Below are 56123 nucleotides of genomic sequence, written 5' to 3' on the forward strand. Positions count from 1 at the left end.
GTTCGATACGATCATCAACGTCATCAGCCAGGGTGAAACCCGGAGGGGGCAGTTCGCCGGCTACATCGATGTCGAACACGATGACTTGGACGAATGGCTCAACATCAAAACCGAAGGGGACCCAGTACAGGACATCTACTACGGCGTCATCATCGGTGACGACTGGTTTCAGGCGATGGTTGACGGCGATGAAGCGAAGCGAGAGACTTGGGCGGATATCATCGAGACCCGGATCAACATCGGCGTTCCGTATATAATCTTCCGGGGGAACATGAACGAGGGGAAGCCGCAGGTCTACAAGGACAAGGACTACCGGATAAACGCGTCCAACCTGTGTACCGAGATAGCGCTACCAGCCACGGCGGACGAGAGCTTCGTCTGCTGTCTCTCAAGTATGAACGCTCTCCACTACGACGAATGGAAAGACACCGATGCGGTGGAGACTCTGACGCGGTTCCTGGACGCGGTGATGGAGGAATTCATCCAGCGCACGGAAGGGGTACAGTTCATGCAGCGGGCTGTGCGGTTCGCGAAGAGACACAGAGCGATAGGGATCGGCGTCCTCGGGTGGCACAGCTACCTCCAGAGCAACATGATCCCCTTCGACAGCATGGAGGCGATGGAAAAGAACGGGGAGATGTTCCGGACCATCAAAGAGCGGAGCTACGAGGCGAGTGAAGCGCTTGCCGATGAGTTCGGGGAGCCAGAGGTTCTCGAGGGCTACGGCAGGCGGAATACGACGACGATGAGCGTGGCGCCGACGAAATCGAGCAGCGTCATTCTGGGGCAGGTCAGTCCGAGCATCGAGCCGCTGAAATCGAACTACTTCGTGCGAGACGGTGCGAAGCTAAAGTCGACGCAAAAAAACAGATTCCTTCAGGCGCTACTGGCGGAGCGGGGCAAAGACACCCGCGAAGTGTGGGACAGTATCGCCAATAAGGACGGGAGCGTTCAACATCTCGAGTGTCTGACGGACGAAGAGAAAGAGGTGTTCAAGACCTTCGCCGAGATACCGCAGATGGCGATCATCAATCAGGCAGCACAGAGACAGAAACACATAGACCAAGCACAGAGCGTGAACATCTCGATCGATCCGAGTGAAGTGAGCGTCAAGGAGATCAATCAGCTCTACATAAAAGCTTGGAAGAAGGGCGTCAAGAGCCTCTACTATCAGCACAGCGTGAATGCCGCACAGAAATTCAGTCGGGATATTCTCGAGTGTAGGGCCTGTGAGAGCTGATCGCCACTCGTAGCGGCCCGCCTCCCGTCTCGGTCACTCCGTCTCCGACTCCAGATCGATGTTCCGGTCCTCCTCGAGGTGGACGTCTTCGGCTCTGGGAACGTCAGCGATCCGTGCGGCGGCGCGATCGTGGTGGCGGCGAGCTTCTCCGTCGACGATGTGTGGCACCCGCGAGTCGGGCTCATGTCCCCGGGCGCTCGCTCTCGGCCTCCAGCTCGATGTCCCGCTCGGCCTCGCGGGTCTCCTCCTCCTCCTGCCGGGCGAGGTCGACGTCGCGGGCCGTGTCCGCGTCGCGGGTCTCGTCGGTCCGCAGGTCGCTGTCGGCGACCGTGTCGAGCTGTTCGAGGGCGCTCTCGATGTCCTCCAAGCCGAGCATCTTCTCGGTCTCCTCGTCGAACTCCAAGCTCTCTAACCCCTCCATCTGCTGGACGTCGGAGCCGGAGAGGGCCTTGCCGTAGCGGCCGACGAGGCTGGTGAGTTCCTGCGGGAGGACGAACGTGGTGGACTCGCCTTTGCCGATCGCTTCGAGCGTCTCCATCCCGCGCTCGATGATGGCGCGCTCGCCCATCGACTCGGCGGAGCGCGCGCGCAGCACCGTCGAGATCGCGTCCCCCTGCGCCTCGAGGATCTGGCTCTGTTTCTCCCCCTGCGCGCGGATGATGTTCGACTGCTTGTCACCCTCCGCCTGCTCGATCGCCGAGCGGCGTTCCCCCTGCGCCTCGAGGATCATCGCGCGGCGGCGGCGCTCGGCGCCGGTCTGCTGCTCCATCGCGCGCTGGACCTCCTGCGAGGGGCTCACCTCGCGCACCTCGACGGCCTCGACGCGGATCCCCCACTCGTCCGTCGGCTCGTCCAACTCCTCGTTGATGCGGTCGTTGATCTGGTCGCGCCGGGAGAGCGTGTCGTCGAGCTCCATGTCGCCGAGGACGGCCCGGAGGGTGGTCTGTGCGAGGTTCGAGACGGCCTTCTTGTAGTCGTCCACCTCGAGGAACGCCTTCTTGGCGTCCATCACCTTGATGTAGACGACCGCGTCCGCCGTCACCGGCGAGTTGTCCCGCGTGATCGCCGACTGGCTCGGCACGTCGATCGTCTGCGTCCGCATGTCGAACGCGTACGTCCGGGAGACGAACGGCGGAATAACGTGGACCCCCGGCTCGAGCAGCTTCCGGTACTCGCCGAACACCGTGAGCGTCTTCTTCTCGTAGGCGTCGACGATCTCGACCGCGCTGACGACCGTGACGGCCGCCAGCAACACGGCGAGCGCGCCCACGCCGAAGACGAGGCTCTGGCTGAGGAGGGCGAACCCGACGAGCAGGGCGGCGCCGAGCGCGGTGTACTGCCAGACCGCGTCCGGAATGCCGCCCACTGCGTCCTCCAGCTCGAGGGTGTCGCCGCGCGGACCTTGGGTTCCCATAGCCGAACTTACGGTTCGACGCTGTTAACGGTTCGCACGAGTCGAGTGAGGGAGGCGACGAGTGACCTCGAACCGCGTCGCCGTCTCCCAGAAACCGGTAACGTCGGCGACTGCGGTCGTTTTTAAATACGTAGCGGACACACTCTCTCTCATGCCATCCGACGAGGACGACCCCGACCGCCAGTTCCGCACCCGAAGCGTCCACGCGGGATCGGACCCGGACCCCGCGACCGGCGCCCGCGCCACGCCCATCTACCAGACGACCTCCTACGAGTTCGAGGACGCCGACCACGCCGCCCGCCTGTTCGCGTTAGAGGAGGCCGGCAACGTCTACTCCCGGATCATGAACCCGACGAACGCCGCCCTCGAGGAGCGGATCGCCTCCCTCGAGAACGGCGTCGGCGCCGTCGCCACGTCCTCCGGGATGGCGGCGCTCGACCTGGCGACGTTCATGCTCGCGTCCGCGGGCGACAATATCGTCTCGTCGTCCGCCCTGTACGGCGGCACCTACACGTACTTCACTCACTCCGTCGAGCGGCGCGGCGTCTCGACCCGCTTCGTCGACCCGCTCGACTACGAGGGGTACGCCGACGCGATCGACGAGAACACCGCCTACGTCCACCTCGAGACCATCGGGAACCCCGCCCTCGTCACGCCGGACATCGAGCGGATCGCCGACATCGCCCACGACCACGGCGCCCCGCTGTTCGTCGACAACACGTTCGCGACGCCCTATCTGTGCCGCCCGCTCGACCACGGCGCCGACCTCGTCTGGGAGTCGACGACGAAGTGGCTCACCGGCAACGGCACCACGGTCGGCGGAATCTTAGTCGACGGCGGCTCCTTCCCGTGGGCCGAGCACGCCGAGAAGTTCCCGGAGATCGCGCAGGACAACCCCGCGTACCACGGGATCAACTTCGTCGAGGCGTTCGGCGACGCGGCGTTCACCTTCGCGGCGACGACCCGCGGACTGCGCGACCTGGGCGACCAGCAGTCGCCGTTCGACGCGTGGAACACCCTCCAGCAGACGGAGTCGCTCCCGCTCCGGATGGAGCGCCACTGCGAGAACGCCGGGATCGTCGCCGAGTACCTCGACGAACACGAGGACGTGGCGTGGGTGAACTACCCCGGACTGGAGAGCCACGAGACCCACGAGGAGGCCAGCGAGTACCTATCGGGCGGCTACGGCGGCATGATCACCTTCGGGCTGGAGGGCGGCTACGAGGCCGCGAAGGGCACCGTCGAGAACGCCGACCTCGCCTCGCTGCTCGCGAACGTGGGCGACGCGAAGACGCTCGTCATCCACCCGGCCTCGACGACCCACCAGCAGCTCACCGAGGAAGAGCAGGAGGCCGCTGGCGTCACCGGCGACATGGTGCGGCTCTCCGTCGGTATCGAGGACCCGGCGGACATCGTCGCCGACTTGGAGGCGGCGATCGAGCGCGCGACGGCGTAGGTCGGGACCGCGGCTTCACTCGTGTCGTCGCCGTCGGACTCAGAGATCGTCGGTGTCGAACTTCCAGAGCCCGACCAGCGGCGGCGCAATCGTCCAGAACACGAGCATCGAGATCGCCGATATCTGCTGGTTGACGCCCTCGCCCGAGAGCAACTGATTACCGAGGAACGCGTTGGACAGCAGCTCGACCCCGGTCGTCGGGTTCGCGACCTGCAGGAACACGCTGATCTGCCGCTGGGAGACCGGTAAGGGGTCGATCAGTCCGCTCGCGGCACCGAGGAACTGCCCGGTGACCGCGCCCCACAGCAGCACGAACAGGACGTAGATCGCGACCCCGCCGATGAGTGCCTGTCGCTGCGTCTCGGCGGCCGCCGAGAAGCCGACCGCAATCGCGACGAAGACGACGCCGAGGACCGCGGCGAAGACCGTGTACCCGAGGTACGAGCCGACGTTGAACGCCTGGATGTACCCGAGCTGAGAGAGCGCGAGCAGCACGGCCGCCGGCAGGAGGAAGCCGGCGAACACCGCGAGCGCCAGCGCGCCGCCCCGGCCGACCACCTTCCCGAAGACCACGTCGGCCCGCGAGTGCGGCAGCGACAGAAGCAGCTTCAGCGAGCCCGACTCGCGCTCGCCACTGACGGCGTTGTAGCCGACGACGACCCCGACCAGCGGGACGAGCGTCGTCACGAGGAAGGGGCCGACGGCGACGCTCAACAGGAACTCCGTCGCGAACTGCTCTCCCGGCGGCGAGAAGACGTACGCGAACACGGAGACGAGCACCGAGAACAGCGCCACGAGGGCGATCATCCCCCGCGAGCGAACCGCGTCCTGGAAGTCCTTCTCCGCGATGGCGCCGAGCGTCATTCGGCCACCTCCTCGTCCGCGTCGGCCGCGTCGGGCGTCGTCCCGTCGGACTCCGCCGCGTCGGCCTTCGTCGCGTTGCCCTTCGCCGTGTCGCCCTCTGCCGCGTCCCCCTCCGTGTACGCTAAGAAGAGGTCCTCCAGCGACGCCTCCCGGGTGTGGAAGTCGTCGACGGCGACGCCGGCGTCCTCCAGCGCGGCGATGACGCGGGTCTTCGCGCCGTCGGCGCAGCTCACGACGAGCGCGTCGCCGTCGCGGTCAACGCGGCTGACGCCCTCGACGGCGCGGACCGCCTCGACGGCCGCGCCGATCCCGCCGTCCGCCCCGCCGACGGCGATCTCCAGGGTCTCTTCGCCGCCGACGGCCTCGCGGAGCCCCTCGACGGAGTCCTCGGCGACGAGCTCGCCGTTACGGAGGATGCCAACCCGGTCGCAGACGGCGTCGACCTGTTCGAGGATGTGCGAGGAGAAGAAGACGGTCGCGCCGCGGTCGGCCTCGGTCTGAACGATCTCCCGCATCTCCTTCGCGCCCGCGGGGTCGAGCCCGGAGGAGGGTTCGTCGAGGACGAGCAGGTCGGGCTCGCCGACGAGGGCCATCGCGAGCGCCAGCCGCTGGCGCATCCCCTTCGAGTAGCCGCCGGCCTTGCGGTCGGCGTCGTCGAGCAGCCCCACGCGCTCCAACAGGGCGTCGGGGTCGTCGTCGACCTCCTTCGAGCGGACCGCGAATTCGACGTGTTTCCGCCCGGAGAGGCGGTTATACACCGAGAAGCCGTCCGGGAGCACGCCGGTCCGCTGCCGGATCGCGACCCCGTCGCCCGTGGCGTCACGCCCGAGCACGCGCACCGTCCCCGCGGTCGGGCGAACGAGGTCCAGCAGCATGTCGATGGTCGTCGACTTGCCGGCGCCGTTCGGGCCGAGGAATCCGTACACCTCGCCCTCCTGCACGGTGAGGTCGAGGTCACTGACGGCCGTGACATCGCCGAACTCCTTCCGAACCCCGCGCAGTTCGATGGCGGTCATACCCCTCGTTCCCGCGTCTCCGGATAAAGGGTTGCGGGTCGGTGCGAGGAGCCGTGCGCGGTGAGCGCCCGAAAGACGGTAACCAAATCGAATCGGGTGACAGCGACGCGTCGATGTCGCGAGTCAAAACTACTCATTCAGCCGCAATAAAAAATGTTAGACAGATCTCTGACTATTTCTCGGATTACACCATCGGAGCCTCCGTGAGAGATCGCGGGACTTCTGAATCTCAAAAATCGCTAGACTGCGACGCTGTCCACACTAAGCACAAAATTTAATTGTTTATCCTTACCATGTCAGATGGGATGGATCCGACAGCACTCCAAGCGACTGTTCAGTTCGCGCACAGTCCCCTACTAACATTTATAATAGGATTGATAATTGTCATCGCGCTGCTCGTGTGGTTGGACCTTCCGGCGTTCATCGGGCTGATCATCTCTGCGTTCTTGGTCGGCGTGGTGAACACGGTGTTCGTCGCGGACTTCACCGCCGCCGACGCCGGCAGTCAGGTCGCGACGGCGTTCGGGAACGGGATGGCGGGGATCGGGATCCCGATCCTCATGGCCGCGGTCATCGGGAAGGGAATGCTGGAGAGCGGCGCGGCCCAACGGATCGTCCGCGGCTTCCAGAACGTGCTCGGCGAGAGCAACTCCGACGTGGCGCTGCTCGGAAGCAGTTCGGTGCTGGCGATCCCGGTGTTCTTCGACAGCGTGTTCTACCTAATGGCGCCGCTCGCGCGCTCGATGCGGGCTCGCGTCGGCCGCGACTACACGCTGTTCATCGTCGTCGTCGGCGCGGGGGCCGCGACGACGCACGTGTTCGTTCCGCCCACGCCCGGCCCGCTCGCGGTCGCCGACCAGATCGGGAGCAACCTGGGGACGACGATCATCGTCGGACTGGTAACCGCCATCCCGGCGGCGATCATGGCCGGACTCGTCTACGGTCGCTGGATCAACAACCGGCTCGACATCCCGCTGCGGGACACGATGGCGACCTCGACGGAGGAGCTGCAGGAGGTCGCCGACCGACCGACCAGCGAACTCCCGAGCGTGCTCGAGTCGCTGGCGCCGATCCTGCTGGCCGTCCTGCTGATCGCGTCCTCGACGTTCGTCAACACGTTCCAAGACGTCGCTCCGGCCCTGGCCTCGCTGCAGCCCATCACCGACTTCCTCGGGAACAAGAACGTCGCGCTGACGATCGCCGCGCTCGCGGCCGCGTACACGTTCTACCGCTTCGACGAGATGGACCAGAGCGAGTGGAGCGAGGAGCTCACGGAGGCCCTGAAAAGCGGCGGGAACATCGCCGCGATCACGGCGGCTGGTGGGGCGTTCGGCGCGCTGCTCGCCGCCTCCGGGATCGGTGACTACCTGGCCGGCGCGCTCCAGGAAGTGGGGATCGGCCTGCTCATCACGGCCTGGCTCATCGCCGCGATCGTGCGCATCGCGCAGGGGTCGGCCACGGCCGCGATGCTGACCGCCGCGGGGATCATGGCCCCGCTCACCGGGCAGCTGACCGTCCACCCGGCCTACCTCGTGATGGCGATCGGCGCCGGCGGAAACATCTTCTCGTGGTTCAACGACTCCGGCTTCTGGCTCGTCAGCGAGATCGGGGGGCTCACCAAGCGGGAGACGCTGCAGACGTGGACCGCCCTCACGACGATCATCTCCGTGACGGGGCTCATCACGGTGCTGATCGTCTCCACGATCCTCCCGCTCGCCTGACGGCTCGGCCGACCCGTTTTCCGAGCGGTTTTTTTTACGACCGCCGTCCTCACCGACCGCTCCGCCGCTACTCGTCGCCCTCGGGCGGCCACGGCACTCCGCGGTCAGCGAGCAGGTCGGCGAACGCGTCCTCGTCGAGCACCGGCACGCCCTCGCCGTCGGCGTCGTCCCGCTTCGACCGCCCGGGGTTCTCGCCGGCGACGAGGTAGTCGGTGTTCCCGGAGACGCTCGACGTGGCGTTCGCCCCGTGCGCCTCCACGTGCGCCTGCGCCTCGCCCCGCGTCGTCGACAGCGACCCGGTGAAGACGAACGTGAGCCCGTCGAGCGCGTCGCCCGTTTCGACGTCGACCGATTCGGGCTCGGCGCCGCGCTCGCGGAGCCCCTCGATGGCCGCCCGGTTCTCCTCGTTGTCGAGGAACGTCCGGATCGATTCGGCCACCTCGGGACCGACGTCGTCCACCTCCCGCAGCGCCGCCTCGTCGGCGTCGAGGAGGGTGTCGAGGTCGCCGAACTCCGCCGCGAGCGCGCGGGCGGTCGTCGCGCCCACGTCGGGGATCCCGAGCCCGGCGAGGAACGCGTCGAGTGGGGGCTCCTTCGTCGCCTCCAGCTCGGCGACGAGGTTCTCGGCGCTCGTCTCGCCCCACCCCTCCAGCGCGGCGAGCTGCTCGGCGGTCAGGTCATACAGGTCAGGTAGCGACTCCACCAGGCCGGCCTCGCGGAGCTGCTCGACGCGCTCGGGCCCCAGCCCCTCGACGTCGAGCGCGTCCCGTCGCGCCCAGTGTTCGACCGCCCGCTCCAGCTGCGCCGAGCAGCCGAGCCCGCCGGTGCAGAAGGCGAGCGGGCCGTCGCGTTCGACCGGGGCGCCGCAGACGGGACACGTCTCGGGGAATTCGTAGCTCCCCTCGGAGCGCTTCTCGACGACCTCCGGGACGTACGGGATCACGTCGCCGGCGCGGTAGATCCGCACGCGGTCGCCGACGTTCACGCCGAGCGCCTCGATCTCGGCGGGGTTGTGGAGGGTCGCCCGCGAGACGGTGACGCCGCCGACGTCGACGGGGTCGAGCTCGGCCACGGGCGTGAGCCGCCCCGTCCGGCCCACCTGCACGGTGATCCCCTCGACGGTCGTCGTCGCGGTGCGGGGCGGGAACTTGTAGGCGAACGCCCAGCGCGGCGCCCGCGACGTCGACCCGAGCGCCTCGCGGTGGGCCCGGTCGTCGGCCGCGATCACGACGCCGTCGATCTCGTAGTTCAGGTCGTCGCGCTCGGCCATGAGGCGGTCGCGGTACTCGATCGCGCCCTCGATGTCGTCGACGCGCTCGACCCGGTCGGCGCGGCGGAGCCCGAACGCGTCGAACGCGTCGAACTCCGCCCAGTGGGTGTCGGGGCGCTCCGGGGGGTCAGATTCTTGATCACCGGTCTCCCACGCCAGCACGTCGAAGAAGAAGACGTCTAAGGGGCGCTCGGCGACGACCGCGGGGTCGAGCTGGCGGAGGGTGCCGGCCGCGGCGTTGCGCGGGTTGGCGAACGGCTCCTCGCCGCGCTCCATCAGGTCCTCGTTGTACGCCTCGAACGCGTCGCGGGGCATGTAGGCTTCGCCCCGGACCGCCAGCCGGTCGGGCGGGTCGCCGCGGAGCTTCCCCGGGACCGATCGGATCGTCCGCACCTGCTCGGTGACGTCGTCGCCCTCGGTCCCGTCGCCGCGGGTGGCGGCGCGAGCGTAGACGCCGTCCTCGTAGATCACCTCGATCGAGAGCCCGTCGAACTTCGGCTCGCAGACGTAGGCCACCTCGTCGGGGTCGACCCCCTCGGCGTCGAGTCCCCGCCGGACGCGCTCGTCGAACTCCCGCACTGCGTCTGCCTCCGTCGCGTTGTCGATGGAGCGCATCGGCGCGACGTGCTCGACGGTCTCCAGCCCGTCGAGCGGCTCGCCGCCGACGCGGCGCGTGGGCGAGTCCTCGGTCGGGAGGTCGAACGCGTCCTCCAGCTCTCGCAGGCGCGCGAACAGCCGGTCGTACGCCTCGTCGGAAATGAGGGGATCGGCCTCGACGTAGTACCGGTGATCGTGCTCCCGGATCGCGGCCCGGAGGAGCGACGCCTGCTCGGCGGCGGCCTCGACCGAGAGCTCCTCAACCGGCTCGAAGTCGGTCGAGGGCGCCTCGACGTAGGGGTTCTCGGCGGGGTCCGCGTGCCGGGTCGACGGCCCGGATTGCGCGCTCGTCATCGGCCGACACTTGCGGCGGCTCGGGTTAAAAACGACCGTTTGCGGGCGGTCGACCGCGCGGCGGGAACGTCGCTCGACCGGCGTCGCGGGCGGCGGTCGCGCGTGCCTACGCGACCCGATCGCCGCGAGCGAACACCGCCTCCGGGTCCTGCCACGCCTCGACGTCCTCGGTCGGGTCGGCGTCGAGGAGGACGAGGTCGGCTTGGTACCCCTCAGCGACCCGGCCGATGTCGTCGAGCCCGAGCAGGTCCGCGGCGTTGACGGTGGCGGCCTCCAGCGCGGCCTCGGGCGAGAGGCCGTAGTCGACCATGTACGCGAGCTCCTGCGGGATCTCCTCGAAGAAGTTGAACGGCGTGCCCGCGTCGGTCCCCATCGCGATCGGGACGCCGGCGTCGAGCGCGTGGTCCCACGCGTCGTCGAAGCGGTCGGCGGCGTCCTCGGCCTTCGCGACGGCGTCCTCCGGGATCCCGGCCTCGACGCCGTTGTCGACGATGCCGCGGAGCGCGCTCGCGGTCGGCACCCAGTAGGTGCCGCGGTCGGCCATCATCTCGGCGGCCTCCCGGTCCATGAACGTCCCGTGCTCGACGCTCGTGATCCCGGCCTCGACCGCGTTCTTGATCCCTTCCTCGCCGTGGGCGTGGGCCGCGGTCGGGGTATCGGTCGGCGCGGCCGCGCCGGTGAACGCGGCGAGCTCCTCGGGGGTGAGTTCGGGGGCCCCCGTCACCGCGCCCTCGGTGAGGACGCCGCCGGTGGCCATGCACTTGAGCACGTCTGCGCCCGCCTTCAGCTGCTCGCGGGCCGCCTTCCGGACCTCGGCCGGTCCGTCGGCCTCGCGGCCGAACCAGTTGCCGTGGCCGCCGGTCATGATCACGTTGCGGCCGCACGCGACGACCCGCGCGCCGTCGATGTCGCCGACGGCGACCGCCTCGCCGGCGTCGAGCGCGAGCGTCCCCCGGCTCCCGAGGTCGCGGACGGTCGTGACGCCGGCCTCGACCGCCGCCCGCAGGTTGCTGGCGGCCCGGTAGCTCGCGGTGTAGTCGCTGTCGGAGACCGCGGTCGAGACGTCCGGTCGCCCGTCCATCATCACGTGGACGTGCGCGTCGATCAGCCCCGGCGCGACGACCTTCCCGCCGGCGTCGACTTCGGTGACTCCGGCGTCGCCACTCCCGTCGCCGCGCTCCGCGACCGCCTCGTCGACCGCCTCGTCGACCGCCGCCGCGTCGCCGACCGCGACGATCTCGCCGTCCGCGACCGCCACGTCGGCCTCGCGACTCCCGTCTACGTCCGCAACGCGTCCGCCTCTGATCACGTGCATACCCGTATGAGAGACCGTTCGACGGGTAAACGCTCGGGTCCCGGTAGTCCCGATCGGACGTCCGCGAACTCGTGTCACCCACCCATATATATAACCGGGTGGCCGGCGATCCGCCGACCATGGGAACGACTGACAAACCTGACCGCGGCGGGCTGTACGAACGCCGGATCGGAACGCCGACGACGAACGACGAGGTGAACGGCTACTGGCTGTTCGGGTTCGGCGTGCTGCTCGGGCTGGCGGGCGTCGCGCTGTTCTTCCTCACCGAGGCGGCGACGGCCACCCGCGGCATCGCGTACGCGCTGACGGCGCTGGCGCCCCCGTTCGTCATGCTCGGGGCCGTGATCCGGTTCCCGCTCCGTCGAGCGGGGACGTACCTCGGGTACCTCGGAACGGCGGTGAGCGTCCTCGGCGTGGTCTGGTTCGTGAACATCTTCCCGGGCGGGTGGTTCACCGCGTCCGGCGATCCGACCGTGATCGCGCTGTACGGCGTCGGGCTGCTCCTCATCGGCCTCGCGGGGACGGTCGTGCCGCTGCTCTCCGACCCGGTGTACGAGGACTACGAGCGGATGCGGGGCGAGGCGGCCGCCGCGACGGCCGAGCGCGACGAGACGAGCGCGGAGCTGGAGGCGACCCGCGAGGAGCTGGCGTCGACGGAAGAGGACCTGGCGTCGGTCCGCGAGGAGCTGGCGTCGACGCGGGAGGAGCTGGCCGCCGCGGAGGGGCGTGCGGCGGACCTCGACGACGAGGCGGCGACCGCGCACGCCGAGGCCGCGTCGCTCCGCGAGAGCAAGGCCCGATTCGAGCTGTTCGAGGACGCGGGCGGGAAGCCGCGCTGGCGGCTCCGCCACCGCAACGGCAACGTCATCGCGACGTCGGGACAGGGGTACAGCAGCCGCGGGAAGGCCCAGAAGGGGCTCCACAGCGTCCGGCGGAACGCGCTCGGCGCCGGGCTCCTCCGGATCGAGACGGCGCCCGAGGAGGGGGAGACCGTCGCCGCGGACGACGGCCCGGAGCCCGAGGACGCGACGGCGCCCGACGTGGCGATCCCGAGCGACGACGAGGGGATCGAGAGCGTGGCGACCTTCGAGCTGTTCGAGGACGCGGGGGGGAAGTGGCGCTGGCGGCTCCGCCACGACAACGGCAACGTCATCGGCGACTCGGGCCAGGGGTACGCCTCGAAGTCGAACGCGGAGCGCGCGCTCGCGCGGGTCCGCGAGCACGTCGCCGCGGCGGACTACCTCCGGGTCGACCCCACGGCCTTCGAGATGTTCCGCGACGCGGGCGGGGAGTGGCGCTGGCGGCTCATCCACGAGAACGGGAACGTGCTCGCCGACTCGGGCCAGGGGTACTCCTCGCGCTCGAAGGCCCGCCAGGGGCTCGACAGCGTGCGGTCGAACGCCGCCGAGGCGGCCCTCGACGACCTCGACGCGGAGGACGGGGGCGACGGGGACGCCGACGAGACCCCGAACGCGACGTTCGAGCTGTACGAGGACAAGGGCGGCGACTACCGGTGGCGGCTCCGCCACCGCAACGGGAACATCGTGGCCGACTCCGGGGAGGGGTACGCCTCCAAGTCGAACGCGCGAGACGCGATCGAGCGCGTCCGCGACTACGCCCCGGACGCCGACGTGCTGGACGTCAGCGACGCCGCCTTCGAGATATACGAGGACGCGGGCGGGGAGTGGCGCTGGCGGCTCCGCCACCGCAACGGGAACATCGTGGCCGACTCCGGGGAGGGGTACGCCTCCCGGTCGAACGCGGTCGAGGCGGTCACGGGCGTGAAGGCGAACGCCCCGGGCGCCGGCGAGGAGACGGTCGCGTAGCCGTCGCGGTCGCCGCCGGCGGTCGACGGCCGTTCACGAGGCCGCGAGCAGCTTCAGCCGCAGCTCGCGCTCGTCGACTTCGTATTTAAATGCTGGGTGGCCGTCGACGAGCACGTACGGGACGCGCTCGCCGTACTCCTCGGCGAGTTCGGGGTCTTCGTCGACGTCGACCATGTCGAGGTCGATCGTCACGTCGAGCCCCGCGGCGGTCTCCTCTATCGTCTCCCGGGCGGCGTCACAGAGCGTGCAGTCCTCGCGGGTGTACACCGTCACCGGGACCGTCGCGTCCGACTCGCTCATGGGCGTCGGTACGGTCGGCGGCGAGGAGTCGCTTTCGGTACGGTCGGCGGGAGTGTCGCTTTCGGTCGGGTGGCTCGGGGAGTCGCGACCGGCGGCTCAGAACACGTCGGGGTCGTCCCCGACCTGTCGCCGCCCGCTGATGATGCTCGGGGTGCCGCCCGTCTGGATGATGTTGAACGCGGTCATCAGGTCCGAGCGAGAGATGATCCCGACGAGTCGCTCCTGCCGGTCGACGACCGGCAGCCGGCCGACGCCGTGCTCCTGCATCGTCTGGAGGGCGGTCATCGCGTCGGTCTCCGGGCCGACCGCGACGACGTTCGTCGCCATCACGTCGCCGACGGTGTACGCGTCGCGCTCCACCTCGCGGACCGACCGCGCGTCTTCCAGGGTCACCATCCCGACGAGATCGTCGCCGCGGAGGACGGGGTAACCGGTGTGCCGCTCCTCGAACATCCGGCTCATCAGGTCGGCGACGGAGGTGTCCTCGCTGACCGTGTGGAGCTCCTCGCGGCCGGTCATCACGTCGCCGACGGTGACGTCCTCGAAGGCGGCCTTCAGGGTCGTCTGCTGGGCCTCCCCGGAGGCGGCGATGTAGATGAAGAAGGCGAGCACGATCAAAAGCAGCTGCAAGTTCAGCAGCCCGATGATCCCCATGATGAACGCGAACGCCTTCCCGACCGCGGCGGCGCGCTGGGTCGCCTGCGCGTGCGGCTGGTTCCGGGCCAACAGCGCCCGGAGGACGCGTCCTCCGTCCATCGGGAAGGCGGGGAGCATGTTGAAGACGGCGAGCACCACGTTCAACAGCGCGAGGTACCCGAACACGAAGAGGACAGCGTCGGACCCGACCGGCGCCAGGGAGTACACGGCGTAACAGCCGATGCCGACCGCGACGCTGACCACCGGGCCGGCGATCGCGATCCAGAACTCGTGTTTCCAGTCCTCGGGGAACTCCGTGAAGCTGGCGAGTCCGCCGAGCAGCCACAGCGTGATCGACTCGATCTCGTAGCCGTACCGCATGGCGACGACCGAGTGGCCGAACTCGTGGAGGAGGACGCCGCCGAACAGGCCCAGCGCGGCCGCCAGCCCGAGCCCCCACGGCGTGAGTCCCCCGGCCAGCGCGGCCGGATCGATCCCGGCGCCGAGCGTCTCGTTCATCACCTCGGCGATCATCTCGACCTGCGAGCCGATGAGGTAGGCGAACAGCGGCAACACGATCAGGAACGTCCAGTTGAGCCTGACCGGGATCCCCAGCGCCGTCCCGATCTTGAGTCCTCGCATGTCCCCGAGTAAGTCGGGTGGGCGGTTAAACGTCCGGGGGCCGGCGGGGCCGGGCGCTCGCGGCGCAGTCGCCCGACGACGCCGAGGGGCGCGGGCGGGTGCACACCGCCGGCGTCGGGAACGCGCGACGCCGACCCTCGTCGCCGTTTATAAACGCCTCGCCGTCGATCGGTCGGTATGGACGACGCAACCGACGACGAGGCGACGGACGCGCCGGGCGGGGTCCTGAAACGCGGCGACGAGATCGGCTACGAGGCGGTCGACGCCGCCGACGGGCTCCGGAAGGGGGTCCTCATCGACGAGTCGGACGGCGCCCCGCACTTCGCGATGCGGCGGTTCGAGCTCGCGCCCGGGGCCTCGGTCCCCCGGCACACGAACGCGGTCGAACACGAGCAGTACGTTCTCGCCGGCGAGTACGCGGTCGGGATCGGCGACGAGGAGCACGTCGTCGCTCCCGGCGACAGCCTCCTGATCCCGGCGGGCGTCGAGCACTGGTACCGGAACGAGGGCGAGGAGCCGGGGGCGTTCATCTGCGCGGTGCCGAACGGCGACGACGAGATCAAACTGGTCGAGTGACCGGACGGGTCGACTGACCCGCCTCGGCCCCGCCGCTCACTCGATGGTCCCGACTCGGTCGGCGACGTAGCCGAACTGGTCGCGGTAGCCGTACGGCGAGAGCAACACGGGGTAGAAGGGCTCGTCGGCGCGGAGCTGCTCGTCGCCGGCGGCCGCGAAGGCCTCGCCGACCTCGACCCGCTCGAAGTTGCGCGCGAACACCTCGTACGTCTCGGCGTTCGGCTTCGGGATCCGGTCGCGGAGCCGGAACACCTCGACGCCGTCGCGGCCGCCCGCGTCGACCGCGTCGTCGGCGCCCGGCGCCGGGAGCGCGCCGGTCGCGGCCAGGAACGCCCGCGTCAGCCAGTAGGCGTTGTCCGCGGCCGCGTCCGACCCCTGCAGGCCGGCCTCCACCTCCAGCGTGTGCGGGTGCTCGATGAGCCGCCCCTCGGTGAACGCGTCGGTCTGGATGACGACGTCCACCGGGAGGTGCGGGGCGACCCCGCGAGCGACCTCGTCCATCGAGTCGATCACCGCGAACGGTTCGGCGGAGGACTGCGTCGAGTGGATCGCGAGGGTCGTGCAGTCGTTCGTCTCGTCGAGGAGGTCGGCGGCGAGCCGCTCCTCGTGGGCATCCGAGTCGGCGTCGCCGGGGAATGCTCGGTTGAGGTCGGTATCGAGGTAGCGCACCCCGGCGTCGAGCGCCGCCTCGTTGGCGACGATCAGCCGCACCGGGCGCTCGACGTCGGGGTCGCTGTCGAGGAGCCGTCGGACTGCGCGGGCGCCGCAGGGCTCGTCGCCGTGGATCGCGCCGACGACCGCGACTTCGGGCTCGCCCTCGCCCAGTTCGTACACGTCCATACCCGTGCGACGCGCTCGGACGGTAAGTCGCGTTCGGATCGCGGACGGGCTCCCGGCCGCCCTCCTCAGTGCCCCTCGTCGATCCGCTCGGCGTACTCGTAGTCCGCGGGGTACGCCTCGGGACGCGCGCCGTCGAGGCGGATCCGCCAGCCGTCGAGGGCGGCGGGGTCGTCAAGCGCGGCCCGGAGCGTCTCCCGAATCTCGTCGACGGCGACGCCGTAGAAGTCGTCCGGGACGCCCCGGAGGTACTGGAGCGCGGTCTCGAACAGCGACCGCATCCCGTCGTCGTTCTCGAAGTCCACGTGCTTGTACGCGCCCGCCGCGACCTGCACCATCCCGTGGAGGTACGCGCTCTCAGTGGTCCCGCTCCCGTAGTTGTACCACTCGTCCTCGAAGCAGTCGTGCGACTCGTGGTACTCGCCGGCGTTGAACAGCCGGACGCCGTGCTCGGTCGCCCGGCGGAGCGTGGCGTGCTCCCAGTGTCCCCCGGCGAGCCGGGCGTCGGCGTCTCCGTCGCCCCCGCTGTCGCCCGGCCGGTCCGACCCCTCGCCGGCCGCGTGCCACCCGGTCGGGTTCCCGAGCGGCGGGGCGACGCCGGGGTCCCGGGTGTGATCGTCCATGCCCGAGTAACGGGCGGCCGGGGTGCTAACGTTTTCGTGCCGGTGGCGGCGGCGTTCCGGTCTCTCCCGCGGCCGCGGTGCCGCGTTCCGACTGCACGAATGTAGAATCCGCACAATATTCATGCGTCTCGGCGGCCTACCCGAGCGTATGCTTGACAGCGACGAGACGGCGTGCGGCCCGATCGACGACGCATCGAAACGCAAGTTCGGGTCGCTGCTCGCGATCGGACAGGGCCTCATCACCGCTGCCGCGCCGGGGCTCAGCGTGGCACTCACGCGGAAACTGCTCGGGATGAACTTCGAGAACGCCGGCGAACTCGAAGCGAGGCCGGCGTACCTCAGGCAGACGCGCGCGCTCGGAATCGGCGTCGCCGCGGCCGGCATCGCCGGGTACGCCATGGAGGTCGCGAGCGACCGCGCCCCCACGAGCGAGGAGCCCGCAGCGGACGACGAGGCCGCCACGGACGGCGACGCCCCCGGGGCGACCGCGTAAGCGACCGCGCCCCGTCGGCGGGATCGAACGCTTCTTTTCCGCGGCCGGCGTCGGACCCGTCGATGGACCTCGGGCTCCCCTTCGCGGTCGGGGCCGCGTTCGTCTGGGGGAGCTACATTTTCGTCTTGAAGCGCTCCTTTTCGGGCTACCCGCCCGCCGGGCTCACGGTGCTGATCAACGCGGCCGCGATCGCGTGGTTCCTCCCCGTGACCGTCGCGACGAACGACCTCGGCGGGGCGGCGCTCGCGGCCGACCCGCTCGCCGCGCCGGGGCGAATCGCTCGGTCGCTGGCGGCGATCGACCCCGCGGCCGTCGCCGTCGTCGCCGGCACCGCGACGGCGACCGCGGCCGCGTTCGTCCTCTTCCTCCGGGCGATCGAGGACGGCGACGTCTCCTACGTGACCCCGATCAACAAGGTGGTCCCGATGTTCGTGCTCCCGCTGGAGGTGCTGCTGCTCGGCGAGGTGCTCGCGCCGATACAGGTGGCCGGGGTCGTCGTCGCCACCGCGGCCGTCTACGTCGCGAACTACGAGCCGGGGAGCCTGCTCGCGCCGCTGGTCGGCGCCGTCCACTCGCGGCCCGCCCAGCTCGCCCTCGTGAGCGCGGCGTGTTACGCCGTCGCCGACCTCGGCAAGCGCGTGGCCCTCCAGGAGCTCGCGATCCCCGGGACGCTGTGGGTGCCCCTGCTCCTCGCGGGCGCCGGCCTCGTGCTGCTTCCGAGCGCGCTCCGGAACCCGCCCGCCGTGACCCGACGCGACGCGCCGAAGTTCCTCGCGGCCGGCGCGATCGTCGCGCTCGGGGAGCACCTGACCACCGTCGCGTTCGCGTCGCTCCCCGCGAGCGTCGCGTCGCCGGTGATCAACACGCAGGCGATTATCGCCGTCGTGCTCGGCGGGGTCGTCCTCGGCGAGCGCTACTTCCGCGTCCGCCTCGTCGCCGCCGCCCTCGCCGTCGTCGGCGTCGCGATGATCGCGCTGTGAGGGCACGGCGAGTCCGCCCGTCCGACTTCGGACATATTCTCATCAGATATCTGGGGTGTATTTAAAAATTTAATATCGGATAAATAAAACAAGCGTCTGCATGCCACAACATACCACACGGCGGAGCGTGCTGAAGGCGATCGGTGCGACGGCGACCGTTCCCGGTATCGTCGGCACCGCCGCGGGGCGCGGGAACGCGCCCACGCCGCGGTTCGCCGCGTTCAACGTGGTCGATTTGGGAACCGGACAGGTACAGGAGAAGGGCGACGAACAGGCGGCGGCCGCCGCCCGCGTGATACAGGAGGTTGACCCAGACGTGCTCGTCGTCAACGAGCTCGCGAACAACCGCCAGGAGGCGACGGTCGACGACAGCGTCCCCGCGGACCAGACGAACATCGAGGCGTTCGTCGACAACTACCTCAGCGAGCCGCAGGAGACGTATCTGGAGGGAATCGACTACGAGTACACACTTCAGCCGAAGAGCAACACTGGGGTTCTTCCCGAGGAGGACTACGACTTCAACAAGGACGGCGTCGCGGGCACGCGGCCGGGAGACGCGTTCGGCTTCGGGAATTATCCCGGTCAGTACGCCTTCGGCATCGCGAGCAAGTATCCCTTCGACGAGGGCGCGATCCGCTCGTTCCAGGAATTTAATTGGGCAGACATGCCGGACAATCTGATCCCGTTCGCAGGCGATGAAGGGGTCGTGACCGAGCCGGGAGAGAACGAAACCGCGATCTATCTGACCGAGGAGGAGCTGGACGTCTTCCGCCTCTCCTCGAAGACCCATATCGACGTGCCGTTCGATGTCGACGGCGACACCGTCCACGGGCTGTTCTCGCACCCGACGCCGCCGGTGTTCGACGGAGTCAACAACTTCAACGGCCGCTGGAATCACGATGAGAACCGATTCTGGGCCGACTATGTCGCCGGCGCAGACTACATCTGCGACGACTCCGGAACAGAAGGCGGGCTTAGCGACGACGCCTCCTACGTTCTCCTCGGCGACATGAACGCCGGACCCGGCGACGAGCCGCTCGATCCGGCGACGAAGTACTTCGTCGATAACGACGACTTCAACAGCCGCAGCCTCCCGACGAGTCCGGGCGGAGCGCAACTGGGCAACCAGTACGCGACCGCGAACTTCGGCGGCGATGGATCCAAGGTCGACTGGGTGCTGCCCTCGCCCGACCTCTCGAAGCGCGCCTCGTCGGTAGTGTGGCCGAATCCGAACGCGAACAAGCGCGGGCTCGCGGACGACGTGGCGACCGCCTCGGACCACCGTCTCGTGTGGGCCGACATCGCCGTACAGCCCGGTTCCTCCGGAAAGGGCCGCGGCCGCGGAAACCGGTGAGTTAAACCACCCGGAGGGCTTGGTGCCGACTGCGTGCGAGGGTAGCCAAGCCCGGAAACGGCGGCGGACTCAAGATCCGCTCCTGTAGAGGTCCGTGGGTTCAAATCCCTCCCCTCGCATCGCCGGGGTCCACCCCCGTGATGCGGAAGACGCTCTCGGAGCGCTCTTCCCTCGCAAAATCTCATACCCGAATCAGTTCCAGCCGCCGGCACAGCCAAGCCCGGAACCGGCGGCGGACTCGAGATCCGCTCCTGTAGAGTTCTCGTGAGCGAGCACCGCGAGCGAACGAGAGCACGCGAGTCGCAGCCGGCGAGCGAAGCGAGCCGGACCGTCTTGCGGCGGTCCGTGGGTTCAAATTCCTTCCCCTCGCATGAGCGCGTCCACAACACGCGAATGCACAGGGGGGAGGATTTGAATCAGGGAGCGCCTCTGGCGCGACCGTGGTTCAAATCCCTCCCCTCGCATCGCCGGGGTCCACCCCCGTGATGCGGAAGACGCTCTCGGAGCGCTCTTCCCTCGCAAAATTCCTTGAACCGACGAGCGACTGCCAGCGACGGCTACGCCGCCGTCGGGCGCTCGCTCCGGTACCGGGCGAGCGCAAGCCCGGCGAAGACGACGATCCCGAGCTGGGCGCCGACGCCGAACGTGGACCCGAGCGTTTGGAGGATCACCACGGCGCCCTGTTGCGGCTCGGCGATCAGGAGCACGACGCCGGTGCCGACGAGGGTCGTGACCGCGGCGGCGAGGCCGGCCGCCAGCGCGATCCGACCGTCGCGCCGCGGATTGTCGCGTCGCCGCCCGACGGCGAACGAGACGCCGAACAGGAGCCCGTAGACGAGCAGAAACGCGACGAACTGCCCGGCGGCGACGTACAGCCCGAGCCTGCGAACCGGCGGCGTCTCTATCGCCGACGACACGAGGAGCGGGGGGAGCCGACGGAGGACGCTCAACGCGAGCGCGACGCCCGCCGCGGCGAGTGGAGGGACTGCTGACAGGTTCATGGGACGGCCACGACTGCTTCCGCGGGGAAGGAGTAGCTTTCGCTCGACGGTCGGCCGACGCTCGCTTGCTGGTCCACCTCACCGTCGATCGCTCCGGCCGTCGGTCGGCTCCGTCTCGTCGACCAGGGTGGATTTTTATCCCCTCCGCTGGAGGCTCTCTCATGACCGAACGGACGCGTCGCGACTGGCTCCGGGTCGCCGGCGGCGTCGGCGTCGCGGGACTCGCGGGGTGCGGCTCGCTCCGCGGCGTCTCTCCGACCGACGGCGACGACGCCGGCTCCGACTTCGACGGGGCCGCCGACCTCCCGCTGAACCTCGCCGACCGACCGCAGTCGCCCGACGGGCTCGCCTCCCAGTTCCGACAGGGGCTCCGGAACCACGGCCACATCGACGCGACGATCCCCGAGACCGTCGAGGTGCGGTGGGCGGTCCCGGCGAACCGCGGTGACCACACCGCCTCGAAGGGGAGCCCCATGCTCGCGCCGTCGGGCGATATCCTCCTCGCCGACGACACGGGCCGCGTCCAGTCGATCGCGACCGACGGGACGGTGAACTGGTCGACCTCCGTCTCCGACGACGACCGCGGGAGCCACGGCACCCCCGCGATCGCCGACGGCACGGCGTACGTGGGGACCTACGACGGCGTCGTCTCCGCCGTCGACGTCGCGAGCGGCGAGATCCTGTGGCAGACCGACGTCGGCGACGCGGCCGCCGCCAGCCCCACCTACCACGAGGGCCGGCTGTACGTCGCCGTCGAGTACGCGACGCCGAGCGGGACCGTCGTCGTCATGGACGCCGACACCGGCGACGTGGAGTGGCGCGACGACCGGCCGACCGACCACCCGCACTCGACGGTCGCCGTCGACCTGGAGCGGGACCGCTTCCTCTTCGGCTCCAACGACGGCCACGTCTACGCGTGGTCCCTCTCTGATCGCGAGCGCGCGTGGGCGTACGACACCGGCGGCGACGTCAAGACGCCGATCGCGGTCAGCCGGGGGATCGCGGTCGTCCCCTCGTGGGCCGGCACCGTCACCGCCGTCGACGTCGCGGACGGCACCGGGCTCTGGGAGTTCGAGACCGACGAGGACGTGTCGCCGACGGCCGACCCCGACCCGATGCGGACGGGCGGGCTCATGTGCGCGCCCGCGGTCCACGACGGGACGGTGTACGTTGGCAGCCACGACACCAACGCGTACGCGATCGACCTCGCGACCGGCGAGGAGCTGTGGTCGACCCCCACCGGCGGCCTGATCACGGGCAGCGTCACGGCGACGAACGAACACGCCCTCGTCGGCTCGTACGACGCGAACCTCTACGCGCTCGACCGCGCGGACGGCTCGGTCGCGTGGACGGTCGAGGGGCGGGGGGAGGTGACCAGCGCGCCGCTCGTCACCGACGACGCGATATACTACGCCGAGCGCGCCCCGGAGGGCTCCGGCGAGGCGGGGATGTGCTACAAGCTCGCCGCGCCGGAGTGAGGCGGCGGCAGCCGGAGACGAGCCCTCCGGTGCGCCGCGCGGAAACGTCACGAACGTCCACTCGAAACGGAGGGTCCGAAACGGTTTTGCCGGCCCCTGACGGACGGTCGATATGCCAACGGATCCCGACACAGGGTACGACCCGTCGCTGGGTCGGAAGTTCGTGTTCGTCACCGGCGGCGTCATGTCCGGGCTGGGGAAGGGGATCACCGCCGCCAGCACCGGGCGGCTCCTCGCGAACGCGGGCTTCGACGTCACCGCGGTGAAGGTGGACCCCTATCTCAACGTCGACGCCGGGACGATGAACCCGTACGAGCACGGCGAGGTGTACGTCTTAAAAGACGGCGGCGAGGTCGACCTCGACTTGGGCAACTACGAGCGCTTCCTCGGCACCGACATGACGTTCGACCACAACGTCACGACGGGGAAGACGTACCAGCACGTCATCGAGCGCGAGCGCGCCGGCGACTACCTCGGCAAGACCGTCCAGATCATCCCGCACGTCACCGACGACATCAAGCGGCGCATCCGCGAGGCCGCCGAGGGCTCCGACGTCTGTCTCATCGAGATCGGCGGCACGGTCGGCGACATCGAGTCGATGCCGTTCTTGGAGGCGCTCCGCCAGTTCGCCCACGAGGAGGACGACGAGGACATCCTCTTCACCCACGTCACGCTCGTCCCCTACTCGAAGAACGGCGAGCAGAAGACGAAGCCCACCCAGCACTCGGTGAAGGAACTGCGGTCGATCGGGCTCCAGCCGGACATCCTCGTCGGCCGCTCCGAGGACCGGCTGGACCCGGAGACGAAAGAGAAGATCGCCTTGTTCTGCGACGTGCCGACGGACGCCGTCTTCTCGAACCCCGACGTCGAGGACATCTACCACGTCCCGCTGATGGTGGAAGACGAGGGGTTAGACGAGCACGTGATGGAGCGGCTCGGGCTGGGCGACGAGGCGCTTCCGAAGGCCGAGCGCTCGACGGAGTGGCGCGAGCTGGTCACCCGCGACCGCGACCGCGAGATCGACGTCGCCCTCGTCGGGAAGTACGCCTTGGAAGACGCGTACATGTCGATCCACGAGGCGCTGAAACACGCCGGGATCCAGACCGCGACCGAGGTGAACGTGCTCTGGGTCGACGCCGACGAGACCAGCGCGGAACACGAGGAGCGCCTCGCGTCGGCCGACGCGGTCGTCGTCCCCGGCGGGTTCGGCTCCCGCGGCACGGACGGGAAGATCGAGGCGGTCCGGTACGCCCGCGAGAACGACGTGCCCTTCCTCGGGCTCTGCTTGGGCTTCCAGATGGCGGTCGTCGAGCACGCGCGCAACGTGCTCGGGCTGGAGGGCGCGCACTCCGCCGAGATCGACCCGGACACCCCCCACCCCGTCATCGACCTCCTCCCCGACCAGTACGAGACGGAGGACATGGGCGGGACGATGCGGCTCGGCGCCCACGAGACCGACATCGAGCCCGGGACGCTCGCGGAGCGGGTGTACGACGCCGACGCCTGCACCGAGCGCCACCGCCACCGCTACGAGGTGAACCCCGAGTACATCGACGATCTGGAGGCCGACGGGCTGACGTTCTCCGGGCGCGCCGACAACCGGATGGAGATCTTAGAGCGCCCGGACCACCCGTTCTTCTTCGGGACGCAGGCGCACCCCGAGTTCCGGTCGCGGCCGGACCGCGCGAGCCCGCCGTTCGTCGCCCTCGTCGAGGCGGCGCTGGAATCGACGGACACAACCGAGCGGAACGCGGACGTGAGGCTATAGATGGTCGAGACGGAGGCATTCATCGACGAGGCGATAGCGGAGATCCGGGAGGCGATCGGCGACGCGAACGCCGTGATCGCCCTCTCCGGCGGGGTCGACTCCTCGGTCGCGGCGACGCTCGCGTACGAGGCGGTCGGCGACCAGCTCACCCCCGTCTACGTCGACACCGGGCTGATGCGGAAAGGCGAGACCGACGAGATCCGCGACACGTTCTCGTTCATGGAGTCGCTGCGGGTGATCGAGGCGCAGGACCGCTTCTTCGACCGGCTGGCGGGCGTCACCGACCCCGAGGAGAAGCGCCACGTCATCGGCGAGGGGTTCATCGACGAGTTCGAGACCGTCGCCCGCGACGTCGACGCCGACTACCTCGTGCAGGGGACGATCTACCCCGACCGCATCGAGTCCGAGGGGAACATCAAGTCGCACCACAACGTCGGCGGGCTCCCCGAGGTCGTCGACTTCGAGGGGATCGTCGAACCCGTCCGCGACCTCTACAAGGACGAGGTCCGCGAGGTCGCCCGCGAGCTCGGGTTAGAGGAGATCATCTCCGAGCGCATGCCGTTCCCCGGCCCCGGGCTCGCCGTCCGCATCGTCGGCGAGGTGACCCCGGAGAAGGCCCAGGTCGCCCGCGAGGCGACGCACGTCGTCGAGGAGGAGCTTGAAGAGTACGACCCGTGGCAGGCGTTCGCCGCGGTCCTCGGGAAGGCGACCGGCGTGAAGGGCGACAACCGCGTGCACGGCTGGGTCGTCGCCGTGCGCTCGGTCGAGAGCCGCGACGGGATGACCGCGCGCGCCCAGGAGATCGACTGGAGCACGCTCCAGCGGATCCAGAGCCGGATCACCGGCGAGAACGAGAACGTCGCCCGCGTCGTCTACGACGTGACCCACAAGCCGCCCGCGACGATCGAGTACGAGTGATGGCGGGGACCCCCGCCCGCCCCGACGGCGGCCGCGCCGAGGGCTCGCTCGCCGTCGTCGCCGGCCCCGACGAGCACGGACTCGGCGAGGAGCTCGCCGCGCTCGGCGTCGAGGTCCGCCGGATCGAGGGGCTCGTCACCGCCGACGCGCTCTCCGAGGCCGGGATCGCCGAGGCCGCCTACTTCGTCCTCACCGACGTCGAGGAGGCGACCGGCATCCCGATCGCCAAGGAGCTGAACCCGAACGCCTACGCCGTGACGTACGCCGAGCGGTCGCTGCCGGAGTTCGTCGCCGGCGTCGCCGACCTCGCGATCGACCCGGCCCTGATGGACGCCGCGACCGTCGCCGAGGAGCTGGTCGACGGCGCCGCCGACCGCGCGGCGTAGGCGCCTCGGCGTCGGCGCGTCGCCCGGAGCCGATCACATATCGAACCAAACGGTATTACGCATATTTTATAAATACTAACAGTAGCGATCCGTGAACAACACTCTCAACCCAACGTAGAAAGCATCTCTGGGGTTCGAAATGCCATTTCTTGTGGCGCTATCGCGCCCGCGAATCACATGCGATCGGGACGGGATAACCGAGACCCGGATCACGTGTTGAAATCCGTCGAGAACGTACTGTATCCGATTTAAATCTTTTTTTTTTAATAGGGAGAGTCGCCGTGCCGGCTCCCATCGGAACGTTCTCTATATCGGTCACGACTCAGTTTATATATTTATACTGTTATGTTTGGAATCGGACTTCACTCCCCTGCCCGGTTCCGCGAGCAGTAGCGTTATTCCGGTGTACCACGTAGTGTGCCGTGTCATGTCACAGCAAGAAGTGAAAGAGGAGCTGTACGTCGACCAGTACACGCTCGGACTGGTGGGTCCCGACCAGGAGTGGGCCGGCACCGTCGCCGACGGCGGGACGGTGACGACGTACACGCCGCCCGGCTGCTGGGGGCCGATGGTCACCCCCTCGTTCCGAGGCGGCCACGAGGTGACGCGCCCGATCCGCGTCGAGGGCGCCGAGGTCGGCGACGCCGTCGCGATCCACATCCGCGACGTGGAGGTGACAAGCATGGCGACGAGCACGGGGTCGATGGACGAGCGCGAGGAGGCGTTCCGGGACGACCCGTTCGTCGACCACCGCTGTCCGGAGTGCGGGACGACGTGGCCCGACTCCTACGTCGAGGGGACCGGCGAGGACGCGATCCGCTGTGCGGAGTGCGGCGCCAACGCCTCCTCGTTCGGCTTCGAGTACGGCTACACCGTCGCGTTCGACCACGAGAACGCGGTCGGCGTCACGCTCGACGAGGAGGGCGCCCACGAGCTCGCGACCGACGCCGACGAGGTGATGGACATCCCCGAGAACTCCCGGCAGCACCCGATCCTGCTGTACGAGCCCGACGGGATGCCCGGCACGCTCGGTCGCCTCCGGCCCTTTATCGGCAACATCGGGACGACGCCGTCCGTGACGATGCCCGACTCGCACAACGCGGGCGACTTCGGGCAGAGCCTCATCGGCGCCGACCACGACTACGGCGTCGAGACCGAGGAAGACCTCGAGAAGCGCACCGACGGCCACATGGACATCCCCGAGGTCCGGCCGGGCGCCACCCTCATCTGCCCCGTCGACGTCGACGGCGGGGGCGTCTACGTCGGCGACCTCCACGCGAACCAGGGGGACGGCGAGCTCTCCCTCCACACCACCGACGTGAGCGGCACCGTCACCATGGACGTCGAGGTGATCGAGGGGCTCGAGCTCGACGGCCCCGTGCTGCTCCCGAACGAGGAGGACCTCCCCTTCATCAGCGCGCCGTACACCGACGCGGAGCGCGAGGCGGGCCGCGAGCTCGGCGCCGAGCACGGCGTCGAGACGGAGACGGAGATGGCGCCGATTCAGGTGGTCGGCTCCGGCGCCACGGTCAACGACGCCACGCAGAACGCCTTCGACCGCGCGACGAAGCTCTTAGCGATGAGCGAGGGCGAAGTTCGCGGGCGCTGCACCTTCACCGGCGGCGTCCAGATCGGCCGGCTCCCGGGCGTCGTCCAGCTCGACATGCTGGCGCCCCTCGATGTCCTCGAAGAGCGCGGCCTCGACGGGCTGGTCCGGGACCAGTACGACCTGTAGCGTCGTCGGGGCGCCCTACTCTTCCGGCTCCGTCGCCGCTTCTTGCTCCGTCGCTTCCTCACAGTTGCAGCCGCCCGACGAGAGCAGCTCGGCCACGCCGTACCGCGAGCCGCAGTCCGTACAGAGCACGCCCACGTCGACCAGCACCCGGAACTCCCCGAGCGTGAGGGCGGGCGTCTTCCGGAGCGCCCGGAGCTTCGACTCCGCGACCGAGACCAGCCGGCCGCGGAGCTTCCCGATCGCCCGGGACGCGTTCGTCGCGCGGTCCCCGCCGTCGCGCTCGTACTCCGCGCCGCGGTGCTCCCGGAGGTAGCTCCGGACGGCCTGATAGGTGACCACGTCGCAGTCGAGGGCGTCGACGTCGACGCCCTCGCGCTCGAGCCGCCGACGGAGCTGCGTGCGGTCGGCGGCGGTCACGTCGTCGCCCGTCAGCGACCGCACCACCGCGTCGAGCTCCCGCGCCGACAGCCGCACCCCGGCCTCGTCGACCTCGGCCTCGACGAGCCGGCGGTTGAACTCGGCGGCGAGGTCGCGCAGGCTCGTGTGGTCGTCGCCGGTCGCCGTCCACCGCGCCTCCAGCTCGTCGCCGACGCCCTCTAGGTCGTACTCGTCGACGAGCCGCGCCACCTTGGTCCGGCGGCCGCCGTCCGTGTCGGTCATTCGTCACAACCACCGTCGGGCAGCGACATAGGCGTTACCGTCGCGCCGGCGGGCCGCGCCGACGGTCCCCGTCCCGTCTCGCCCCGAGCGGCACCTATATGCCACCGCTCCCGGATCCGTCGGACACGAAATGATGCGCCACGACGTCGCCATCGTCGGCGGCGGCTGCGTCGGGCTGTCGGTCGCCAAACACCTCGCCGAGCGGACCGACCTCGACGTCGCCGTCATAGAGAAGGAACATCACCTCGCCTCCCACCAGAGCGGCCGGAACTCCGGCGTGCTCCACCCGGGATTCAACTACCCGCCGGGCTCGAAGAAGGCGCGGTTCGCCACCGAGGGCACCGCCCGGATGAAGGCGTACTGCGAGGAGCACGGCGTCCCGTGCGAGGAGCTGGGCGTCCTCGTCGTCGCGACGGACGGCGAGGAGGAGGCGCGGCTCGACGACCTCGCGGAGCAGGCCGAGGCCAACGGCGTCGCCTACGAGCTGCTCGACTCCCGCGAGGCGATCCGCGAACACGAGCCGCACGCGGAGGGCCAGGCCGCGTTCCACGCCCCGGAGGCCGCCTCCGTCGACTCCGAGCAGTACGTCTACGCGCTCGCCCGCGAGGCCCGGGAGCTGGGGGTCACGATGTACACGGGCTACGAGGTCTCCCGGATCGAGGAGGCGGCCGAAGGATACCGGCTCGCGACGAGCAACGGTCGGTTCGAGGTCTCGTACCTGGTCAACGCGGCCGGGCTCCACGCCGACACGCTGGCCCACCAGGTCGGCGTCGGCGAGGAGTACCAGGTGGTCCCGTTCCGCGGCGAGTACTACGAGGTGCGCCCCGAGCGCGCCGAGCTCTGCGAGACGATGATCTACCCGACGCCGAACCCCGAGCTCCCCTTCCTCGGCGTCCACTACACCCGCCGGACCGACGGGAAGGTGATCGTCGGCCCGAACGCGGTGCTCGCGTTCGGCCGCGAGGCGTACGACAACACGGACGTGAACCCCCGCGAGCTGCTGGAGACGCTCACCTACGGCGGGTTCCGGCGGCTGCTCGCCTCGCCGCTGATGCTCTCGGTGGCGTGGGCGGAGCTGAACAAGTCGTACCGGAAAGAGAAGTTCGCGTCGGCGTCGCAGAAGCTGGTCCCCGACGTGCGGGCCGAGGACTTACAGAAGAGCTACGCCGGGATCCGCGCCCAGCTCGTGAGCGAGGACGGCGACCTGGTGAAAGAGCCGCTGTTCGTCGAGCGCGAGGACGCCGTCCACGTCCTCAACGCCGTCTCCCCCGGACTCACCTCCTCGCTGCCGTTCGGCGAGCACATCGCGGAGCGGCTCGCGGCGAAGGTGACCGTTTAAGTTCCGTCCGTCCGACGTTGAGACCACCACTCACGGGACGACGCCGAGAGAGCCGCCGCTCCCGCGCGGCGCGTCCCGCTCTCAGAACCATGACACTCCACCCGCTCCCCCCGATTCGCGGCGTCCCCGTTCGGGTCGCCACCGACGGTCGCACTGCCCCTCGCGAGCGCCCCGCCCCTCGCGAGCGCTCCGCCACCTCGGACCGGAGGAGTCGATGAGCCGCGGTCCCGACCGGCGGCCGGTCGAGCACCGGCTCCACGACGACGTGCCGACCGTCGACGCGGAGGCGGCGGCCGCCGCGCTCGACCCCGACGCGACGGTGCTCACGAGCGGCTTCGGCAGCGTCGGCTACCCGAAGGCGATCCCGCTCGCGCTGGCGTCGTCGCCCCGCGGCCTGTCGCTCACGCTGGTCGCCAGCGGGAACGTCGGCGACGAGATCGACGTCGACCTCGTGGAGTCCGGCGCCGTCGAGCGCCGGTTCTCCTACCAGTCCTCCCGGGTCGCCCGCGACCTGACGAACCGTCGCGAGGTGTCGTTCAGCGACCGGAACGCCTCCTCGATCGGCGACGAGGTCCAGCACGGCGGGATGGTCGACCCCGACGTCGCGATCGTCGAAGCGGTCGCCGTCGGCGAGGACTGGTTCGTGCCGTCGACGTCGCTCGGCCAAGTGCCTGCGTTCGTGGAGGCGGCCGACAGGCTGTACGTGGAGCTGAACCGCCGCCAGCCGCTCGAACTGCAGGCGCTCCACGATATCTACCGCCCGGACGCGCCGCCGAACCGCGACCCCGTCCCCATCTCCGACCCGGGCGAGCGCATCGGCACCACGCACGTCAGCTTCGACCCCGAGAAGCTGGCGGGCGTCGTGGAGACGGACATCGCGGACTCCACGTACACGTTCCGCGACCCGACCGACGACGACCTCGCCATCGCGGAGAACCTCGGAGCGTTCCTCGACGCCGAGATGGAGCGCTCGCCGGTGTTCGAAGACGCCGTCCACCTCCAGTTCGGCGTCGGGTCGCTCGGGAACGCGCTGATGGGCGAACTCAAGGAGCTCGACTTCGGCGGCCGCGACGTCGTCTACTTCGGCGAGCTCATCCAGGACGGCCTGCTCGACATGCTCGACGACGGCCGCTTGGAGTGCGCGAGCGCGACGTCGATGGCGCTCACCGACGAGGGCCAGCAGCGACTCTTCGAGAACGTCGAGCGGTACGCCGAGGACGTCGTGCTGCGGCCGGCGGACGTCTCGAACCACCCGGGCGTCATCGATCAGTTCGGCGTCGTCGGCGTCAACAGCGCCATCGAGTTCGACATCTACGGGAACGTCAACTCCACGCACGTCGGCGGCAAGCAGATGATCAACGGCGTCGGCGGCTCCGCGGACTTCAACCGGAACTCCTTGGTGACGGTCTGTGCACTTCCGTCGGCCCTGAAGGGCGGCGAAGTCTCCCGCGTCGTCCCGATGACGTTCCACGTCGACCACACCGAACACGACGTCGACGTGTTCGTCACCGAGCAGGGCGTCGCTGACGTCCGCGGGCTGTCGCCCGTCGAGCGCGCCGAGCGCATCATCGAGAACTGCGCGCACCCCGAGTTCGCGCCCGAACTGCGCTCGTACCTCGACGACGTCCGCGAGCAGGACAACCACATCCCGCACGACGTCCAGCGCGCGGCCGAGTGGCACGAGTAACGAGCGGGCCCGCTATTCTGCGGTTCCACACGCTGTTTCACAGTCGGAGTCGGCGGCGAAACGAACGGGTGTGAGAAACGGGGACGGTCGGCTACAGGCTGACGCCGCCGCCAGTGAAGTAGAGTAACACCCACCAGCCGTAGCCGACGGCCAGTGCGATCGCCGTCAGTATCTCTAGGACCGTCACGTAGGTGTCGCCGTGGGTTCTGCGGAAGTCCTGAATCAGCTCGATGCGGCGCCAGACCGGCATCAGCGGATCCGGAACGACTTCTTCGAGGCCGCCGACGTTTGACGTGTCGACCTGGTCTTCGGGGGCTTCCTGTTGGGAGCTCATTGTTTCACCTCCTTCCCGAGAGGGTTCTCGAGCCCGCGGACCATCACCTTCTCAGCGACGAAGACGGCGGCGAAGACGACGATGCCCGCGACCTTCGCGAGCACCATCGGGTACGTCATGACGAGCACGCCGAGCACCGTGAGCGCGCTCCGGGCGAGCATTTTGCGCCCGACGGACATCTCGAACGGGTAGTTCAGCCCGTAGATGATGGAGATGGCGCCCATCACGACTAGGAGGCCGACGAAGAGCGTGTTGAGTCCCGGAGACATCGAAATCAGAGCGGGGTTATAGACGAACGCGACGGGGAGGACGAACAGCGGCGCGGCGATTTTCAGCGCCGCTCCGCAGGTCCGCCAGAAGTTCGCCTCCGCGATACCCGCCGCGACGACGGCCGCCGTCGCCACCGGCGGTGTGATGCCCGCCAGGATGGCCGCGTAGAACATCGTGTAGTGAGCGGTGATCTCCGCGACGCCGAACTCGGAGACGAACGTCGGGACGATGAGGATAGCCACGATGACGTAGGCGGCCACCGTCGGCATCCCGACGCCCATTACGATGGCGACGGCCATCCCGAGCAACACCGCGAACAGCAGGATGCCGCCGGAGAGGTTGATCATCAACAGCGCGATCTTCGCGGGAACGCCGGTCGTCGAGAACAGGTTCACGACGCCGCTGATGACCACGAGGATGATGGCGATGGGCGCGAGGATGATGGCGCCTCGCCGGAAGCCGTGAATCGTGTTCTTGACCTGCGTGACGAACTCCGAGGCCGGCGAGACGTCCGAACCGTCGACGAGCCGCTGGAGCGGCGGCATCAGGACGCCTGTGAGTATCATCGCGAACACGGTGTACATCGCCGACGTCATCACCGTGTACTGGGCGAAGCCGAGGTAGTAGATCAGGACGCCGAACGGGATGCCGAACCGCAGCGCCTCGGCGATCTTCTCGTTGCGCGAGAGCGTCTCGTCGAAGAACTCCGAGAACTCCATGTCCTGATCGCTGGAGTCGCTAATCGCGGTGTAGTGGACCGCGATGGCGATCGACGTGACCAGGATCGCCGCGGGGACCAGCCCCGCGACGACGATGTTGAGGTACGCCACGCCGAGGTACGACGCCATCACGAACGCGGAGGCGCCCATGACCGGCGGGAGCACCTGTCCTGCGGTCGAGGCGACGGCTTCGATGCCGGCCGCGCGGTGGCCGGACATCCCGCTCTCTTTCATCGTCGGAATCGTGAACGACCCCGTCATGGCGGCGTTCGCCGTGTACGAGCCGTTGATGGAGCCGATGACCGCAGAAGAGAGCACGGCCGTCTGTGCCACGCCCGAGCGGATGCGGCCGGCCGCGACGATGGCCAGCCGGAGGATCAGGTCGAACGCGCCGTACGCGAACAGCAGTCCGGCGTACAGGAGGAACGGCGCGATCCACGACGCCGTCAGCTGTGTGAGCGAGCCGTAGAACCCGTACAGGTCCGTGACCGTCGCCTGGAGGAGGGTTAGCTGGTTCATCCCGGCGTGTCCGAGGACCCCGGGAACGGCGTCGCCGAACATCGCGTACAGCATCACGCTGATGACGAGTCCGAGGAATAGGTTCCCGAACTCGCGCCACGTGAGGTACAGCAGCGAGATGATGATGAGCCGCGCGAGCATGTACTCGTGTTCGCTGGCGAACCCCTGACGCAGGAGATACACCATCTCGAAGTTCAGGAAGAAGTAAAACGACGCCGTGATGAGTACGCCGGCCGACGGTAGCAACACTAAGGCGTCTATCCGGCTGCCTTCTTCGAGCGATTCGCGGGTTTCGTCGAGGGCGTACACCGTCATGATGCCGCCGACGAACAGCACGGCGTACTTGACCGTCGACCACTGCTGGGTGGACGCCCACCAGAGGACGGTCACCCAGAACAGGACGGCTGTGAGCGTGACGCTGACGTCGAGGCCTCGTAGCCACCCCGCGGGACCGGTCTGTTGTTCGGATTGTGTATCCATGTTTGGGTGTGGGTTTGTTTGTAGTAAAATATTAATATTAGTTGGATTCCGCTTCGCCAGTCGGAATTACGCCAGCTGGGAGAGGTTACGCCGTGTCGCCCTCTTGGAGGCTGTCGTCCCAGGCGTCGTTGTCCTTGTAGTACTGGACGGCACCGGGGTGGACCGGGATGCGCTCCTGCGCGTAGGCGAGCATCTCCTCGGCGGAGTCGTAGTCGTTGAACTGCGCTTCGCCGTTGTTGACGACGTCGTTGTGCTCGTGGGCGACGCGGCAGAGCTCGTAGACGGCGTCCGGATTGGCTTCGGGGTTGAACGTGTAGTTGACCTCGAGGTCCCAGGTGAACACCTCGTCGGTGCCGATGTCCGTGCCCGCGATCTGCCAGTCGCTGTAGGGAGTCCGGGTCGTACCGGCGCCGGAGTACGAGTTCGCGGACTCGATGAGCGCGTCCGTCGGTTCGACGTAGTGGAGGTCAACGCGAGAGGCCATCTCCTGAACGAAGCCGGTGTACCGAACGCCCGGCGCGCCGTACGCGATGGACGCGTCGATGGTCCCCTCCTCCATCGCGCCGGGCGCGTCACCGACGCCCATGTTCTGGATGTTCATCTGGTCGTAGACGTCCGCGGTCGGATCCTGCGACCAGACGTCGAGGGTCGTCGCGCGCGTCGAGTACCCCGGCTCGGCGGGATAGACGTTCGCGCCGGCGAGGTCGTCGAACGTCTCGATCCCCGTGCCGTCGCGGGCGACGACGTAGATGCTGTACGGGAACGCGCCGAATCCGTACTGAGGGATTCTGGACACCGACTGCTCGGAGAATCGGCCGCGGTCGTCGAGCGCCTTGTTGAGCGAGTTGTTGTCGGTGATGCCGGCGTTGAACTGGTTCTGCGCCATCCGGTAGATGGTCCCGATGTAGCCGGGGCTCTCGATGGTCGAGTAGTCGAGAGTGTCGCTCTCCTGACTGACGGCGCGCTCGACGGCGAGCCCGACGTCCTGGGTCCCGCCGGCGGACGTCCCGACTCGGAGCGAGAGTTCCTCGCTGCCGCCGTCCGACCCGTCGTCGCCGTCGGAGCCGTCAGAGCCGTCGGAGCCGTCCGACCCGTCGGAGCCGTCCGACCCGTCGGAGCCATCTCCACCGTCTCCCCCACCGCTACAGCCGGCGAGTCCGGTGATGCCTACCGCGCCCGTGCCGTACAAAAACTTGCGTCGATTGATCGAGCTATCTGCCATGCTCAACCATGACAATTCGGGCTACCGTTAACAATGTATCTGTTTGTTTCAGTTTAAACCGGAGGAATATTCCGCCTCGTGAAAACTGCCGAACACGTTGCGTGCGTCGGATTACTCGTCGATGATCACCGTCACCGGGCGGTCGGCCGAGAGCAACACCGACTGGGTCGTGCTCCCGAACAGCATCTTCCCGGTCGGGCTCCGTCGCCGTCCGCTCATGGTGATGTTGTCGACGTCGAGCTCCGCGGCGACCTCGCTGATCGTTTCCGCGGGGTCGCCGTGCTCGCGCCGCCTGGTCGTCTCGACGCCGGCCTCCGCCAGCCGGTCCTCGACGGCGTCGACGCTCTCTGGGTAGTTCTCCTCGTCCCACACGTCCTCGGAGTCGACGCGGCCGGCCTCGCCGCTGACCTCGAACCCCTCGTAGACGTTGAGTATCACTGCTTCAACCTCGTCGGCGGCGTTCGGCAGCGACGTGACGGCGTCGGCTGCGGACAACACGTTCCCGGCGTCCCCTCCGACGGGGAGCAGTACGCGGTACATACGAGCACCTAACCGAGCAACGCGTAATAAAAGTGCCTGCCGTCGGAGAGGTCGGGCCGCGACCGACTGGCGTCGGACGCCGAACCCCTACCGCGTTACCGGCGCGTCGACCGTCCCGATCGACTCGACGACCGCCCGCACCTCGTCGCCGGGGTCGATGGGCGCCGCGCCGGGCGTCCCCGTGCTGAACAGGTCACCGGGTTCCAGCGTCATCACGTCGGAGTGGAACGAGACGATCTCCGCCGGCGGGAACAGCATGTTCCGGATCTCGTTTTCGGCCCGCACCTCGCCGTTGACCTCGGTCCGCACCGAGAGCCCCTCGAGGTCGAGCGGCTCCTCCGGCACCGCGAGCGCGGCGCCGGGCACGAGGAACGTGTCGTAGCTCTTCGCCCGCGTCAGGAACCGCGGGTTCCGCTGGAGCACGTCCTCTGCCGTCATGTCGATCACGGGGAGGTAGCCCGCCACCACCTCGTCCGCGTCGGCCTCGTCGACGTTCCGGCACGTCCGGCCCATCACGACGGCCAGCTCCGCCTCGGCGGTCACCCGCTCGCTCTGCGACGCCGGCGGCAGCCGGATCGGGCCGCCTGGGCCGGTCAGGACCGACGACGGCTTCATGAAGCTCGCGGGCTCCTCGGGGCGCTCCTCGTCGAGGTCGCCGGCGTGCTCCTCGTAGTTCAGGCCGATCCCCCACAGCTTCCCGAACGACGCCAGGGGCGCGCCGAACGACACGTCCTCCGCTGGGACGGGGTCGGCGGTCGCGTCGGCGACGTCGCCGAGGTCGCCCGCTGCCGCCCGCGGGAGCGCCTCGCGGACGCTCTCTACGTCCGGCTCGACGGCGCCGAGGGGGACGTACCCCTCGTCGTCGCCGAGCAGCGGGTCGCCGGTCGCCGTGCGTGCGAGGTACTTCATCGGCCGATCACTCCTCGCGGTCCGTCCAGAAGTCGAACGAGCGCCCGGGCGCGAACACGTCGAGCCCGACCGCGCGCTCGTCGCCGGTGTTCTCCACTCGATGGGCCTCGTTGGACTCCAAGAGGACGGAGTCGTTCTTCTGGAGGGTGACCGAGTCGTCCTCGGTCGCGACCATGAGCTCGCCCTCGAGGCAGAGGCAGACCTGCTCGTTCTCGTGGTCGTGCATCGGCGAGCTGTGGCCCGGCGGCTTCTCGAACCACTCGAAGGAGAACTGGTCGCTGCCCGCCATCGAGACGCGCCGCCACCCCTCGTCGGGCTCGTACGTCTCCGCCTCGTCGAACGCGACCGGCTTCATAAGTTCGCCCCGGTGGATCCCCCGTCGATCGGGAGCGCGGTGCCGTTGATGTACCCGGACTTCGGCGACGAGAGGAACGCGACGGTGTTGCCGAGCTCCATCGGGTCGCCGATGCGCTCGAGCGGGTTCTGCGCCCAGTCGTCGAGCCCCTCCTCGTAGGAGTCGTAGTCGCCGCGCTCGACGGCGGCCTCGACGAGGTCGCGGATGCGGCTCGTCTCGTGGGGGCCCGGCAGGACGGCGTTGGCGCGTACCTCCGGGGCGAACTCCTTCGAGAGGGTCTTCTCTAACCCGATGACGCCCATCCGGACCGAGTTCGACAGCACGAGGCTGTCGATGGCCTCCTTCACGCTCCGGGAGGTGATGTTGACGATGGTGCCGCCGTCGCCCTCCGTGAGGTGCGGGTGCGACTCGCGCGCCAGCCGGACGACGCTCATCACGAGCAGGTCGTAGGCGTGCTGCCAGTCCTCGTCGTCGGTGTCGAGGAAGGAGCCCGAGGGCGGGCCGCCCGCGCTGGTCACGAGGTGGTCGATCGTGCCGAACTCGTCGACGGTCGCCTCCACCAAGGCCGCGATCTCGTCGGCGTCGGTCAGGTCCGCCGAGTGGGCGACGACCTCGCCGGTCGCGACCGCCTCGACCTCCTCCTTGGCGTCCGCGAGCCGCTCCTCGTCGCGGCCGTTGATGACGACGTTTGCGCCCTCCCGGGCCAGCGCCTTCGCCGATGCCTTGCCGAGTCCGCTGGACGATGCCGTGACGAGGGCCGCGTTCCCGTCGATCTGTAGGTCCATGCCTCACTCAACCGGAGTGCGGCGTGAAAACGTTTCCCTAGAGGCAAGGGGGCGGGCCGGGCGGACGCCCCCGACGCGTCGCCGGCGGGCTCACGCGCCCGAACCGTCCGCCGGTTCGTCCTCGAACCCCGCCGTCCCGTCGTCGAACGCGACCGTCTCGCGGCCGACCACCGTCGCCGCCTCCGGGAGGTCGTCGACGGCGGCGTCGGAGACGCGGAGCTCCCCGAGGTCCTGCGTGTTCCGGATCCAGACGATCCGGACGGTCTTGGGGTCGTAGCCCCCCAGCGCCGCCAGCCCGGTCCGGAGCGCGAACTCGTCGTCGGGCGCCACCACGGGGAGTTTCGACTTCGAGAGCGACCCGCTGGTGAGCGCGTTCGCGTACGTCTTCTTCAGGTCGAGTTGGTCGACCGCGGACTGACGAGTGAGGTCGGCGAGCCCGATCCCGTTGCCGTTCCCCTTCGTCGCCTCGGTGAGCCCCCGGACGTAGATGAGGTCGATGTCGGGCGTCTCGGGGTCGGGCGCGTTGAGGACGCGGTAGCGTCCGATGACGTTCGTGTCCATGCCGGCGCCCGATATCTCCTTGCCGATCTCGTCGACGACGAGCAGGTCGACGTCGTCGATCGGGAGCGTCGGCATCTCCTCGTACGCGCGCTCCAACAGCTCCGGCTCGCGGTCGAGGAACGACCCGGCGGGCACGGCCTCCAGGTGTCCGATCTCCTCCTCGAAGTTCTCCACCAAGGCGATCCCGCCGACGAGCGGCGTCTCCCGCTCGATGACGTCGAGCGCGGCCGTCAGCGCCTCGACGTACCCCTCGGCGATCGCCGTCGAGTGGAACGACTTCGCGCCGCGCTGCTTGCCGAGCCCGACGACGGTCATCTTCGCGAGCCCGCTCTCCACCGGTCCGGTGAAGTTGGTGTGCGCCTTCACGCGGTTTATCACGAGGACCGCGTCGGCCTCCAGCGCCGCCTCGGAGAAGTACACCGGCATGTCGGCGTCGCCCACCGCGACCGTCGCCAGCTCCGCGGCCGCCATGCGCGCGTCGATCGGTGCTCCCACGGTCTCCTCGGTGATCCCGAGCGCCTCGAGCACCTCGCGCTGTCCCTCGGGCGTCGCGCCGCCGTGGCTGCCCATCGCCGGCACCACGACGGGGTCGCGGCCGCGCTCGGCGAGCCGGTCGACGACCGCCGCCGCGACCTCGTCGATCCGGTCGATCCCGCGGCTGCCGACCCCGACGGCCACGGTCGCGCCCGCGGGGAGCCCGTCGAGGTCGAGCGCGTCGAGCGCCTCCCGGGCCGCCCCGACGGGGTCGTCGAGGCGCTCCGTCCGCGGCTCGTACCGCACCCGCGCGAACTCCGGGAGCGGCTGCGGGTCGATGAGGCCGTCGACGTCGGACCGGTCGGGGAACTCCATGTGGGGGCCCTCGCGCCGCCGACACAAAAACGGCGGGTGAGAACCTTGCCGATACAACCGCCTACTTAAAGCCGTGTGACGCCGCTGCACGCATGGAGATCACCGAAGTCGAGTCGTTCCCGATCAAGCTGCCGCTGGAGTCGCCCGTCTCCTTCTCCAACCGGACGCTCACCTACCGGGACCACGCGATCACGTACGTGCGGACGGACACCGGCCACGAGGGGGTCGGCTACTCGCTGGGGTACGAGGGAGCCGGCCTCATCGCCGACGCGGTCGAGTCGCTGCTCGAACCGCTGCTCGTCGGCGAGGACCCCCGCGACACCGAGCGCCTGTGGCACGAGATGTACGAGGGGAACGTCCAGATCGGCCGGACCGGCCTCTTCTTGCGCGCCATCTCGACGGTCGACATCGCGCTCTGGGACGTGAAGGCGAAGGCGGCGGAGATGCCCCTCCACAAGCTGCTCGGCGGGCACTCCGAGTCGGTGCCGTCGTACGCCAGCGGCGGCTACTACCGCGACGACAAGGGCCACGAGGCGCTCCGCGGCGAGATGCGGCGCTACCTCGACGAGGGCCACGACGTGGTGAAGATGAAGGTCGGGCGCCTGTCGGCCGCGGAGGAGGCCGAGCGCGTCGCCGCCGTGCGCGACGAGATCGGCGACGAGCGCACCCTCCTGCTCGACGCCAACGGGGTCTGGGAGTCGACGACGGAGGCGCTCCGCAACTGCCGGGCGTTCGCGCCGCACGACCCGTACTTCATCGAGGAGCCCGTCATGATCGACCGCGTCGACACGATGGCCGAGGTGAACGACGGGATCGACTACCCCGTCGCCACCGGCGAGTTGGAGGGGACCCGCCACAACTTCGCCCGGCTCGCCGACACGGGCGCGGCGACGATCCTCCAGCCCGACGTCACCGTCTGCGGCGGGATCACGGAGTGGCTGAAGATCGCGAACCACGCCTCCGCGTACGACATCCCCATCGCCCCCCACTACAACTGGAACATCCACGCCTCCCTGCTCGGGGCCATCGAGAACGGCCTCTGGGTGGAGTACTTCTACCGGGACATGGACGTGAAGGCGTTCGACGACGTCGTTGCCGATCCCGTGACGCCCGGCGACGACGGGACCATCGAACTGCCGGACCGCCCTGGCCACGGCGTCCCGCTGGATAAAGACGCGCTGCAGCGATTCAAAGACGAATGAGAGACTACTCAGACCAGATCGACACCCGCGACCCGGACCGAGACGTACAGATCACCGGCCTCGACGCCTGCGTCGTCGAGGGCAACTTCGAGTGGAACCTGATCAAGGTGGAGACCGACGCCGGCGTCACCGGGATCGGCGAGGCGTACCGCGGCGGCGGCGTCCCGGAGCTCGTCGAGTACACGAACCGGTTCCTCGTCGGCGAGAACCCGCTCGACGTCGAGCGGCTCGTCCGGTACATCTTCCAGGAGATGTCGGGCCACGGCGGCACGACCGGAAAGGTCGTCACCGCGGCCTCCGGCATCGAGATCGCGCTGCTGGACGCCGCCGGGAAGATCCTCGGGCTCCCCGTCTACCAGCTGCTCGGATCGAAGTACCGCGACGAGGTGCGGCTCTACTGCGACTGCCACGCCGGCGAGGCGTACGCGGTCGAGGACGGCGCGACCGCCTACGCCGACGCCGAGGCGTACTCCCCCGAGGCGTACGCCGCCGAGGCCGCCCGCGTCACCGACATGGGCTTTTCCGCGCTGAAGTTCGACCTCGACCTGCCGGCCGACAACGAGAACGACCCGTACAACGGGCGCCTGACGAACGCGGCGATCAGAGAGAAGCGGGAGATCGTCGCGGCCGTGCGCGAGGAGATCGGCTACGATATCGACCTCGCGTTCGACTGCCACTGGGACTACTCCGTCGAGAGCGCGAAGCGGCTCGCCCACGAGTTAGAGGAGTTCGACCTGATGTGGTTAGAGGACCTGATCCCGCCGGAGAACATGGAGGCGCAAAAGGAGGTGACGAAGGCGACGCGGACCCCGGTCGCGACCGGCGAGAACCGGTTCCGCGTCTTCGAGCTGTCGGACCTGATCTACGAGCACGGCGTCGATATCGTCACCCCCGACCCGGCGACGGTCGGCGGGCTCACGGAGACGATGCGGATCGCCGACCGCGCCGAGGAGAACTACATGCCGCTGTCCCCGCACAACGTCTGTAGCCCGGTGGGGACGATGGCCTGCGTCCACCTCGGCGCCGCCACGCCGAACTTCGACCTGCTTGAGTACCACGCGCTGGAGGTCGACTGGTGGGACGACCTGCTGGCGCGCGACGAGCCGCTGATCGAGGACGGCCGTATCGACGTCCCGGAGGCGCCCGGCCTCGGGATCGAGCTCGATATGGACGTCGTCGAGGAGCACCTGCTCGAGGGAACCGACGGGTTCTGAGGCGGTCTCGGGCGTTCTCGGGGATCGCCCCGAGCGCTCCTCGGCGCCCGCGGCGCCGCACGCTCCCGACCGCTCGGCGAGCGAGAGTATACTTATTTATCCTTGGGATCGCAAGCGATCGTATGCTCGATTACTTCGACATGGAGTCGACCCTGTCCGAGGAGGAGCGGCTGCTCGTCGACTCCGCCCGGTCGTTCATCGAGGGCGAGATCGACGACATGGGGCAACACTGGATCGACGGCACGTTCCCCGAGGAGATTATCCCGAAGATGGGCGAGATGGGATTTTACGCGCCGAACCTCGAAGGCTACGGCCTGCCGGGCGTCAGCGAGACGGCCTACGGCCTGCTAATGCGCGAGCTGGAGGCGTGCGACTCCGGGCTCCGCTCGATGGCGAGCGTCCAGGGCGCGCTGGTGATGTACCCGATCCACGCGTTCGGCAGCGACGCACAGAAGGAGGAGTGGCTGCCGAAGCTCGGCACCGGCGAGGCGGTCGGCTGCTTCGGGCTCACCGAGCCGGAGCACGGCTCGAACCCCTCCGCGATGGAGACGCGCGCCGAGGCCGACGGCGACGGCTACGTCCTCAACGGCTCGAAGACGTGGATCACGAACTCTCCCATCTCGGACGTGGCCGTCGTCTGGGCGAAGGACCACACCGAGGACGGCACCCCGGTCCGCGGCTTCCTCGTCGAGACCGACCGCGACGGCGTCACCACCAACAAGATCGACGAGAAGCTGAGCCTGCGCGCGTCGATCACGGGCGAGATCAGCCTCCAGAACGTCCGCGTCCCCGCCGAGAACCGCCTCCCCGGCGTGGAGGGGATGAAGGGGCCGCTGTCGTGTCTCACGCAGGCCCGCTACGGCATCGCGTGGGGCGCGGTCGGCGCCGCGCAGGACTGCTTCGAGGTCGCCCGCGAGTACGCCACCGACCGCGAGCAGTTCGGGAAGCCGATCGGCGGCTTCCAGATGCAACAGCAGAAGCTCGCGGAGATGGCGACGCAGATCACCCTCGCACAGCTGCTCGCGCACCGGCTCGCCGACCTCAAGGAGGCGGGCGAGATGCGGCCGCAACACGTCTCGATGGCCAAGCGCAACAACGTCCGGATGGCGCGCGACCAGTCGCGGATCGCCCGCGAGATGCTCGGCGGGAACGGGATCACCGCCGACTACTCGCCGATGCGCCACATGGCGAACATGGAGACGGTGTACACCTACGAGGGCACCCACGACATCCACACGCTGATCCTCGGCGAGGACATCACCGGGATGCAGGCGTACCAGTAGTTCGGTCCGCTCCGGTTTTTCGACGGCGCCGTTTCAGGCCACCTGATTCCGCAGCCCCTCGTACTCGCCGGTCTCGTCGACCCGTTCGAGGTTCTCGACGAGGATGTCGGCGCACCGCTCCCAGTAGTTCGGCGTGTGGCCCGCGACGTGGGGCGTGATGAAGACGTTCTCGAACCCCCACAGGTCGTGGTCGCTCGGGAGCGGCTCCGGGTCGGTGACGTCGAGCGCGGCGCCGTGGAGCGCGTTCGCCCGGAGCGCGTCCACGAGCGCCGGCGTGTCGATCACGCCGCCGCGAGCGACGTTGACGACGATCGCGTCCGCCGGCAGCGTGTCGAGCTCGGCCTCGCCGACCAGCCCTTCGGTCGTCTCCGTCAGGGGACACGCGAGGACGAGCACGTCCGTCCGCGGCAGCACGTCCGGGAGGTCGTCGTACCCGACCACCTCGTCGGTCGGGCCGCCCTTCGCGACGGTGTGACGGACCCCGACCGTGTCGACGTCGAACCCCGCGAACCGTTCGACGACGGCCTCCCCGATCGAGCCGAGGCCGACGACCGTGACGGTGCTGCCGGCGAGCTCGGTGAACGACTGGAAGCGGCGCCACTCCCGGCGTCGCTGACGGCGGCGCCCCTCGTCGAGTCGCCGCGCGAACGCCAGCACCCAGCCGAGCACGTGCTCGGCGACGTTCGGGCCGTGAACCCCGGAGGCGTTCGTCACCGCGACGCCGCGCTCGGCGAGCGCGTCCAGCGGGAGGTGGTCGACGCCGGCGGCGTTACACGCGAACAGCCGCAGGTTCTCGGCGCTCGCGGCCTCCTCGGCGTCGATGTGTTTCCCGGCGATCACCGTCGCCTCCCGTACGTAGCGGTCGTGCTCGTCGGGGGTCGCCGCGAGCCGCACCTCGCGGTCCGGGAGGCGACGGTCGAGGATCTCCACGTAGTCGGCCGCCGGGATCCCGTGCGCGTCGTGGTCGAGCACCGCGACGTCGATGGTGGACATGGTCCACGCGTCGCGGTCGGCCGCCAAAGTTCTCGGGGTGGCGGCGGTCGGGGTCGCGGGTCGACGCCGTGGAGTTGCAAGCCGACGCCGCGGGGTCGCCTCCGGCGGCTAGCCGTCTATCCGGATCGGCGGCGACGCACTCATCAGGAGGAGACAGGCGATCCCGACGCCCGCGCCGACGGCCCCCGCGCCCGCGCCGACCGCGCGGACCGCCGTCTCGAACCCGAGCGGTCCGGTCGCGACCGCGACGGCGACGCCCATGATCACCGGGGTCGCGGTGGCCGCCGCGCGCCCGCTCCCCTCGCCGAGGCTGACGAGGCCGCCGCGTAAGTCCGCGGGCGGGAGCGTCGTGATGACGCTCCGGTAGATGGAGAGCACGAGCCCGAAGCCGATCCCCATGAAGGCGACGCCGACGGCGGCGACCGCGAACGACCGGGCGAGGAAGGCGAGCGCCAGGCCGGCGCCCATCGACGCGTTCGTGGCGACGAGCGGGTAGAGCCGGTCGTCGAAGGCGTCGGCGACCCGGCCGGCCTGCGACGCCGCGAGCGCGTACGTGAGGCTCGCGAGCGCCGCGAGGATCCCCGCCTCCGCCGGCGTGTGGCCGAGCACGTCGACGACGAGGATCGAGTTGTACGTGAGGAAGCCGAACCACGCGACGTTCGCGCTCCCCCGCGCGACGACCATGGTCCACGCCCGCCGGTGCGCGACCAGCGCGCGCATGTCCCCGATCTGCGCCCGGACCCCCTCGGACTCCTCGTCGGCCGCCTCGTCCAGCGGCTCCTCGAAGTAGACGTAGACGACCGCCGCGATCGGGAAGGCAACGGCGTACAGCAGGAACGGGTACTGCCACGCCAGCCCGACGAGGACGCCCGCGGCCAGCGGGAACGCCGTCTGCGAGAGCCCCGACCCGGTGAACCGGAGCCCCTGCGCGGTCGCCTCCTTCGTCCCCGCGTACAGGTCGCCGAGGCTGGTGATGATGATCGGCGTGAGCGCGGCGAAGCCGATCCCCTGGAGCGCGCGCAGCGCGAGCGCCGCGGCGAAGGTGGAGACGAACGCGATTGCGGTACCGGTGAGCCCGAACCAGACGAGCCCGAAGAGCAGCACCGGCCGCCGCCCGTACCGGTCGGAGATCACGCCCGCGATCGGGATGACGACGATGGACGGCGCGGTGAACGCCGACATCATGAGCCCGATGTTCGCCGTCGACGCGCCCAGCGGCTCGACGAGCGAGCCGAGCACCGGCGAGAGGAGCGCGGTGCCGAGCGGCGGGAGCACGTTGATGAGCAGCAGCAGCTGGAAGGGTCGCTCCCGGACGATCTCCGAGTCGGCTCCCGCGATCGACGAGGGCGATACCACGCTCGGTCGCAGACGGTCGCCCGGATTAAATCTACGCGTTGTGGCAGTCGCTCGGGGATCGGGTCGGATCGACCACCGCCGCGATCGCGCGTTCGGCTGTCGAATATGCGTTCGACTCCTTCGAACGCTTATATGGCTGGAGTCCGATCATCGATTATGAACGAAACGCGGGATAACGCCGTATCGGGGGACGCAGACACGGTTCGCACCGCCGAAACGATGTTCGACGTCGTGCAACGGCTCGTCGAGGCCGACGGCGCGTCGCTGGCCGAGCTCGCCGCCGAGCTCGACTACGCGAAGAGCACGGTCCATCGGCACCTCCACACCTTGGAGGACCTCGGCTACGTCGTCAGGCGCGACGACGGCTACCACGTCGGACTTCGGTTCCTCGAGATCGGCGTCACCGCCCGAAGCGGCTACTGCGGCTACGACCTCGTGCGCCAGAAGGTCGAGGAGATCGCGGAGGTCACCGGGGAGCGCGCCCAGTTCTTCGTCGAGGAACACGGCAAGGCGGTGTACCTCGCCCGCGCCGTCGGGGACCAGGCGGTCCGCACCGATCCCGGCATCGGGAGTCGCATCCCGCTGTACGCGGCCTCGGCCGGGAAGGCGATCCTCGCCGAGCTGTCCGAGCCCGAGCTGTCCGATATGTTCGAACGCATGGCGTTCGAGCCCGTGACGGACCACACCATCACCGACCCGGACGAGCTCCGCGCCGAGATCGAGGCGGGCCGAGAGCGCGGCTACTTCTTCAACAGGGAGGAGTCGCTCCGGGGGACCCACGCCGTCGGCGTCGCGATCTGCGGCCCGGACGACGAGGTTATCGGCGGACTCAGCGTCACCGGCCCCTCCCACCGGCTGAACGGGGAGCGGCTCGAGTCCGAGCTCCCCGACCTGCTGCTCGGCGCGGCGAACGAGCTCGAGCTCAACATCGCGTACTCGTAGCGCCGAACTGCGGTCGTCCGCGAGCCTCTACGTCGTTCGATATGCTCGAATACATCGCTTCGCTCGCCGGCGGTTACGAACTCACGCCGCTGCCGCGCTCTCAACTAACACGAGTACTGTTGTTATTCTGAGCGGACTGCGACGGCGACCGGCTCCGACCGACACCGAGTCGGTCCTCACGGATTCGGACGGCGCTCCGCCTCGAGTTTAGTTTATAACTATGACACGTCAAGAATATACCGAACAGAGTAAACTTCCAGCGCACTCGTCCTACGAGCACTCCTCGGAGGCGAGATCGTCGCACGCGACACCGGTTCGTCAACCGCTGTGCCGAAGTGCGACGGTGTCGAGTCGGGACGCCTCGTAACGGGGATCCGATACTAACCGTCCGAATATCGTCGATATTCGATTTATATGTTCTTAACCTGGCGGAAATAATCAGATACGCGGATCCCAGCGGCTTTCGATCGATTCTCTGTTCGACCTTGCCCGTCCGATGACACGCTCGGCGTCTCGCCGATGGTCCGTGACTTCGACTGGAGGCGACTGTTACGGATCGCGCTTTATCGACCCATATTTATAATATTTTGATATAGTATATAAATCTGGTATGTCTGTCGATCCGCCGTCGGATCGACTCGTCCGCGTCAGGCCGTCTCCATCTCGCGCTCAAGCTCGCGGAGCCGCTCGACGCGGTTCTCGGTCGACGGGTGCGTCGAGGCCAGCTTCCCGACGAACCCCGCCTTGACCGGGATGATGAAGAACGCGTTCATCTCCGCCTCCTCGCGCAGGTCCTCCTTCGGCACGCGGTCCATCCGCCCGTCGATCGTCATCAGCGCCGACGCGAGCGCGCCGGGCTTGCCCGTGATCAGCGCGGCGCCGCGGTCGGCCGTGTACTCGCGGTACCGCGAGAGCGCCCGGATCAGCAGGAACGAGATGATCCAGACGAGGATCGAGGCGACGATGGCGACGATGACCGGTGCGCCCTGACGGTTGTCGCCGCTGAACAGCCACCCCCATCGGACGATGAAGAAGGCGATGGTGGAGAGGAACGAGGCGATGGTCATCACCATCACGTCGCGGTTCTTCACGTGCGCGAGCTCGTGGGCGAGCACGCCGTCGAGCTCGTCGTCGTCGAGCGCCCGGAGCAGGCCGGTCGTCACCGCGACGGTCGCGTTCTTCTTGTTCCGCCCGGTTGCGAACGCGTTCGGCACCTGCGTGTCGGCGACGGCGATCGTCGGCTTCGGGAGGTCGGCCTGCTGGCTCAGCCGCTCGACCCGTCGGTGGAGGTCGGGGTACTCATCGGCGCTCACCTCGCGGGCGCCCATGCTCCGCAGGGCGAGCTTGTCGCTGAAGAAGTACTGCGCGAGCGAGAACATCCCGAACATCGCGAGCGTGAAGATGATCCCGACGTTGAACACCTCGATCAGGACGCCGATGAACACGACGTAGAGGGCGAAAAGCAGGAACATCGTGAACCCCATCCGTCCACGCAGTCCCCAATCGGTCTTCCATTCCATACCCGAGTTTTACCGTTCGCCGGATTAAAGCCTGCCGGGGTTGGGATCCCCTCGCCGCGGCCCCGCAGTCGCCGGATGGAACCCCTCCGCCGACGCGACGACGGTGCGCTTTTGCCCCGCCGCGCCGACCCGCACGCATGGAGACCGTCCTCGTCACCGGCGGCCGCGGCGCCTCCGGGCGCTGGGTCGTCGACCGACTCGCCGGCGACTACGAGGTCGTCGTCGCCGACTACGACCACCCGGGCCCCGACGTCGACTCGGCCCCGGGCGTCTCGTTCCGCGCCGTCGACCTCGCCGATCGCGGCGAGGCGCTCGACGTCGTCCACGCGGTCGACCCCGACGCCGTCGTCCACTGGGCGGCGATCCCCGTCGCGGGCACCCATCCCGACGGGCGCGTGTTCGAGACGAACGTCCACGCCGCGAAGAACGTCCTCGACGCCGCCGGCCGCGCCGACGCCCGGATCGTGCAGGCGTCGAGCGACGGCGCGTACGGCTTCTTCTTCGCGGAGCCGACGCCGCTTCCGGACGAGCTCCCGATCACCGAGGCCCACTCGCTCCGGCCGGAGGACCCCTACGGGCTCTCGAAGGTGACCGCGGAGGCGGCCGCCGGCGCGGTCGCGCGCCGCGAGGGCGTCCCGGCGGTCTCGGTCCGCCCCTCGTGGATCCAGTCCCCCGGCGCGTACGCCTGTCGGGGCGACGAGTACGTCGACGACCTCGACGCCGGCGCCGGCAACTTCTGGTCGTACGTCGACGCCCGCGACGTCGCCGACCTCGTCGCCGACGCGCTCGCGGGGACCGCGGGGTCGAACCCGGCGGTGGCGTCCGGGACCCACGAGGCCGTCAACTGCGTCGCGGCCGACAACGCGCTCGGACGCCCGCTGCTCGACCTCCTGCGCGAATCGTACGGCGAGATTCCGGACGACTGCGCCGTCGACGAGGGCGACGACCGGGGCGCCTACGCGATTCAAAAGGCCGAGCGGCTGTTCGGGTGGGAGCCGAGCCGGTCGTGGCGCGAGGCGGCCGACGAGGATGTCCCCGAGCCGACGCTGTTTGAGCGGTAGATCGGGAGCAAACTCCTTATAAATCGTGTTGTGGTGGCGTGCGCCTGCTCGCGCCCATCGGGGCGCGAGCAGACCGCACGAGGGAGTCGGACCGGCGCAACCGCGCCGGTCCGACGAGGCTGGGGAGGCGTGAGGTGCGGTTGCGGTGCGGCCGGGTGGGACTCAAAGGGGCAGCCGCGAGGGCGAAGCACGCCGCAGCAAGCACTGGAAGGAGCGAACGAAGTGAGCGACTGAAGCGCGCAGCAAGGCGCGCGAGCCGTCGCGGCTGGGGCTTTGGAGGTGTTCACAGACGGTCCGTCAGCAACTGTTTATACGCGAGCGGCTGGGGCTTTGGCGGTGTTCACAGACGGTCCGTCAGCAACTGTTTATACGCGAGCGGCTGGGGCTTTGGAGGTGTTCACCGTCAATTCAACCTCATCTGTTTATAAACAAACGATTGAGACCGCAGGACCGCTCAAGAAACGGCCGAGAATCATTTATAAACGACCGACATATCGTATCGATTCTTAAATCGACAGGATCGCGTTCACCAGCGTCCGGGTCGCGATCGCGGTCGCCGCGCCGAGCCACGTCAGGAGGACGAAGTGGATGTACCCGTTCGCGGGGTTGCCGCCGTCGATCCGCCGGATCATCTGCGAGGAGAGGGCGGCGTTGAACAGGACGACCGTCAGGAGGAGGTACTCGATCAGCGGGATGTCGTACGCGCCGGGGTAGACGATCTGGCCGATGTCCATCTCTTCGAGCCCGAAGTCGGCCGTGAGGTCGGCGAGGATCGCGACGATCTCCAGTCCGATGAAGAAGGCGAACGTCGCCGCCGCCGTGATCCCGTACAGCAGCCCGATGAACGTCATCGCGGCCTGCCGCCGCTGCTCGCGGAGCTGGTTCACGGTGTTCATGTTCTTCGAGATCAGCTCGCCGAGCTGCTTCGGATCCCCGCCCATCCGCCGGCCGACGAGGTACATCTCGGAGAACTTCTGAATCAGGTACGAGCGGGTGTCGTACGTGAACTGCTCCCACGCCCCCTCGGTGCTGATCCGCATGTTGAGCCGGCGGTAGAGGCGCTCGATCGCCGGGGAGAGGTCCCCGAAGTTCTTCTCGCGCAGCGTGGTCAACACGTCGGTCGTCGTCGACTGCTTGGCGCTCTCGGTGGCGCCGAGCGCCCGGACGAACGAGGGGAACTCGCCGTCGCGGGCCGTGATCTGCTGTTCCTCCTGCCTGAGGACGACGCCGGTGATGATGAGCGGTGAGATGGGGACCGCGAGGTAAAACGGGAGCCGGACGTCGTCGAGGAAAAAGAGGAGGCCGGGGAGGCCGGGGCCGTAGCCGAACATCCCGGCCGCGGTGATCCCGATGAGCAGGAAGGAGAGCCCGCCGCCGACCCCGAGCGAGGCCCACAGCTTCAGGTCGCCCGGGGCGCGCTCGTCGGGGTGGAACCAGATCGGGTCGTACGGCGACGTCGCCCGGATCATCGCGTAGAAGCCGAGCTGGACGAAGACAAACAGGACGATGACGGCCGCCACCGTCGCCGTCGGGTCGTTGCCCGTGAGGATCGGGAGCACGATGGCGAAGACGAGGGCGAACGTCATCGAGAGGATCATCGACATGTACAGGTCCTTCATCACCTCCAGGTTCGCCAGCGAGGACTCGTACACCGTCTCGTACTTCGCGAGCATGACGTCCTGCTCGGAGACGAGGAACTCCTCTAGCGACTGGCCCGCCCCCATCGTGTAGCCGAGCCGGTCGAAGAAGTCGGCCATCGCGTCGGAGGGGACCTCCTCGGCCCGCCGGCGACAGGCGTCGTCGAGGCTCTGGTTCCAGGTGTCGACGAGGTGGACGACACGGCCGATCTCTTCGGCCGCGACGCCGTACTCCTCCTCCTTCGCGAGGGTCCGGAACACCTCCATGCGGTCGATGTTCGTCGTCGACAGCACGGTCATGTGCGTCATCACGAGGTGGAGCTGGTTGTCGATCTGGTTCTCCAAGCTGGAGAGATAGATCTTCGGGTAGATCACCGCCGCGACCAGCACGAGCCCGCCGAACATCGGGACGGGGACCCGCGCCGCGAACGGCAGCGGGAGGACGAACAGGCCGACGACGCTCGCGGCGAACACGAGCACCGCGGGGAGCAACACGAACCCGACGTACTTCCGCTTCGAGATGTCGAGCTTGTCGTACGACTCCATGACGGCCGAGGTCACCTCGGCCGCGGTCGCGAGCCCGTTGCCGACCTGTTTCACCCCCATTACCTGTCGACTCCATTCATCACCGCGATCACCTGACGTTCCGGTGCATGTCGAAGGGAAGCCCCTCGACGCCGTCGCGCTGGAAGGAGTTGATCGCGTCGTTCACCTCGTGGTAGCCCAAGATGCCCTCTTGGATCATCCGCTCGATGAGCTCCGCGCGGAACTCCAGGTCGTCGTAGATGTCGCGGGTGTCGGCGTAGCCGAGCAGCGTCGCGATCTGCTCTTCGAGCACGTAGGAGTTGTTCATCCCCTGGAAGACGATCTCGTCCTCGACGGGGTCCCAGCTGAACACCTCGCGGGTGACGACCCCCTCCATCTCCTTGGAATACCCCTCGATCTCCTGGACGCTCGTCACCCGGCGCAACACGTCGTTCCCCTGCTTCACCCGGTTCTGGAACAGCGCCACGTCGGCGTTGTCCATGAACGTCTCCGGGACGTTGATCGGCTCGGAGGTGAACCGCTGGATCATCGAGACGATGTCGGACGCGTGGAACGTCAGCATCACCGGGTGGCCCGTCTGGGCCGCCTGGAACGCCATACGTCCCTCGGCGCCGCGGACCTCGCCCACGATGATGTAGTCGGGCCGCGACCGGAGCGCGGCGGCGACCAGGTCGAACATGTCGACGTCGGAGCTCCCCTCGCCGCCCCCCTCGCGGGTCAGCAGCTGCTGCCAGGTGCTGTGCGGCGGGATGACCTCGGCGGTGTCCTCCGCGGTGTATATCTTCGAGTCGTCGGGGATGTACGAGAGGATGGCGTTCAGCGTCGTCGTCTTCCCGGACGCCGTCTCCCCGACCACGAACACCGTCTGCTCGTTCTCCAAGCAGAGCCAGAGGTACGCCGCCAGCTGGGGCGACAGCGTCCCCCAGTTGGTGATCTGGTTGATCGACAGCGGCACCTCGTCGCCCTGCCGGATCGTGAGCGAGGAGCCCTTCAGCGAGACGTCGTCGGAGTAGATGATGTTGATACGCGACCCGTCGGGCAGCGTGGAGTCGACGATGGGATCGGAGTCGGAGAGCGGGTCGCCGATCCGCTCGCCCATGTTGCGCAGCCAGTTGTCGAACTCCTGTTTGGTGCCGAAGTCGACGGTCGTCTCCAGCATGCCGAAGGTGCCGTGGTCGACGTGACACTCCTTGGGGCCGATGACGTGGATGTCCTCGTTGGCCGGGTCGCGCATCACCGGTTCGAGCGGGCCGAGCCCGACGATGTCGCGGTTGAGCCGGTAGCGGATGTTCTCGTACGTCTCCTCGGTGACGGAGAGTTTCCCGAAGTTCCGTATCTTCGAGACGCCTCGGCGCCAGCCGGTGGTCTCGTCGTCGACGTGGGTCACCTCCTCTAACAGCTCCTCGATGAGGTCGTCGTACTCCGCCTCCGAGTCGGGGGCGCTGTGCTGGCCGCTCGCGGTGAGCAGCCGGTTTTTGACCTGGTTGAGGATCTCGGCCTGCGGGCCGGACACCTCCGGCTCGATGGCGTAGTACTTCGTGTCCTGTCCGAGGTCACCGTAGATGTGGCTGTATATCGGCCCGCCGACGGGGTAGATGACGTTCGGGCGGTTCGACTCGTACTCGGATTTCGGTTCCTCGATGAACTGCGGGAACTCCCCCGTGATCTGCTTGAACTCCCGGAGGTGTTCCCGGAGGTGGGGCCGCCGCATGGCGGCCTTTCGGAGCTCTTCCGACGGTTTCGCGGTTCCGTGTTCGGTCATGGTCTACTCGTCGCCTCCGCGCGCTCGGGCCGCGCCCGCCGCGGTCCGCGGGGCGCGCGTCGTCTCCGTCGTTCCGTTGTCGTCGTTCGCGTCCCGCCCGCGCGGGACGACGGTTCCCCCGCGAGCGGTCGGCGCCATCACGCGACGCTGCGGCTCTCGATGACGATCCCGGTGCCCGACCGGACCGAGAATCCGATCGTGTCACCGACCTGTTCGCCCATCCCCGCGAAGCGCTTCACGTTGATCTGCCGGCGGATGTCGTTGCCGACCTCGATCATCTCGAGTTCGAGGAACACGTCGGCGATCGACCGGAACGGGCCGATGGCCTCGTCGTCGACCGCCGAGGGGTCGACGGTGAGCACGACGACCTTCCCCTGCGAGATGATCTCGCGGAAGAACGAGATGATCTCCAGGGCCGCCTGCCGCTCCTCGTTCTTCCGGACGAGCGACTCGAACGTCGGGTCGTTCCGGAAGATGGCGTCGAACGTGTCGAGGAAGATCACGTCGGAGTTCCACATCGCCTCCGCGTTCATCAGCCGCTTGAGCAGCTCCTTCCGCTCGCCGTCGCCGTCGGAGAACGCGCCGCCGGAGTCGAAGTCGGCGTGGAGGAAGAGCAGCTCCTCGTTTAAGAGTGGCTTCACCATATCGTACTCCAGCGAGTGCATCTGGTCGATGAACCCGCGGACGGTGAGCTCCGTCGACATCATCGTGACGGACGCCCCCTCCTCGACGAGCCCGTAGGCGAACCGCTGGGAGATGGCGCTTTTCCCGGCCCCGTAGTCGCCCTCCATGAGGACGATACTGCCCCGCGGGATCCCCCCGCCGAGCTCCTTGTTCAGCCGGTCGCGCTCGCCGAGGCCGATCGAGAGCAGGTTGTCGGCGCGGGGCACGTCAGGTCGCCTCCGTGCGGAACTGGAACAGCTCCTCGTCGCCGTTCACCGTGAGATACACCCGGTGGTCGGTCCCCGGGGCGAGCCCGTTGTCCGTCCCCTCCAACTGGGTGACGTCGATCGTGAGCCGTAAGACGTCGCCGCGGTCCCACGCCGCTCCCTCGCCGGCGGAGACGAGCTCCCCCGTCGTCGCGCTCGGCGGGACGTAGCTCCCGTCGAAGACGACGTCGATCCCGGAGCCGTCGGGGTGGAGCCGCTGCGTCCCGGTGTTCTTTATCAACAGCGTCACGTTCTCGTTCCCGCTCTCGTTGTACACCCCGGCGCTCGCGTCGGAGATGATCGTCACGTCCGTCCGGAGCTGCTCGGTCGCGTCGATCCCGGCGTCCTCGACGGCCGCGCTGACGCGGTCGACGCCGGTCGTGATCGTGCCGACGACGCCCGCGGCGATCACGAGGCTCGCGATGAACAGGATGAGGTGAGAGACCGGGACGCTCGCCATCTACGCGCTCACCCCCGTGACGCTCGCCGTGTCCCGCACGCCGGACTCGACGACGAGGACGACGCGGGTCTCGTTCGCGACCACGTCGGTCGAGAGGTCCGCCTCCTCGACGGTCACCGTCAGCGTCTCGCCGCCGAGCCAGAGCTCGGTGTCGGCGTCGCCGTCGACGGTCGTGTTCGCGTTCGGTCCGCCCACGTCGACGTACTCGTTGCCGACGACGAGCGTCGCGTCGCTCGCGACCAGTCCGACCGAGCCGTCGTTGGTGGCGGTGACCGTCAGCGTCGTGTCGTCGTACGTCGCGTTCGTCACGGCGAAGTCGGTGTTCTGCCGCTCCAGCGATCGCTCTTGGATCCCCTGTTGGGCGTCGGTGACGCGGTCGAAGCCGTTGGCCGCGACGGGGTAGAACGCGGTGAACGCGAAGAACAGCCCCGCGACGATGATGGCCGTCGACGCGGAGACGCTAACGCCCATCTCCCCACCCTCCGTCGGCCGGGTCAGCGCGGTCGGAACGCGGGTTCGGGTCGTTCATGGGTCGCGGGGAACCACCGTTCCGATCGCGGCCCTCCGGTCGCTCGCTGCTCCGTTCCGCCCGCCGGTCGCCGCGCTCGTCTCGCTCGGCATGCCCGTTCGCTCGTCCGTCGGCCCGGCTTCCCTCGCTATCGGTCCGGCGTCCGTCGCGATCCTCGCGCCGGCGTTTCTCGTGGCCGCCGCGCCGCCGGCCGCCGCGGTCCTCGCGCCGGTCGCGTCCCCGACCGCGGGAGCCGACCGGCGGCGGGCCGCCGCCGACCAGCGAGCCGCCGGCGAGGTCGTCCCATCGGTCGAGCAGCAGGAGGTGGCCGCTCGTGCCGTTGAGCTGCGTCACGTACCGGAGGCTCCGGGTGTGGTGCTCGCGGACCAGCCGGTCCGTCCCCGGCCGGTCGACGAGGTTCCGGTCGATCGTGCCGAACCCGGAGAGGAAGTCGCGGAGCCGCGCCGCGGCGTCCGGGCCGACCCACTCGATGCGCTCGTAGTAGTTGATCGCGCGCACCGCGTCGGTGACGTCGCTCTCGGAGACGAGGAACTCCAGCCACTCCATCACGAGCAGGTCGCCGACGTAGTCGCCGGGCAGCTCCGTGAGGTACGGCTTCCCCCGGCCGCCGGAGAGGTCGTCCTCGCCGACGTACTCGAAGCCGCCGCCGTTCGCCTCGGCCGGGTCCCCCCCGGGCTGCGGACCGCGCGTGCGGTCGGCCGCTGGGTCGGGCTCCGGTTCGGGTTCGGGCTCGGGTTCGGGCTCGCGGCCGTCCGCCGAGGCGCCCGCGCCGGTCGCCGGCTCCTCCTCGAACGAGTCCATCCCCTCGTCGAACGACTCGACGCCGTCGTCGACGCCGTCGTCGAACGGGTCCGTCTCGTCGCCGAGGCCGTCGTCGAACGAGTCCGTCTCGTCGCCGAGGCCGTCGTCGAACGCGTCCCCGTCGTCGAACGGGTCCTCGTCCGCGGGGGCGTCCGCGTCGCCCCCGTCCTCGTCGGCCCAGTCGGCCTCCCCGGCGTCGTACTCCTCTTTCAGTTCGCTGAAGCTCTTTCCGTCGTCGTTCATGTCGTCTCCGTCGTCCGCCGCCGCGGTCTCGGACGAGGCGTCGGCGGAGTCGCCGTCGTCCGTGTGGTCGTCGTCCGGTTCCCCGTCCAGCTCGTCGAACTCGTCGCCGCCGTCGTCGAAGTCGTCGTCGAGCATGTCGTCGTCGAAGAACCCGTCGGCGTCCGCGTTCGCGACGTCCTCGTCGAGCCCGTCCGCCTCTTCGTCCGCCTCGTCGTCGTCGTCGAAGAGCCCGAACGACCCCTCGCCGCCGCCGCTGACGCTGTCGAAGCCGCTGGACTCGTCGACGAAGGGGTTGATCCCGCGGGTGACCATCTCGTAGATATCGAGCAGGTTCCTGACGTCCTCCTCGATGTCGTCGACCGCGGCCGAGATCTCCTCGTTCTCCGAGCGGACCGTGGACACCGTCGAGGAGAGCGAGGCGACCTCGTTCTCCAGGTCGTCGAGCCGGTTCTCCAGCTCGCCGGTGTCGGCGCCGCCGCCGCCACCGTCGTCGTCGAAGCCGTCGTCCCACTCGTCCATCCCGTCGAAGTCGTCGAAGTCGTCGCCCATGCCACCGCCGCCACCCATGCCGCCGCCCATGCCACCGCCACCGCCGCCGTCCATCCCTCCGCCGCCGAAGGGGTCGTCGTCGCCGCCCATGCCACCGGAGTCGTCGTCGGAGCCGCCGTCGTCGAGAAAGCGGTCGAGGACGCTCGCACCGACGAGCCCCAGCGTGGCGACTATCCAGGTGGCCGTTGGAGCTCCCCACACCGGTAGTTCGAGGCCCATTACCGAGTACGACCCGCAGAACACACTTCAATTCACCCCTCAAAATATCAGCAGTGAGAAGACACCGCACCCACGGACGGCGGACGCGCGGCTCTCGCGCGGCGCCGCGGGGAGCCCCTTAGAGGGTGCGTTCGAACCCGTCGGCCGCCCGGACGACGAGCCCGCCGTCCGGCCTGAACCGGACCGTCCGGCCGACGCCGTCGCCGACGTCGCTGGCGACGATCGGGACGCCGGCCGACGCGAGCCGGCGCTCAGCCCGCTCGACGTTCCGCGGACCGACGGCGTCGGTGAGATCGAGCATCTCCGCGCCCCCGGCGACGCGCGCCTCCAATCGGCCGGACGCGGCGCCGGCCGCGACGAGGTCGTCCACGAGCGCGTCGATGCCGGCGTCGACGTACTTCCCTCGGCGGGCGGCGGCCGTCCGCGTCTCGTCGCTCGTCGGCAACATCGCGTGGAGAAGCCCGCGGACGCCCGCCCGCTCGTCGGCGAGCGCGACCGCGACGCAGGAGCCGAGCCCGCTCGTCGTCAGCGTCTCCCCGTTCGTCGCGACGGCCAGCTCGCCCACGCCGACCTTGATCCGACGCTCGGGCGCGTCGCTACCGGGGGCGCCGGCGTCGCGACTTCCGTCGGCGTCGCGGCTCGTGTCGCCGCCGCTCTCGTCGCGGTGCGACCCGCGGCCGCGGGACGACGAGGGGTGGCTCACGTCTCGGAGAGACGGTCGAGGGCCCGCGCCAGTTCGCGCTCGTCCGGGAGCGCGTACACGTCGCACCGCGCCTGCACGCCCTCCGTCTGGATCGCGGCGTCGATCACGAACCCGTAGTCCTGCCGCCGGCTCAGCTTGGCGACCA

Annotated in this window: 51 protein-coding genes and 1 tRNA gene (2 of these 52 running past the window's edge); 21 read left to right on the forward strand and 31 right to left on the reverse strand. The window is 68.9% G+C overall.

Going from position 1 to position 56123, the window contains the following annotated elements; genetic code table 11:
- On the forward strand, positions 1–1240 hold the 3' portion of the coding sequence (locus Hrr1229_RS07500; RefSeq protein ID WP_123113477.1) for a ribonucleoside-diphosphate reductase subunit alpha. Its footprint begins 449 nt before the window's first position; only the last 1240 of its 1689 coding nucleotides appear in the window; its start codon lies off the left edge, out of view; its stop codon occupies positions 1238–1240.
- A gap of 33 nt (positions 1241–1273) precedes the next feature.
- Here Hrr1229_RS07500 and Hrr1229_RS18150 read toward each other — a convergent pair whose 3' ends face one another.
- Both Hrr1229_RS18150 and Hrr1229_RS07505 read right to left on the reverse strand, forming a co-directional pair.
- On the reverse strand, positions 1274–1408 hold the full coding sequence (locus Hrr1229_RS18150; protein ID WP_255212575.1) for a hypothetical protein: 135 nt from the start codon (positions 1406–1408) through the stop codon (positions 1274–1276).
- A 13-nt stretch (positions 1409–1421) separates the two neighbouring features.
- On the reverse strand, positions 1422–2654 hold the full coding sequence (locus tag Hrr1229_RS07505) for an SPFH domain-containing protein (RefSeq protein ID WP_123113476.1): 1233 nt from the start codon (positions 2652–2654) through the stop codon (positions 1422–1424).
- A gap of 151 nt (positions 2655–2805) precedes the next feature.
- Here Hrr1229_RS07505 and Hrr1229_RS07510 point away from each other — a divergent pair, with 151 nt between their 5' ends.
- On the forward strand, positions 2806–4110 hold the full coding sequence (locus Hrr1229_RS07510; protein WP_123113475.1) for an O-acetylhomoserine aminocarboxypropyltransferase/cysteine synthase family protein: 1305 nt from the start codon (positions 2806–2808) through the stop codon (positions 4108–4110).
- A 39-nt stretch (positions 4111–4149) separates the two neighbouring features.
- Here the strand turns inward: Hrr1229_RS07510 and Hrr1229_RS07515 are convergent, their stop codons facing one another.
- Both Hrr1229_RS07515 and Hrr1229_RS07520 read right to left on the reverse strand, forming a co-directional pair.
- Positions 4150–4974 (reverse strand): ABC transporter permease subunit, encoded by an 825-nt coding sequence (locus Hrr1229_RS07515; protein WP_123113474.1) that lies wholly within the window; start codon positions 4972–4974, stop codon positions 4150–4152.
- Complete coding sequence (locus Hrr1229_RS07520) at positions 4971–5990, reverse strand: ABC transporter ATP-binding protein (protein WP_123113473.1); 1020 nt, start codon at positions 5988–5990, stop codon at positions 4971–4973. The genes Hrr1229_RS07515 and Hrr1229_RS07520 overlap by 4 nt, the downstream gene beginning before the upstream one ends.
- Positions 5991–6295: 305 nt before the next feature.
- Here Hrr1229_RS07520 and Hrr1229_RS07525 point away from each other — a divergent pair, with 305 nt between their 5' ends.
- Entirely contained in the window at positions 6296–7711 is a 1416-nt protein-coding gene (locus Hrr1229_RS07525; RefSeq protein WP_123113472.1) for a gluconate:H+ symporter, read from the forward strand.
- Positions 7712–7778: 67 nt separating this feature from the next.
- Here Hrr1229_RS07525 and ligA read toward each other — a convergent pair whose 3' ends face one another.
- Together ligA and Hrr1229_RS07535 are read right to left on the reverse strand one after the other, a co-directional pair.
- Positions 7779–9932, reverse strand: coding sequence for an NAD-dependent DNA ligase LigA (gene ligA, locus Hrr1229_RS07530; RefSeq protein WP_123113471.1), 2154 nt, complete (start codon positions 9930–9932; stop codon positions 7779–7781).
- A 106-nt stretch (positions 9933–10038) separates the two neighbouring features.
- Positions 10039–11247, reverse strand: a complete 1209-nt coding sequence (locus Hrr1229_RS07535) for an amidohydrolase family protein (protein ID WP_123113470.1) — start codon at positions 11245–11247, stop codon at positions 10039–10041.
- Between the two features lie 119 nt (positions 11248–11366).
- Here Hrr1229_RS07535 and Hrr1229_RS07540 point away from each other — a divergent pair, with 119 nt between their 5' ends.
- Entirely contained in the window at positions 11367–13073 is a 1707-nt protein-coding gene (locus Hrr1229_RS07540) for a DUF1508 domain-containing protein (protein ID WP_123113469.1), read from the forward strand.
- A 33-nt stretch (positions 13074–13106) separates the two neighbouring features.
- Here the strand turns inward: Hrr1229_RS07540 and Hrr1229_RS07545 are convergent, their stop codons facing one another.
- Entirely contained in the window at positions 13107–13373 is a 267-nt protein-coding gene (locus Hrr1229_RS07545; protein WP_123113468.1) for a glutaredoxin family protein, read from the reverse strand.
- Positions 13374–13469: 96 nt separating this feature from the next.
- Positions 13470–14651, reverse strand: a complete 1182-nt coding sequence (locus Hrr1229_RS07550) for a M50 family metallopeptidase (protein WP_123113467.1) — start codon at positions 14649–14651, stop codon at positions 13470–13472.
- A gap of 177 nt (positions 14652–14828) precedes the next feature.
- Here Hrr1229_RS07550 and Hrr1229_RS07555 point away from each other — a divergent pair, with 177 nt between their 5' ends.
- Positions 14829–15227 (forward strand): cupin domain-containing protein, encoded by a 399-nt coding sequence (locus Hrr1229_RS07555; RefSeq protein ID WP_123113466.1) that lies wholly within the window; start codon positions 14829–14831, stop codon positions 15225–15227.
- Positions 15228–15263: 36 nt separating this feature from the next.
- Here the strand turns inward: Hrr1229_RS07555 and Hrr1229_RS07560 are convergent, their stop codons facing one another.
- Both Hrr1229_RS07560 and Hrr1229_RS07565 read right to left on the reverse strand, forming a co-directional pair.
- Complete coding sequence (locus Hrr1229_RS07560; RefSeq protein WP_123113465.1) at positions 15264–16067, reverse strand: succinylglutamate desuccinylase/aspartoacylase family protein; 804 nt, start codon at positions 16065–16067, stop codon at positions 15264–15266.
- A gap of 65 nt (positions 16068–16132) precedes the next feature.
- Positions 16133–16687 (reverse strand): DUF309 domain-containing protein, encoded by a 555-nt coding sequence (locus tag Hrr1229_RS07565; protein ID WP_123113464.1) that lies wholly within the window; start codon positions 16685–16687, stop codon positions 16133–16135.
- A gap of 148 nt (positions 16688–16835) precedes the next feature.
- Here Hrr1229_RS07565 and Hrr1229_RS07570 point away from each other — a divergent pair, with 148 nt between their 5' ends.
- From Hrr1229_RS07570 to Hrr1229_RS07585, 4 genes are all read left to right on the forward strand, one after another.
- Positions 16836–17180 carry a hypothetical protein gene (locus Hrr1229_RS07570; RefSeq protein ID WP_255212576.1) on the forward strand — a complete coding sequence of 115 codons (345 nt, stop codon included), beginning with the start codon at positions 16836–16838 and terminating at the stop codon, positions 17178–17180.
- Between the two features lie 62 nt (positions 17181–17242).
- Positions 17243–18160 carry an EamA family transporter gene (locus Hrr1229_RS07575; RefSeq protein WP_123113463.1) on the forward strand — a complete coding sequence of 306 codons (918 nt, stop codon included), beginning with the start codon at positions 17243–17245 and terminating at the stop codon, positions 18158–18160.
- A 100-nt stretch (positions 18161–18260) separates the two neighbouring features.
- Positions 18261–19514 carry an endonuclease/exonuclease/phosphatase family protein gene (locus Hrr1229_RS07580; protein ID WP_123113462.1) on the forward strand — a complete coding sequence of 418 codons (1254 nt, stop codon included), beginning with the start codon at positions 18261–18263 and terminating at the stop codon, positions 19512–19514.
- A gap of 35 nt (positions 19515–19549) precedes the next feature.
- Positions 19550–19633, forward strand: a tRNA-Leu gene (locus Hrr1229_RS07585).
- A 438-nt stretch (positions 19634–20071) separates the two neighbouring features.
- Here Hrr1229_RS07585 and Hrr1229_RS07590 read toward each other — a convergent pair.
- On the reverse strand, positions 20072–20515 hold the full coding sequence (locus Hrr1229_RS07590; protein WP_123113461.1) for a hypothetical protein: 444 nt from the start codon (positions 20513–20515) through the stop codon (positions 20072–20074).
- Positions 20516–20676: 161 nt separating this feature from the next.
- Here Hrr1229_RS07590 and Hrr1229_RS07595 point away from each other — a divergent pair, with 161 nt between their 5' ends.
- The 5 genes from Hrr1229_RS07595 to Hrr1229_RS07615 all read left to right on the forward strand — a co-directional run bounded on the left by Hrr1229_RS07595 (position 20677) and on the right by Hrr1229_RS07615 (position 26800).
- The gene (locus tag Hrr1229_RS07595; protein ID WP_123113460.1) at positions 20677–21993 is read left to right on the forward strand and encodes a PQQ-binding-like beta-propeller repeat protein; all 1317 of its coding nucleotides are present in this window, start codon (positions 20677–20679) and stop codon (positions 21991–21993) included.
- A 112-nt stretch (positions 21994–22105) separates the two neighbouring features.
- Positions 22106–23761 (forward strand): CTP synthase, encoded by a 1656-nt coding sequence (locus Hrr1229_RS07600; RefSeq protein WP_123113459.1) that lies wholly within the window; start codon positions 22106–22108, stop codon positions 23759–23761.
- Complete coding sequence (gene guaA, locus Hrr1229_RS07605; protein WP_123113458.1) at positions 23762–24679, forward strand: glutamine-hydrolyzing GMP synthase; 918 nt, start codon at positions 23762–23764, stop codon at positions 24677–24679.
- The gene (locus tag Hrr1229_RS07610) at positions 24679–25065 is read left to right on the forward strand and encodes a CTP synthetase (protein ID WP_123113457.1); all 387 of its coding nucleotides are present in this window, start codon (positions 24679–24681) and stop codon (positions 25063–25065) included. The genes guaA and Hrr1229_RS07610 overlap by 1 nt, the downstream gene beginning before the upstream one ends.
- 427 nt (positions 25066–25492) lie before the next feature.
- Entirely contained in the window at positions 25493–26800 is a 1308-nt protein-coding gene (locus Hrr1229_RS07615) for an acetamidase/formamidase family protein (RefSeq protein WP_123113456.1), read from the forward strand.
- Positions 26801–26815: 15 nt separating this feature from the next.
- Here the strand turns inward: Hrr1229_RS07615 and rdfA are convergent, their stop codons facing one another.
- Positions 26816–27460 carry a rod-determining factor RdfA gene (rdfA, locus tag Hrr1229_RS07620; RefSeq protein WP_123113455.1) on the reverse strand — a complete coding sequence of 215 codons (645 nt, stop codon included), beginning with the start codon at positions 27458–27460 and terminating at the stop codon, positions 26816–26818.
- Positions 27461–27590: 130 nt separating this feature from the next.
- On the opposite strand from rdfA, the gene lhgO reads away from it, so the two are divergent.
- Together lhgO and Hrr1229_RS07630 are read left to right on the forward strand one after the other, a co-directional pair.
- Positions 27591–28799 carry an L-2-hydroxyglutarate oxidase gene (gene lhgO / locus Hrr1229_RS07625; RefSeq protein WP_123113454.1) on the forward strand — a complete coding sequence of 403 codons (1209 nt, stop codon included), beginning with the start codon at positions 27591–27593 and terminating at the stop codon, positions 28797–28799.
- 214 nt (positions 28800–29013) lie between these two features.
- Positions 29014–30486 carry an acetyl-CoA hydrolase/transferase C-terminal domain-containing protein gene (locus Hrr1229_RS07630; protein WP_123113453.1) on the forward strand — a complete coding sequence of 491 codons (1473 nt, stop codon included), beginning with the start codon at positions 29014–29016 and terminating at the stop codon, positions 30484–30486.
- Between the two features lie 91 nt (positions 30487–30577).
- Here the strand turns inward: Hrr1229_RS07630 and Hrr1229_RS07635 are convergent, their stop codons facing one another.
- The 8 genes from Hrr1229_RS07635 to Hrr1229_RS07670 all read right to left on the reverse strand — a co-directional run bounded on the left by Hrr1229_RS07635 (position 30578) and on the right by Hrr1229_RS07670 (position 38029).
- Complete coding sequence (locus Hrr1229_RS07635; RefSeq protein ID WP_123113452.1) at positions 30578–30820, reverse strand: hypothetical protein; 243 nt, start codon at positions 30818–30820, stop codon at positions 30578–30580.
- Entirely contained in the window at positions 30817–32808 is a 1992-nt protein-coding gene (locus tag Hrr1229_RS07640; RefSeq protein ID WP_123113451.1) for a TRAP transporter fused permease subunit, read from the reverse strand. Before Hrr1229_RS07640 ends, Hrr1229_RS07635 begins: the two co-directional genes overlap by 4 nt.
- Before the next feature lie 85 nt (positions 32809–32893).
- Entirely contained in the window at positions 32894–34030 is a 1137-nt protein-coding gene (locus Hrr1229_RS07645; protein WP_123113450.1) for a TAXI family TRAP transporter solute-binding subunit, read from the reverse strand.
- A gap of 111 nt (positions 34031–34141) precedes the next feature.
- Positions 34142–34570 (reverse strand): universal stress protein, encoded by a 429-nt coding sequence (locus Hrr1229_RS07650; RefSeq protein WP_123113449.1) that lies wholly within the window; start codon positions 34568–34570, stop codon positions 34142–34144.
- 87 nt (positions 34571–34657) lie between these two features.
- A complete protein-coding gene (locus tag Hrr1229_RS07655) occupies positions 34658–35479 on the reverse strand; it encodes a fumarylacetoacetate hydrolase family protein (protein WP_123113448.1) in 822 nt (273 codons plus the stop codon).
- Between the two features lie 7 nt (positions 35480–35486).
- Complete coding sequence (locus Hrr1229_RS07660) at positions 35487–35834, reverse strand: cupin domain-containing protein (RefSeq protein ID WP_123113447.1); 348 nt, start codon at positions 35832–35834, stop codon at positions 35487–35489.
- Positions 35831–36619: an SDR family oxidoreductase gene (locus Hrr1229_RS07665; RefSeq protein WP_123113446.1), complete on the reverse strand. Its 789-nt coding sequence runs from the start codon at positions 36617–36619 to the stop codon at positions 35831–35833. Before Hrr1229_RS07665 ends, Hrr1229_RS07660 begins: the two co-directional genes overlap by 4 nt.
- Before the next feature lie 90 nt (positions 36620–36709).
- On the reverse strand, positions 36710–38029 hold the full coding sequence (locus Hrr1229_RS07670) for a DUF362 domain-containing protein (RefSeq protein ID WP_123113445.1): 1320 nt from the start codon (positions 38027–38029) through the stop codon (positions 36710–36712).
- A 92-nt stretch (positions 38030–38121) separates the two neighbouring features.
- Between Hrr1229_RS07670 and Hrr1229_RS07675 the strand changes: the two genes are divergently transcribed.
- The 3 genes from Hrr1229_RS07675 (at position 38122) to Hrr1229_RS07685 (ending at position 41728) form a co-directional block, all read left to right on the forward strand.
- Entirely contained in the window at positions 38122–39231 is a 1110-nt protein-coding gene (locus Hrr1229_RS07675) for a mandelate racemase/muconate lactonizing enzyme family protein (protein WP_123113444.1), read from the forward strand.
- A complete protein-coding gene (locus Hrr1229_RS07680) occupies positions 39228–40445 on the forward strand; it encodes a mandelate racemase/muconate lactonizing enzyme family protein (RefSeq protein ID WP_123113443.1) in 1218 nt (405 codons plus the stop codon). Before Hrr1229_RS07675 ends, Hrr1229_RS07680 begins: the two co-directional genes overlap by 4 nt.
- A gap of 122 nt (positions 40446–40567) precedes the next feature.
- Complete coding sequence (locus Hrr1229_RS07685) at positions 40568–41728, forward strand: acyl-CoA dehydrogenase family protein (protein ID WP_123113442.1); 1161 nt, start codon at positions 40568–40570, stop codon at positions 41726–41728.
- A gap of 33 nt (positions 41729–41761) precedes the next feature.
- Here the strand turns inward: Hrr1229_RS07685 and Hrr1229_RS07690 are convergent, their stop codons facing one another.
- Both Hrr1229_RS07690 and Hrr1229_RS07695 read right to left on the reverse strand, forming a co-directional pair.
- Entirely contained in the window at positions 41762–42721 is a 960-nt protein-coding gene (locus tag Hrr1229_RS07690) for a D-2-hydroxyacid dehydrogenase (RefSeq protein ID WP_123113441.1), read from the reverse strand.
- Positions 42722–42829: 108 nt separating this feature from the next.
- Positions 42830–44077, reverse strand: coding sequence for an MFS transporter (locus tag Hrr1229_RS07695; RefSeq protein WP_123113440.1), 1248 nt, complete (start codon positions 44075–44077; stop codon positions 42830–42832).
- A gap of 156 nt (positions 44078–44233) precedes the next feature.
- Here Hrr1229_RS07695 and Hrr1229_RS07700 point away from each other — a divergent pair, with 156 nt between their 5' ends.
- The gene (locus Hrr1229_RS07700; RefSeq protein WP_123113439.1) at positions 44234–45019 is read left to right on the forward strand and encodes an IclR family transcriptional regulator; all 786 of its coding nucleotides are present in this window, start codon (positions 44234–44236) and stop codon (positions 45017–45019) included.
- Between the two features lie 647 nt (positions 45020–45666).
- Here the strand turns inward: Hrr1229_RS07700 and htpX are convergent.
- Entirely contained in the window at positions 45667–46539 is an 873-nt protein-coding gene (gene htpX, locus Hrr1229_RS07705; protein WP_123113438.1) for a zinc metalloprotease HtpX, read from the reverse strand.
- Between the two features lie 137 nt (positions 46540–46676).
- Here htpX and Hrr1229_RS07710 point away from each other — a divergent pair, with 137 nt between their 5' ends.
- Positions 46677–47600, forward strand: coding sequence for an NAD(P)-dependent oxidoreductase (locus Hrr1229_RS07710; protein ID WP_123113437.1), 924 nt, complete (start codon positions 46677–46679; stop codon positions 47598–47600).
- Positions 47601–48106: 506 nt separating this feature from the next.
- On the opposite strand, the gene flaJ is transcribed toward Hrr1229_RS07710, so the two are convergent.
- The 8 genes from flaJ to Hrr1229_RS07750 all read right to left on the reverse strand — a co-directional run.
- Positions 48107–49843 (reverse strand): archaellar assembly protein FlaJ, encoded by a 1737-nt coding sequence (gene flaJ, locus Hrr1229_RS07715; RefSeq protein ID WP_123113435.1) that lies wholly within the window; start codon positions 49841–49843, stop codon positions 48107–48109.
- A 28-nt stretch (positions 49844–49871) separates the two neighbouring features.
- A complete protein-coding gene (locus Hrr1229_RS07720) occupies positions 49872–51545 on the reverse strand; it encodes a type II/IV secretion system ATPase subunit (protein ID WP_123113434.1) in 1674 nt (557 codons plus the stop codon).
- A 137-nt stretch (positions 51546–51682) separates the two neighbouring features.
- Positions 51683–52435, reverse strand: coding sequence for an ATPase domain-containing protein (locus Hrr1229_RS07725; RefSeq protein WP_123113433.1), 753 nt, complete (start codon positions 52433–52435; stop codon positions 51683–51685).
- 1 nt (position 52436) lies between these two features.
- A complete protein-coding gene (locus Hrr1229_RS07730) occupies positions 52437–52934 on the reverse strand; it encodes a flagellar protein G (RefSeq protein ID WP_123113432.1) in 498 nt (165 codons plus the stop codon).
- Positions 52935–53405 carry a flagellin gene (locus Hrr1229_RS07735; protein ID WP_123113431.1) on the reverse strand — a complete coding sequence of 157 codons (471 nt, stop codon included), beginning with the start codon at positions 53403–53405 and terminating at the stop codon, positions 52935–52937. It lies immediately after the preceding gene.
- Complete coding sequence (locus Hrr1229_RS07740) at positions 53395–55275, reverse strand: FlaD/FlaE family flagellar protein (RefSeq protein ID WP_123113430.1); 1881 nt, start codon at positions 55273–55275, stop codon at positions 53395–53397. The genes Hrr1229_RS07735 and Hrr1229_RS07740 overlap by 11 nt, the downstream gene beginning before the upstream one ends.
- A gap of 118 nt (positions 55276–55393) precedes the next feature.
- Entirely contained in the window at positions 55394–55978 is a 585-nt protein-coding gene (locus Hrr1229_RS07745; protein WP_123113429.1) for a chemotaxis protein CheD, read from the reverse strand.
- Positions 55975–56123 carry the final stretch of a chemotaxis protein CheC gene (locus Hrr1229_RS07750; protein WP_123113428.1) on the reverse strand. 1057 nt of this gene lie beyond the right edge of the window, so only the last 149 of its 1206 coding nucleotides appear in the window; the start codon falls outside the window, past its right edge; the stop codon is at positions 55975–55977. The genes Hrr1229_RS07745 and Hrr1229_RS07750 overlap by 4 nt, the downstream gene beginning before the upstream one ends.

This window comes from Halorubrum sp. CBA1229 (genome assembly GCF_003721435.2).
Classification (GTDB): Archaea; Halobacteriota; Halobacteria; order Halobacteriales; family Haloferacaceae; genus Halorubrum.

What these genes read in the sequence shown, in the direction of transcription:
- Hrr1229_RS07655 (WP_123113448.1), bottom strand. Translation starts at nt 35,479, where the DNA reads ATGAAGTACCTCGCACGCACGGCGACCGGCGACCCGCTGCTCGGCGAC.
- Hrr1229_RS07700 (WP_123113439.1), top strand. Translation starts at nt 44,234, where the DNA reads ATGAACGAAACGCGGGATAACGCCGTATCGGGGGACGCAGACACGGTT.
- Hrr1229_RS07710 (WP_123113437.1), top strand. Translation starts at nt 46,677, where the DNA reads ATGGAGACCGTCCTCGTCACCGGCGGCCGCGGCGCCTCCGGGCGCTGG.
- Hrr1229_RS07565 (WP_123113464.1), bottom strand. Translation starts at nt 16,687, where the DNA reads ATGGACGATCACACCCGGGACCCCGGCGTCGCCCCGCCGCTCGGGAAC.
- Hrr1229_RS07680 (WP_123113443.1), top strand. Translation starts at nt 39,228, where the DNA reads ATGAGAGACTACTCAGACCAGATCGACACCCGCGACCCGGACCGAGAC.
- rdfA (WP_123113455.1), bottom strand. Translation starts at nt 27,460, where the DNA reads ATGACCGACACGGACGGCGGCCGCCGGACCAAGGTGGCGCGGCTCGTC.
- Hrr1229_RS07740 (WP_123113430.1), bottom strand. Translation starts at nt 55,275, where the DNA reads ATGGGCCTCGAACTACCGGTGTGGGGAGCTCCAACGGCCACCTGGATA.
- Hrr1229_RS07690 (WP_123113441.1), bottom strand. Translation starts at nt 42,721, where the DNA reads ATGTCCACCATCGACGTCGCGGTGCTCGACCACGACGCGCACGGGATC.
- Hrr1229_RS07730 (WP_123113432.1), bottom strand. Translation starts at nt 52,934, where the DNA reads ATGGCGAGCGTCCCGGTCTCTCACCTCATCCTGTTCATCGCGAGCCTC.
- Hrr1229_RS07515 (WP_123113474.1), bottom strand. Translation starts at nt 4,974, where the DNA reads ATGACGCTCGGCGCCATCGCGGAGAAGGACTTCCAGGACGCGGTTCGC.
- Hrr1229_RS07685 (WP_123113442.1), top strand. Translation starts at nt 40,568, where the DNA reads ATGCTCGATTACTTCGACATGGAGTCGACCCTGTCCGAGGAGGAGCGG.
- lhgO (WP_123113454.1), top strand. Translation starts at nt 27,591, where the DNA reads ATGATGCGCCACGACGTCGCCATCGTCGGCGGCGGCTGCGTCGGGCTG.
- Hrr1229_RS07645 (WP_123113450.1), bottom strand. Translation starts at nt 34,030, where the DNA reads ATGGCAGATAGCTCGATCAATCGACGCAAGTTTTTGTACGGCACGGGC.
- Hrr1229_RS07510 (WP_123113475.1), top strand. Translation starts at nt 2,806, where the DNA reads ATGCCATCCGACGAGGACGACCCCGACCGCCAGTTCCGCACCCGAAGC.
- flaJ (WP_123113435.1), bottom strand. Translation starts at nt 49,843, where the DNA reads ATGGGGGTGAAACAGGTCGGCAACGGGCTCGCGACCGCGGCCGAGGTG.
- Hrr1229_RS07665 (WP_123113446.1), bottom strand. Translation starts at nt 36,619, where the DNA reads ATGGACCTACAGATCGACGGGAACGCGGCCCTCGTCACGGCATCGTCC.
- Hrr1229_RS07630 (WP_123113453.1), top strand. Translation starts at nt 29,014, where the DNA reads ATGAGCCGCGGTCCCGACCGGCGGCCGGTCGAGCACCGGCTCCACGAC.
- Hrr1229_RS07670 (WP_123113445.1), bottom strand. Translation starts at nt 38,029, where the DNA reads ATGGAGTTCCCCGACCGGTCCGACGTCGACGGCCTCATCGACCCGCAG.
- Hrr1229_RS07560 (WP_123113465.1), bottom strand. Translation starts at nt 16,067, where the DNA reads ATGGACGTGTACGAACTGGGCGAGGGCGAGCCCGAAGTCGCGGTCGTC.
- ligA (WP_123113471.1), bottom strand. Translation starts at nt 9,932, where the DNA reads ATGACGAGCGCGCAATCCGGGCCGTCGACCCGGCACGCGGACCCCGCC.
- Hrr1229_RS07720 (WP_123113434.1), bottom strand. Translation starts at nt 51,545, where the DNA reads ATGACCGAACACGGAACCGCGAAACCGTCGGAAGAGCTCCGAAAGGCC.
- Hrr1229_RS07635 (WP_123113452.1), bottom strand. Translation starts at nt 30,820, where the DNA reads ATGAGCTCCCAACAGGAAGCCCCCGAAGACCAGGTCGACACGTCAAAC.
- Hrr1229_RS07640 (WP_123113451.1), bottom strand. Translation starts at nt 32,808, where the DNA reads ATGGATACACAATCCGAACAACAGACCGGTCCCGCGGGGTGGCTACGA.
- Hrr1229_RS07545 (WP_123113468.1), bottom strand. Translation starts at nt 13,373, where the DNA reads ATGAGCGAGTCGGACGCGACGGTCCCGGTGACGGTGTACACCCGCGAG.
- Hrr1229_RS07550 (WP_123113467.1), bottom strand. Translation starts at nt 14,651, where the DNA reads ATGCGAGGACTCAAGATCGGGACGGCGCTGGGGATCCCGGTCAGGCTC.
- Hrr1229_RS07575 (WP_123113463.1), top strand. Translation starts at nt 17,243, where the DNA reads ATGGACCTCGGGCTCCCCTTCGCGGTCGGGGCCGCGTTCGTCTGGGGG.
- htpX (WP_123113438.1), bottom strand. Translation starts at nt 46,539, where the DNA reads ATGGAATGGAAGACCGATTGGGGACTGCGTGGACGGATGGGGTTCACG.
- Hrr1229_RS07540 (WP_123113469.1), top strand. Translation starts at nt 11,367, where the DNA reads ATGGGAACGACTGACAAACCTGACCGCGGCGGGCTGTACGAACGCCGG.
- Hrr1229_RS07660 (WP_123113447.1), bottom strand. Translation starts at nt 35,834, where the DNA reads ATGAAGCCGGTCGCGTTCGACGAGGCGGAGACGTACGAGCCCGACGAG.
- Hrr1229_RS07615 (WP_123113456.1), top strand. Translation starts at nt 25,493, where the DNA reads ATGTCACAGCAAGAAGTGAAAGAGGAGCTGTACGTCGACCAGTACACG.
- Hrr1229_RS07675 (WP_123113444.1), top strand. Translation starts at nt 38,122, where the DNA reads ATGGAGATCACCGAAGTCGAGTCGTTCCCGATCAAGCTGCCGCTGGAG.
- guaA (WP_123113458.1), top strand. Translation starts at nt 23,762, where the DNA reads ATGGTCGAGACGGAGGCATTCATCGACGAGGCGATAGCGGAGATCCGG.
- Hrr1229_RS07735 (WP_123113431.1), bottom strand. Translation starts at nt 53,405, where the DNA reads ATGGGCGTTAGCGTCTCCGCGTCGACGGCCATCATCGTCGCGGGGCTG.
- Hrr1229_RS07590 (WP_123113461.1), bottom strand. Translation starts at nt 20,515, where the DNA reads ATGAACCTGTCAGCAGTCCCTCCACTCGCCGCGGCGGGCGTCGCGCTC.
- Hrr1229_RS07650 (WP_123113449.1), bottom strand. Translation starts at nt 34,570, where the DNA reads ATGTACCGCGTACTGCTCCCCGTCGGAGGGGACGCCGGGAACGTGTTG.
- Hrr1229_RS07525 (WP_123113472.1), top strand. Translation starts at nt 6,296, where the DNA reads ATGGATCCGACAGCACTCCAAGCGACTGTTCAGTTCGCGCACAGTCCC.
- Hrr1229_RS07570 (WP_255212576.1), top strand. Translation starts at nt 16,836, where the DNA reads ATGCTTGACAGCGACGAGACGGCGTGCGGCCCGATCGACGACGCATCG.
- Hrr1229_RS07600 (WP_123113459.1), top strand. Translation starts at nt 22,106, where the DNA reads ATGCCAACGGATCCCGACACAGGGTACGACCCGTCGCTGGGTCGGAAG.
- Hrr1229_RS07610 (WP_123113457.1), top strand. Translation starts at nt 24,679, where the DNA reads ATGGCGGGGACCCCCGCCCGCCCCGACGGCGGCCGCGCCGAGGGCTCG.
- Hrr1229_RS07535 (WP_123113470.1), bottom strand. Translation starts at nt 11,247, where the DNA reads ATGCACGTGATCAGAGGCGGACGCGTTGCGGACGTAGACGGGAGTCGC.
- Hrr1229_RS07595 (WP_123113460.1), top strand. Translation starts at nt 20,677, where the DNA reads ATGACCGAACGGACGCGTCGCGACTGGCTCCGGGTCGCCGGCGGCGTC.
- Hrr1229_RS07580 (WP_123113462.1), top strand. Translation starts at nt 18,261, where the DNA reads ATGCCACAACATACCACACGGCGGAGCGTGCTGAAGGCGATCGGTGCG.
- Hrr1229_RS07520 (WP_123113473.1), bottom strand. Translation starts at nt 5,990, where the DNA reads ATGACCGCCATCGAACTGCGCGGGGTTCGGAAGGAGTTCGGCGATGTC.
- Hrr1229_RS07555 (WP_123113466.1), top strand. Translation starts at nt 14,829, where the DNA reads ATGGACGACGCAACCGACGACGAGGCGACGGACGCGCCGGGCGGGGTC.
- Hrr1229_RS07505 (WP_123113476.1), bottom strand. Translation starts at nt 2,654, where the DNA reads ATGGGAACCCAAGGTCCGCGCGGCGACACCCTCGAGCTGGAGGACGCA.